General features: G+C 56.6%; 54 protein-coding genes and 4 pseudogenes. 32 read left to right on the forward strand and 26 right to left on the reverse strand.

Annotated elements, in window-relative coordinates; all coding sequences use genetic code 11:
• From QTL96_RS26910 to QTL96_RS26920, 3 genes are all read left to right on the forward strand, one after another.
• Window positions 1-193 (forward strand): hypothetical protein (locus tag QTL96_RS26910; protein ID WP_289729860.1); only part of this gene is annotated, 193 nt, incomplete at its 5' end.
• Between the two features lie 242 nt (window positions 194-435).
• Window positions 436-645: a hypothetical protein gene (locus tag QTL96_RS26915; RefSeq protein ID WP_289729861.1), complete on the forward strand. Its 210-nt coding sequence runs from the start codon at window positions 436-438 to the stop codon at window positions 643-645.
• 180 nt (window positions 646-825) lie between these two features.
• Window positions 826-1083, forward strand: a complete 258-nt coding sequence (locus tag QTL96_RS26920; RefSeq protein WP_289729862.1) for a hypothetical protein — start codon at window positions 826-828, stop codon at window positions 1081-1083.
• Between the two features lie 2 nt (window positions 1084-1085).
• Here the strand turns inward: QTL96_RS26920 and QTL96_RS26925 are convergent.
• The 7 genes and pseudogenes from QTL96_RS26925 to QTL96_RS26955 all read right to left on the reverse strand — a co-directional run.
• Window positions 1086-1178 (reverse strand): annotated as a pseudogene (locus QTL96_RS26925) (Ku protein); the annotation flags it as partial.
• A gap of 224 nt (window positions 1179-1402) precedes the next feature.
• The gene (locus QTL96_RS26930; protein WP_289729863.1) at window positions 1403-2755 is read right to left on the reverse strand and encodes a pilus assembly protein; all 1353 of its coding nucleotides are present in this window, start codon (window positions 2753-2755) and stop codon (window positions 1403-1405) included.
• A 1379-nt stretch (window positions 2756-4134) separates the two neighbouring features.
• Window positions 4135-4854 (reverse strand): hypothetical protein, encoded by a 720-nt coding sequence (locus tag QTL96_RS26935; RefSeq protein WP_289729864.1) that lies wholly within the window; start codon window positions 4852-4854, stop codon window positions 4135-4137.
• Between the two features lie 688 nt (window positions 4855-5542).
• On the reverse strand, window positions 5543-5764 hold the full coding sequence (locus QTL96_RS26940; protein ID WP_289729865.1) for a hypothetical protein: 222 nt from the start codon (window positions 5762-5764) through the stop codon (window positions 5543-5545).
• Window positions 5765-5998: 234 nt separating this feature from the next.
• Window positions 5999-6625, reverse strand: coding sequence for a LysE family translocator (locus QTL96_RS26945; RefSeq protein WP_289729866.1), 627 nt, complete (start codon window positions 6623-6625; stop codon window positions 5999-6001).
• 170 nt (window positions 6626-6795) lie between these two features.
• Complete coding sequence (locus QTL96_RS26950) at window positions 6796-7395, reverse strand: NAD(P)-binding domain-containing protein (protein ID WP_289729867.1); 600 nt, start codon at window positions 7393-7395, stop codon at window positions 6796-6798.
• A 65-nt stretch (window positions 7396-7460) separates the two neighbouring features.
• Window positions 7461-8195, reverse strand: coding sequence for an SDR family oxidoreductase (locus QTL96_RS26955; RefSeq protein ID WP_289729868.1), 735 nt, complete (start codon window positions 8193-8195; stop codon window positions 7461-7463).
• A gap of 228 nt (window positions 8196-8423) precedes the next feature.
• Here QTL96_RS26955 and QTL96_RS26960 point away from each other — a divergent pair, with 228 nt between their 5' ends.
• Entirely contained in the window at window positions 8424-9314 is an 891-nt protein-coding gene (locus tag QTL96_RS26960; RefSeq protein ID WP_289730157.1) for a LysR family transcriptional regulator, read from the forward strand.
• A 131-nt stretch (window positions 9315-9445) separates the two neighbouring features.
• On the opposite strand, the gene QTL96_RS26965 is transcribed toward QTL96_RS26960, so the two are convergent.
• Both QTL96_RS26965 and QTL96_RS26970 read right to left on the reverse strand, forming a co-directional pair.
• Window positions 9446-10477 (reverse strand): AraC family transcriptional regulator, encoded by a 1032-nt coding sequence (locus QTL96_RS26965; protein WP_289729869.1) that lies wholly within the window; start codon window positions 10475-10477, stop codon window positions 9446-9448.
• A 10-nt stretch (window positions 10478-10487) separates the two neighbouring features.
• A complete protein-coding gene (locus QTL96_RS26970) occupies window positions 10488-11318 on the reverse strand; it encodes an oxidoreductase (protein WP_289729870.1) in 831 nt (276 codons plus the stop codon).
• A 520-nt stretch (window positions 11319-11838) separates the two neighbouring features.
• On the opposite strand from QTL96_RS26970, the gene QTL96_RS26975 reads away from it, so the two are divergent.
• Window positions 11839-12951: an NADH:flavin oxidoreductase/NADH oxidase gene (locus QTL96_RS26975; protein WP_289729871.1), complete on the forward strand. Its 1113-nt coding sequence runs from the start codon at window positions 11839-11841 to the stop codon at window positions 12949-12951.
• A 343-nt stretch (window positions 12952-13294) separates the two neighbouring features.
• Here QTL96_RS26975 and QTL96_RS26980 read toward each other — a convergent pair whose 3' ends face one another.
• Entirely contained in the window at window positions 13295-13609 is a 315-nt protein-coding gene (locus QTL96_RS26980) for an RT0821/Lpp0805 family surface protein (RefSeq protein WP_289729872.1), read from the reverse strand.
• A 347-nt stretch (window positions 13610-13956) separates the two neighbouring features.
• Here QTL96_RS26980 and QTL96_RS26985 point away from each other — a divergent pair, with 347 nt between their 5' ends.
• From QTL96_RS26985 to QTL96_RS26995, 3 genes are all read left to right on the forward strand, one after another.
• A complete protein-coding gene (locus QTL96_RS26985) occupies window positions 13957-14319 on the forward strand; it encodes a DUF982 domain-containing protein (protein ID WP_354669158.1) in 363 nt (120 codons plus the stop codon).
• A 22-nt stretch (window positions 14320-14341) separates the two neighbouring features.
• On the forward strand, window positions 14342-15382 hold the full coding sequence (ligD, locus tag QTL96_RS26990; protein ID WP_289729873.1) for a non-homologous end-joining DNA ligase: 1041 nt from the start codon (window positions 14342-14344) through the stop codon (window positions 15380-15382).
• A 102-nt stretch (window positions 15383-15484) separates the two neighbouring features.
• Window positions 15485-15958, forward strand: coding sequence for a hypothetical protein (locus tag QTL96_RS26995; protein WP_289729874.1), 474 nt, complete (start codon window positions 15485-15487; stop codon window positions 15956-15958).
• Window positions 15959-16389: 431 nt separating this feature from the next.
• Here QTL96_RS26995 and QTL96_RS27000 read toward each other — a convergent pair whose 3' ends face one another.
• Window positions 16390-16518 (reverse strand): hypothetical protein, encoded by a 129-nt coding sequence (locus QTL96_RS27000; RefSeq protein WP_289729875.1) that lies wholly within the window; start codon window positions 16516-16518, stop codon window positions 16390-16392.
• A gap of 505 nt (window positions 16519-17023) precedes the next feature.
• Between QTL96_RS27000 and QTL96_RS27005 the strand changes: the two genes are divergently transcribed.
• From QTL96_RS27005 to QTL96_RS27030, 6 genes and pseudogenes are all read left to right on the forward strand, one after another.
• Window positions 17024-17311 (forward strand): PRC-barrel domain-containing protein, encoded by a 288-nt coding sequence (locus QTL96_RS27005; RefSeq protein ID WP_289729876.1) that lies wholly within the window; start codon window positions 17024-17026, stop codon window positions 17309-17311.
• Between the two features lie 2148 nt (window positions 17312-19459).
• On the forward strand, window positions 19460-20218 hold the full coding sequence (locus tag QTL96_RS27010) for a prolyl oligopeptidase family serine peptidase (RefSeq protein ID WP_289729877.1): 759 nt from the start codon (window positions 19460-19462) through the stop codon (window positions 20216-20218).
• 18 nt (window positions 20219-20236) lie between these two features.
• Window positions 20237-20482 carry a hypothetical protein gene (locus tag QTL96_RS27015; protein WP_289729878.1) on the forward strand — a complete coding sequence of 82 codons (246 nt, stop codon included), beginning with the start codon at window positions 20237-20239 and terminating at the stop codon, window positions 20480-20482.
• A gap of 188 nt (window positions 20483-20670) precedes the next feature.
• Complete coding sequence (locus QTL96_RS27020) at window positions 20671-21192, forward strand: DUF992 domain-containing protein (protein ID WP_289729879.1); 522 nt, start codon at window positions 20671-20673, stop codon at window positions 21190-21192.
• A 322-nt stretch (window positions 21193-21514) separates the two neighbouring features.
• Window positions 21515-21889 carry a VOC family protein gene (locus QTL96_RS27025; RefSeq protein ID WP_289729880.1) on the forward strand — a complete coding sequence of 125 codons (375 nt, stop codon included), beginning with the start codon at window positions 21515-21517 and terminating at the stop codon, window positions 21887-21889.
• A gap of 90 nt (window positions 21890-21979) precedes the next feature.
• Window positions 21980-22464 (forward strand): annotated as a pseudogene (locus QTL96_RS27030) (NUDIX domain-containing protein).
• Here QTL96_RS27030 and QTL96_RS27035 read toward each other — a convergent pair.
• Window positions 22443-22787: a hypothetical protein gene (locus QTL96_RS27035; protein ID WP_289729881.1), complete on the reverse strand. Its 345-nt coding sequence runs from the start codon at window positions 22785-22787 to the stop codon at window positions 22443-22445. The pseudogene QTL96_RS27030 and the gene QTL96_RS27035 overlap by 22 nt on opposite strands.
• Window positions 22788-23027: 240 nt before the next feature.
• On the opposite strand from QTL96_RS27035, the gene QTL96_RS27040 reads away from it, so the two are divergent.
• The 3 genes from QTL96_RS27040 (at window position 23028) to QTL96_RS27050 (ending at window position 24878) form a co-directional block, all read left to right on the forward strand.
• Entirely contained in the window at window positions 23028-23447 is a 420-nt protein-coding gene (locus QTL96_RS27040; RefSeq protein ID WP_289729882.1) for a DUF2177 family protein, read from the forward strand.
• Window positions 23448-23553: 106 nt separating this feature from the next.
• Window positions 23554-24228 (forward strand): sigma-70 family RNA polymerase sigma factor, encoded by a 675-nt coding sequence (locus QTL96_RS27045; protein WP_354669148.1) that lies wholly within the window; start codon window positions 23554-23556, stop codon window positions 24226-24228.
• A complete protein-coding gene (locus QTL96_RS27050) occupies window positions 24225-24878 on the forward strand; it encodes a ChrR family anti-sigma-E factor (RefSeq protein ID WP_289729883.1) in 654 nt (217 codons plus the stop codon). The genes QTL96_RS27045 and QTL96_RS27050 overlap by 4 nt, the downstream gene beginning before the upstream one ends.
• A 57-nt stretch (window positions 24879-24935) precedes the next feature.
• On the opposite strand, the gene QTL96_RS27055 is transcribed toward QTL96_RS27050, so the two are convergent.
• Complete coding sequence (locus QTL96_RS27055) at window positions 24936-25280, reverse strand: hypothetical protein (RefSeq protein WP_289729884.1); 345 nt, start codon at window positions 25278-25280, stop codon at window positions 24936-24938.
• Between the two features lie 169 nt (window positions 25281-25449).
• Window positions 25450-26199: pseudogene (locus tag QTL96_RS27060) on the reverse strand (transposase); the annotation flags it as partial.
• Between the two features lie 292 nt (window positions 26200-26491).
• Between QTL96_RS27060 and QTL96_RS27065 the strand changes: the two are divergent.
• Both QTL96_RS27065 and QTL96_RS27070 read left to right on the forward strand, forming a co-directional pair.
• Window positions 26492-26833 carry a hypothetical protein gene (locus QTL96_RS27065; RefSeq protein WP_289729885.1) on the forward strand — a complete coding sequence of 114 codons (342 nt, stop codon included), beginning with the start codon at window positions 26492-26494 and terminating at the stop codon, window positions 26831-26833.
• A gap of 422 nt (window positions 26834-27255) precedes the next feature.
• Entirely contained in the window at window positions 27256-27549 is a 294-nt protein-coding gene (locus QTL96_RS27070; RefSeq protein WP_289729886.1) for a hypothetical protein, read from the forward strand.
• A gap of 197 nt (window positions 27550-27746) precedes the next feature.
• On the opposite strand, the gene QTL96_RS27075 is transcribed toward QTL96_RS27070, so the two are convergent.
• The 3 genes from QTL96_RS27075 to QTL96_RS27085 form a co-directional block, all read right to left on the reverse strand.
• Entirely contained in the window at window positions 27747-28289 is a 543-nt protein-coding gene (locus tag QTL96_RS27075) for a cytochrome b (protein WP_289729887.1), read from the reverse strand.
• On the reverse strand, window positions 28286-29332 hold the full coding sequence (locus QTL96_RS27080) for a catalase family peroxidase (RefSeq protein WP_289729888.1): 1047 nt from the start codon (window positions 29330-29332) through the stop codon (window positions 28286-28288). The genes QTL96_RS27075 and QTL96_RS27080 overlap by 4 nt, the downstream gene beginning before the upstream one ends.
• Before the next feature lie 1200 nt (window positions 29333-30532).
• Window positions 30533-30811 carry a hypothetical protein gene (locus QTL96_RS27085; protein WP_289729889.1) on the reverse strand — a complete coding sequence of 93 codons (279 nt, stop codon included), beginning with the start codon at window positions 30809-30811 and terminating at the stop codon, window positions 30533-30535.
• Between the two features lie 931 nt (window positions 30812-31742).
• On the opposite strand from QTL96_RS27085, the gene QTL96_RS27090 reads away from it, so the two are divergent.
• The 5 genes from QTL96_RS27090 (at window position 31743) to QTL96_RS27115 (ending at window position 37253) form a co-directional block, all read left to right on the forward strand.
• Complete coding sequence (locus tag QTL96_RS27090) at window positions 31743-32207, forward strand: NUDIX domain-containing protein (RefSeq protein ID WP_289729890.1); 465 nt, start codon at window positions 31743-31745, stop codon at window positions 32205-32207.
• Between the two features lie 152 nt (window positions 32208-32359).
• The gene (locus tag QTL96_RS27095) at window positions 32360-32578 is read left to right on the forward strand and encodes a hypothetical protein (RefSeq protein WP_289730180.1); all 219 of its coding nucleotides are present in this window, start codon (window positions 32360-32362) and stop codon (window positions 32576-32578) included.
• A 385-nt stretch (window positions 32579-32963) separates the two neighbouring features.
• On the forward strand, window positions 32964-33713 hold the full coding sequence (locus tag QTL96_RS27100) for a transporter substrate-binding domain-containing protein (RefSeq protein ID WP_289729891.1): 750 nt from the start codon (window positions 32964-32966) through the stop codon (window positions 33711-33713).
• 131 nt (window positions 33714-33844) lie between these two features.
• Entirely contained in the window at window positions 33845-35092 is a 1248-nt protein-coding gene (locus tag QTL96_RS27105) for a GGDEF domain-containing protein (protein WP_289729892.1), read from the forward strand.
• A 1222-nt stretch (window positions 35093-36314) separates the two neighbouring features.
• On the forward strand, window positions 36315-37253 hold the full coding sequence (locus QTL96_RS27115) for a hypothetical protein (RefSeq protein WP_289729894.1): 939 nt from the start codon (window positions 36315-36317) through the stop codon (window positions 37251-37253).
• Between the two features lie 215 nt (window positions 37254-37468).
• On the opposite strand, the gene QTL96_RS27120 is transcribed toward QTL96_RS27115, so the two are convergent.
• On the reverse strand, window positions 37469-37912 hold the full coding sequence (locus QTL96_RS27120; RefSeq protein WP_289729895.1) for a pyridoxamine 5'-phosphate oxidase family protein: 444 nt from the start codon (window positions 37910-37912) through the stop codon (window positions 37469-37471).
• Between the two features lie 116 nt (window positions 37913-38028).
• On the opposite strand from QTL96_RS27120, the gene QTL96_RS27125 reads away from it, so the two are divergent.
• Window positions 38029-38985, forward strand: coding sequence for an SDR family oxidoreductase (locus QTL96_RS27125; RefSeq protein ID WP_289729896.1), 957 nt, complete (start codon window positions 38029-38031; stop codon window positions 38983-38985).
• 481 nt (window positions 38986-39466) lie between these two features.
• On the opposite strand, the gene QTL96_RS27130 is transcribed toward QTL96_RS27125, so the two are convergent.
• Genes QTL96_RS27130 through QTL96_RS27140 form a run of 3 tightly spaced genes read right to left on the reverse strand, consistent with a single transcriptional unit; the run spans window position 39467 to window position 41470 of the window.
• On the reverse strand, window positions 39467-39727 hold the full coding sequence (locus QTL96_RS27130; RefSeq protein WP_289729897.1) for a hypothetical protein: 261 nt from the start codon (window positions 39725-39727) through the stop codon (window positions 39467-39469).
• A gap of 1 nt (window position 39728) precedes the next feature.
• Window positions 39729-40541, reverse strand: coding sequence for a Ku protein (locus tag QTL96_RS27135; protein WP_289729898.1), 813 nt, complete (start codon window positions 40539-40541; stop codon window positions 39729-39731).
• 11 nt (window positions 40542-40552) lie between these two features.
• Window positions 40553-41470, reverse strand: coding sequence for a Ku protein (locus QTL96_RS27140; RefSeq protein WP_289729899.1), 918 nt, complete (start codon window positions 41468-41470; stop codon window positions 40553-40555).
• Between the two features lie 255 nt (window positions 41471-41725).
• Here QTL96_RS27140 and QTL96_RS27145 point away from each other — a divergent pair, with 255 nt between their 5' ends.
• Both QTL96_RS27145 and QTL96_RS27150 read left to right on the forward strand, forming a co-directional pair.
• Complete coding sequence (locus QTL96_RS27145) at window positions 41726-41959, forward strand: hypothetical protein (protein ID WP_289730159.1); 234 nt, start codon at window positions 41726-41728, stop codon at window positions 41957-41959.
• Window positions 41960-42047: 88 nt separating this feature from the next.
• On the forward strand, window positions 42048-42350 hold the full coding sequence (locus tag QTL96_RS27150) for a hypothetical protein (protein WP_289729900.1): 303 nt from the start codon (window positions 42048-42050) through the stop codon (window positions 42348-42350).
• A gap of 253 nt (window positions 42351-42603) precedes the next feature.
• On the opposite strand, the gene QTL96_RS27155 is transcribed toward QTL96_RS27150, so the two are convergent.
• The 5 genes from QTL96_RS27155 to QTL96_RS27175 are packed head-to-tail and all read right to left on the reverse strand — an operon-like array spanning window position 42604 to window position 45719.
• Complete coding sequence (locus QTL96_RS27155) at window positions 42604-43089, reverse strand: hypothetical protein (protein WP_289729901.1); 486 nt, start codon at window positions 43087-43089, stop codon at window positions 42604-42606.
• Window positions 43090-43106: 17 nt separating this feature from the next.
• Window positions 43107-43652 (reverse strand): YidB family protein, encoded by a 546-nt coding sequence (locus QTL96_RS27160; protein ID WP_289730160.1) that lies wholly within the window; start codon window positions 43650-43652, stop codon window positions 43107-43109.
• A gap of 58 nt (window positions 43653-43710) precedes the next feature.
• Window positions 43711-44223 carry a ferritin-like domain-containing protein gene (locus QTL96_RS27165; protein WP_289729902.1) on the reverse strand — a complete coding sequence of 171 codons (513 nt, stop codon included), beginning with the start codon at window positions 44221-44223 and terminating at the stop codon, window positions 43711-43713.
• Between the two features lie 37 nt (window positions 44224-44260).
• Window positions 44261-44791: a DUF3597 domain-containing protein gene (locus tag QTL96_RS27170; protein WP_289729903.1), complete on the reverse strand. Its 531-nt coding sequence runs from the start codon at window positions 44789-44791 to the stop codon at window positions 44261-44263.
• Between the two features lie 22 nt (window positions 44792-44813).
• On the reverse strand, window positions 44814-45719 hold the full coding sequence (locus QTL96_RS27175) for a PhnA-like protein (RefSeq protein WP_289729904.1): 906 nt from the start codon (window positions 45717-45719) through the stop codon (window positions 44814-44816).
• Window positions 45720-46721: 1002 nt separating this feature from the next.
• Here QTL96_RS27175 and QTL96_RS27180 point away from each other — a divergent pair.
• From QTL96_RS27180 to QTL96_RS27200, 5 genes and pseudogenes are all read left to right on the forward strand, one after another.
• Window positions 46722-49736, forward strand: coding sequence for a DEAD/DEAH box helicase (locus QTL96_RS27180; protein ID WP_289729905.1), 3015 nt, complete (start codon window positions 46722-46724; stop codon window positions 49734-49736).
• The gene (locus tag QTL96_RS27185; RefSeq protein WP_289729906.1) at window positions 49729-50928 is read left to right on the forward strand and encodes a glycosyltransferase; all 1200 of its coding nucleotides are present in this window, start codon (window positions 49729-49731) and stop codon (window positions 50926-50928) included. The genes QTL96_RS27180 and QTL96_RS27185 overlap by 8 nt, the downstream gene beginning before the upstream one ends.
• Window positions 50929-51069: 141 nt before the next feature.
• Window positions 51070-52107: pseudogene (locus QTL96_RS27190) on the forward strand (glycosyltransferase); the annotation flags it as partial.
• A gap of 10 nt (window positions 52108-52117) precedes the next feature.
• Window positions 52118-55351 carry a glycosyltransferase gene (locus QTL96_RS27195; RefSeq protein WP_289729907.1) on the forward strand — a complete coding sequence of 1078 codons (3234 nt, stop codon included), beginning with the start codon at window positions 52118-52120 and terminating at the stop codon, window positions 55349-55351.
• On the forward strand, window positions 55351-57600 hold the full coding sequence (locus tag QTL96_RS27200) for a glycosyltransferase family 4 protein (protein ID WP_289730161.1): 2250 nt from the start codon (window positions 55351-55353) through the stop codon (window positions 57598-57600). The genes QTL96_RS27195 and QTL96_RS27200 overlap by 1 nt, the downstream gene beginning before the upstream one ends.
• Window positions 57601-57671: the final 71 nt, after the last annotated feature.

The following is a 57671-nucleotide window of genomic DNA, read 5'->3' on the forward strand; positions in this document are numbered from 1 at the left end:
AATGCGAAACCTTCTGATCGACCTAGTCGAGGCGGAGGACATCAAGCCGCAAGGCCCAAGCAGTCGAGTTTCTCCGAGCGAACGCAAACGGCTCTACTCGATGAGCGAAGAACGCCGGCGGGAGATTTATGCTGAGACGCTTGTTCTCCTCCGTCATACGAATGTCTCGCGCGATAGAACCGCGGTGGGCTGAGACCTTCAGCGTCGAGGCGATGCTGCTTTTACCGCTGAGCAGGGTTCTCAGATTGCCTTTCTTCATTTGAACCTTTTTCCTCGCCAGCCCGTTTAGGCTTGTAGCCAGCTTGGTCGGTCGCACCATTCCTAAGTGTCTTTTGGCAGGCGCAAGGGTGACAGCTAAGAGCGACGAGGCGATCGAGATCCAACACCACTCGCGGACAAGGTTTCAGGAACCCGCGACGGATTTAGGAATTAGACATGCCGAAACGGACAACGAAGACGGATTATCTGAAGACGGCGAGTAAATTTCCCTGGGGAAAGGTGATTGCCGGCATCGCCGGCAGCGCTGTGGCAACTAGCGTCATTCGAAGGGTGCCGCTTGGTCGGATTGTCATAGCGGCGGCGCCTCTGATCGTTGCCGCTCTGCAACGGGAACGCGAACTGCCGAAAGGCAAGCGGAAAGATTGATCTCAGCCCCCCAATAGAGGACCTCCCGACTGCTTTGTCTGCTCACGAGGTGGTTTCTCAGCGAGACTACTTCCACATCTGCGGCTGCGCGGGCGCTCTTCGCATATTGGTTATCGGTCCGGGCATGTTGAGGTCCTTGCGCGGAAATGCAGTCCGTAAAGCACAATCGGAATGAGCCGAATGCGATTTAAATCTAAGCCGGGCGACGTTTGTCTTTTTGAAAACGAGAAAGCAGGCCACGACAGCGCGCCGGACTACCGAGGTTACTTGGTCGCGCACCGTGACATCAAGGCTGGTGAGCGAATTCAGATCGCATTGTGGTCGGGACGGCCGGGGAGCGCCCGGTCCTTTGGTGGAAAAATCACTGATAAGCCAGCATCGACTGAGCAGGAAGCGGCGATCCCGACCGACCTTTTCGGGAACCCACTTGCCAAGTAAGCGGCGATGATTCGCTTTGCCAGGTCGAGCATTTCCCTCTCGACCTTGATCTTGGGCATCTCTTCGAATGCCTTCTTGGATGACCTGACCGCGTAAGCGCAATTTCCTCGTCCTGGCGATCAATCTCCGTCCGCGGGGACCTGGATAGGCCTCCTAGGTTGTAGTTGGTATGCAAGGCGCTTGATCGTATCCTTGACTTGCGATTAGCGGGTCGACAACTTCCAATCTTTGGAAGTTTGCGATATTGCGTCGGCCCTGCCGCATGTTCCCTATCGCGAAAATTGCACTGCCTGGTGGAGGAGCCGCGATCATGTCGACATCACATGGTAAGTCTCGGCGTCAGAATCTGTCCGGCGATCTTTTTGAAGACCTCAACCAGTTTGGCCGAGTCTTCGATGTTGAACGCCTTGCCGCTGTCGTTCGCACATGTAGCAAGCCCTTCAGCAGTCGATCCACTTACGCCTACGGCCACGGTATAGATTGTCAATCCTGCGTTTTTAGCGTTACTGCATACTGTTGTCATGAGGCTGTCGGCCTTCGCTGTGTCGGTACCGGTGTGGAGCATGTAATTCGATTTATTGGGCGACAGGGTGTTGGTTCCATCCGTCATGATGATCAAGAACTTGTTGATGCCAGTTGCCTTCGGCTCCCCCTCCGTGAACGGCTGCGTCGGCGACAGCATGTTCCATCCCCATAAGACGCCAGCGGGAATGTAGGTCTCATTGTTCGCTACCATTTTCGATATGGCGGTCCGCAGGGTCGAATAGTTCGTGGTCAAAGGAACCACGGCTGACCCGCAACTCGTATTGAGAAGACCGGTATAGCGAAGTGTTGGCTCGGTATCGTTGACATCAAGTGGGCTGTTTCGAGAGCCTACACATCCGGTCCACGTATACGTGCTCGTCTTGTCACTGCAAGACGTCACCGGTTCGCCGTAGGTGTAGCTATCACATTGCTCTTTGGTGGACGTCGTCTTGACACCGTCATTCGTGCCGGTCGTCGTGACGGTTTTGCAGCCGGACTTTGAAACCACCGGTTTGGAAGTGGTACAGGTATTCTTCGTCGTGGAATAGTCGTCCGGAACCGTGAGCCAGAGCTGATTGCGATTGGCGGTGCCCACGTTCACGTAACGAGAGAAGGGAACGAGCGCGAACCTGACATTCGGATTCTTGCTCTTCTCGAATACGTCGAGGAGGGCGTTGGCCGCGGCCTTGAGGTTTGTCAGCTTCTGTCCTGTCATCGAGTATGTGTTGTCGAGGACCATGGCGATCTCAACTTTTTGATAGTCGGACCTAACTGCTTGCGCGGCGACCTTCAGCTCCCAGGAATCCTTGAAAAAGAACGCTCCAAGCGTCAACGGGATCGAGCCTTGCGCATTGATCGTAATGTAGTTGTCAGCGGAGATGTTTATGTCTTCGACTGAAGCCGATCCGGCCAAGGCTGGGGAGAGGTTTCCTTTGAAAACCTTTGTCAGTTCGGCTTTCATGGTTTCGTTTGACGTTTTCGCCATCGATACCGCAGACAAAACGGCGGAATCGGCGGCGCTTTGAAGCTCCGCCTTGCTAACCATCGCTTTTGAGAAATCGACAGCTAGCCCGGCGCACGCAAACAACGGCACGACCAACAACGCTGTCACTACTCCGAAGTTACCTGACTTGTCTTTCCAAAACACCGAACACCCCCATAATTTTAGGGGAATGTGACGAGAAAAAATTAAACATAAGTGAACTCTTTAAAATTTAGTTCAATTTGTACATACTAATATGCAATAATAGACTTGGAGATATTCAATCAGGACTTGCATTTGCCTTACCTTTATCCCGATAATTACTTGCAAATGCTAGCGTAGGCCCGGATCGCTTCGCCGCCAACAACATTCTAAAATCGAGAGCGGAGCGTGACTGCGGGAGAGACACCGACGAGAAACTTCCCCAGTGTCCGCCTGGCTATCCACTGCAACGCGCCGGCTTCAATAACCATTCGATAGACGGGTTGATGCTCACGTGCCCCGGGAACTTTTGCGGTCACTTAGCGGACAGCATGGTTTGCTATTCATTGCGAGCGGCGACGAGGGCCGCGCGTCATGTGAACGGCTCGCTCAACGATGAGCGCGTCTTTCTCATTTTATGGGCAGGCACGATGGGTTTTGGGCGCTAGCGAAGCCCGCCCAGGATAGCTTTCCATGCAAGTCGGATGGATTGAAGGCGCGTGCGGACACGCTCTTGTGTGGATCTTCCAATGCCATTGCGGAAATCGGCAAGAGCCTGAGCTTCCAGCCGAGTGCACCGCTCACCGGAAGCATTCGGGAGAGCGATCCCCGTGGTACGATCGATGACTACCCATCGATGGTTTGACATCTCGACTTCGTAACGGGTCATCTCAACTCTCTGCTTTGACTTCGAAGGGTCTTAGCGAGCCGCCATGACTGGAAACTTAACCTCCACCGTACCGAATAAAATTCTATTCAAACGTGGTGAAGTAAGCGCTAAAGCAGGGATCAAGTCGATGCGTGACCCCCTGCCTTCTCGCCATCGCCCTTGGCTCGCGCCGAGGTGAGAGTGCAGGCGCCCGTCACCGTACTGCTCGGGGCAACGTTTCTTGGCGTTTGTCTCGGACATCACATACAGCTCCCGCCAGAAAGCCCGGAATTTGAAAAGACACGATACTTAGCAAATCGATCGCTGCGGCGGCAGTTTCTGTTGCAACCGGTGAAGCCTCGGCAACGCCCAGCGACAGCGCAGGGAACGCGCTCTTCGCAAAGGCCAACGGCACATCCATTGGCCAGTCGGGCATGGACGCTCTGAGGCCATTGCTTTGGTCGTTTGCGATGACGCTATTGGCAGAATAGCGTTCCCGCTCCTCACGTTGCAGGGGAAGGGCATGGCGAAGGCGAGCAACGTGAATCTAATCTGCCTGTACGATAAGAACCTTGGCAAAAGCCTCGATTGCGGATTACCCCTGGCTGGGAAAGTGACTTCTAATCGCTTGCCGAATACAGCCAAATAATGGAGGAGGCGCAAGCTGCGCCCCCAGTTCAGCACGGACGCTCAGTCATTTCATTGCCAAGACCATTTTGCACAGGCTGACGAGGCTTCGATCTGCACCACCACCGCGCACTACATCCTTGCATCGAACCTTGGCCTTCGCCCGATCAGACGGAGACATATCGTTAATCATCGATAGCGTTCGATTGCCAGTGGTGCTCGAATTTTTGGCACCCGGCCGGGCTGCGCCGCTCATGTCGCCTGCTTTAGACCCGCCACCAGTTTCGGGGTCGCTCACCGACGAAATGCCGAGCATTAGGTCGAGCAACGTGTTGCTACCCGCCCCGACGTTTGCGTTCGCAGTTGCAAGGCTCGAGCCGCCAACGTCTGCATCTACGTCTGCAGAGACCCCGCCTGTTCCGCCAATGCTCGCGGTGGTGTCAAGACCAATACCGCCCGACGAACGTGTCCCGCCAATGCTCGTATTACTGTTGACGCCGCTCGCGCCGCCTACCGATGCATTGACACCTAGCCCGCCCGTGGCAGTTCCTCCGACATTTGCATTCACGCCACTCGCCCCGCCTACTGACGCATTAGCTAGCCCTGTCGATCCGCCAACCGTCGCGTTAACACCATTTGCGCCACCGACCGAAACATTGAGCCCATTGTTTCCGCTCACACTAATGCCATTTGATCCGCCGACATCGAAAGCTGCTGACTGGAAGGGCGATGCCAACACGACTGAACCGACTGTCAGAGCAGTGATCACCGAGAGCTTGTTCATCATTCTAATCTCCGTTTTTGCCAGGCATCATTGCCTGCTCGTTGAAAACGGAAGTGCGCACTTCCTCGTGGCGCTCAGAGCGAGCCAACATTCCATCCACGATGACTAAATTAGCAACGGGAAACTACGTTCCGGCCGATTGCAGGTTCCCATGAGATCGTGGCTAACGCTTTGTAAATGTGGTGCAATGACCCCCGCTCCCAAGATTTTCCACCGGGCGGCGTCTGGGCGAGGTTACAACCGCCGACGTCTGTTGCCTTTCAGGAAGACCCCTGCGGCACCTCACGGGCAAAGCCTTTGAAGCCGCAATTGGGGCTTCGTCAGCGCCATGTTTGGGAACCGTGTGTGCTCGACCCTCAGGGCTCCCGGGGCGGGCAAGTGAGTATCACTATGAAATAGGTCAACGAAGGGGGCGGAGCTGTCCGCGTTTGGCGAGGTCGGCGAGATTGACGACATCCACCATTCGATCCGCTTCTTCCGGTTCCAAGGTGTCCAGACGAACGCCGTGATAAACGGCAGCCCAACCCGTAAATATGTCCACGATCGACCAGTAGGCGTCGGCCCCGTTCTTACTGACTTGATATCGAAGATGTCCCATTAACGAAAGCTGGCGCCGTGGAGCTCGATATCAAGGGCTTTGAAAACGTCGAAACGCACGACGAGGACGCTGGGATGATGGCGCGCAGTAATCTCAGGATTTCGCGGTCACGACCTCATCACGCATCAGCTGGGCAAGCTCGGCCGCATCGTGGATACCAAACTCATGCCACGCCACCAATGACTTGGCGGCAATTCGTCCGCGATCGCTAGAGGGATCGCAGTCGTTGTTGCGGCACCAATCGACGAGAACTCCATGCAACATCTGCAGGTCGGCGGTGGTGAGCGGCTCTTTTGGCCAGTCGGTCTTGGTCAAGCAATGTCCTTTGGTTTTTAATCGGACAGCTACAAGAAAATGCCCCGCAACTGAGCGGGGCAAACGCTGAACCATGATAACTGAGTGGGCGTGGAAGCCACTTGCAAAAATATCGGCAGACGATTGATTCTCAAGTGAAAAGACTAGTACGGTAGCGTACGAAGAGCCATGTAAGAAAGAGGTGCCAGCGGCTCGGTTGGAGCAGGGCGGTCCGCAGCGATCGCAGCATCTCTGTCAGCGGTGTTGTAGGGCCAACCGCGCGCCAAGCGCGAGGTAAATGGACCCGATAACCTTGCCCTGCCATCTCCCAATCTGACGGTGTTTATTGATCCACCCCGCCACGCCCCCGGCCGCGACAGCCAGGATCGATGTATATCCCATGCTCATTACAACGAACGTCAATCCAAGGATTGCAAACTGTGGAACAACGGCACCGTTGGATGGACTGATGAACTGGGGCAGGAAGGCCAGAAAGAAGAGGGCTGTTTTTGGATTGAGGATCTCGGCAAATATGGCTTGGCGAAACGCTTGCGACGCGGTGATTTTGCTGGCCTTGGCAAGTTCAAGGCTTCCCTGCTTGTCGAGGATTGACCGGATGCCAAGATAGACGAGATACGCGACGCCGGCATATTTTACTAACTCAAACGCAAGCGCAGACGTCATCAATATCGCCGAAAGGCCGAGCGTCGCCATCACAGTGTGGATAAGGTCGCCTAAAGCCACTCCGAACCTGGTCGCCATTCCCACCTTTCTCCCGCCACTGACGGATCGCGCCAGTACAAGAAATACTGCTGGACCGGGAATAAGGAAAAGTCCCAGGACGACTGCTGTGTAGGTGAGGTAGGTCGGGAGGTCGATCACGTTGTTGTCTCCGCAAAAGCCTATCTGGCTCCGAGCGAAGTCATACGCTAGACCGCGATGCAAGCGGCGAGATCGCGTGGAAAAGACGACGTCGCCGCTCGGGCCGCCATGACTAGGCAAGTGATGCCAGGGCTAATGCCTGCGTATCCCTCTTCGAGAGGGGTGCCGGCTCAGTCGAATTTGACCAAGTCCTCAAAAATCAGCTTTCCCCATTTGTCTCCGCGTGCCTGCACCAACAAGCCGCCTTCGGAGAGGCCTCCCAAGTTGACTGGCGCAAAGCCAAGCTCTTCTGCGAGCGCTCCAACCTTCGTCGCCGCGGCCTCGTCGTCGCTCGCCAGGAACACGACGCGCCTGCCGCCTTTCACATCCGGATTTTGCCCAAGAGTACCGGCGGCAAGATGGTTGAACCCCTTGACGACCGTTCCGCCCGTAAAAGCGTCCGCAACGACCTTGGCTGAGGGGTGATCTCTCAGCTTTTCAACGGGCACGCCGTAGGCGTTCGTGACGTCGACAATGATCTTACCTTGCCAATTCGGTAAAGCCTTCGCGACGTCGGAATGAGCCTCGAAACGGACAGCGAGGAAGATGATGTCCGCATTGATGGCCTCCGCGAGGCTGACTGCCTTGATGGAAGGACCGATCGCAGCAGCCTCGGCCGCAAAGCTGTCCGGATCGCGAGTGGTGGCAACGGAAACATCGATGCCGTTGCGAGCGAAGGATTTAGAGAGGGCCTGGCCGATCTTGCCGAAGCCGATGATTGCATGGGTCATAGTCTACTCCTAGTTCGTGGAATTCCTGCGGCGCTCCTCGTCGCGGGGTCGCAGCTGGGTGTGGGTCAAATCTGGGCAAGGCCACCATCGACCGCCACTTCGCTGGCGGTCATGAAGCTGCTGTCCGATGAGGCAAGAAAGGCAGCGGCAGCCGCGATCTCGGACGGGTCGGCCATACGTTGCAGCGGGGTCATCGCGCCGTAGGCCTTTTGGCCTTCCTCGCCCAAGGCTTCCTTCGCGAGTTCGGTGGCGGTAGCCCCGGGCGAAAGGACATTCACACGAATGCCAGTGCCCTTCAGGTCTTCCGCCCATGTCTTTGCGAGATTGCGGACCGCCGCCTTGCTGGAGCTGTACGCGGTGAAGGCAGGGGCTCCCGTGGTGCCCGCGCTCGATCCAGTCAGGATGATCGAGCCGCCCGGACCCATGAGCGGAAGCGCCTTCTGGACCGTGAAGATCGTGCCCTTCACATTGGTGTCGAAGGTTGCGTCGATATGCTCGGCCGTGATCTCGCCAAGGAGGAGGGGGGCTCCAGCTCCTGCGTTTGCGAATACCACGTCGAGGCTTCCGCGTTCGGACTTCACTGTCGCGTATAAACGGTCGAGGTCAGCTTCGTCGGAGACCGAACCCTTCACGGCCCGGGCGTTGGACCCCAATTCCGCCACGGCCGTATCAAGTCTCTCCTGCCCGCGGCCATAGATGAAGACGAAGGCTCCCTCGTGGATGAAGCGTGTGGCGGCCGCGAGACCTATACCCGTCGCACCACCCGTGATCACGGCGGTTTTTCCTTGCAGTCTGTTCATTGCATGCGTCCTTTGTTGTTCCTTTGGGTAGGGATGGAAGCACCCGCTTCGATCGCTCGACCACCAACGTAGGAGATGGGCTCACCGACATTCAGTGTTGATGGACGCACAAGGGTGGTGCAAAAACGATCCGGGCATGTCAGGTAAACTGGGTTGAACCACAGTACATCGGCTTTAGAATAGCCCGACTTGACACCCGAACGCACCGCAGCGGTGCTGGATTGCACCATGATCGACTGGGACGACGTTCGATACTTTCTGGCGGTCGCTCGCTGCGGATCGGTGCGGGCGGCCTCCACGGTTCTTGGTGTGAACCACTCGACGGTTCTTCGCCGCATCGCGCAGCTCGAAGGGCGGTTGGGGGCGAAGATGTTCGAGAAGCTGCCTTCCGGATATCACGTGACTGCCGCAGGGGAGGAGGTGCGCGAACTCGCCGAACAGATGGAAGCCTCGTCACTTCAGTTGGAGACCCGCATACTAGGCAGAGATCAAAGCATCCGCGGACTCTTGAGGGTAACGCTTGCTCCAACCCTGGCGACACACCTGCTCATGCCCGATTTCGCAGACTTCGCGCGCTCGCATCCGGATATCGAAATGGAAATCATTTCGTCCGGAGACTTGGCAAACCTCACCAATCGGGAGGCCGACGTCGCGATCCGTGTCGTCTACGACCGCAAGACCCTACCGCCAAACCTTCACGGGTTAAAGGGGCCGGACGTCTTCGGCGGTATCTATATGTCTCGCGACTTGCTTCCTGTGTGGGGTGAGGTCGGGCCCGATTTTGTTCGATGGATCGTTATCAGCGACCATGGTATTCCCGATTGGGTCCGCCAAAGGGGAGCCGTGGTTGATGGCGTACCGTTCAGGGTTACGGATGCGGAAGCTCAGGTCGTTGCTGTGCGACAGGGCGTCGGAGTGACTACACTTCCTTGCTTTGTCGGAGACGCCAATCCAAATTTGGTGAGGGTTCCTAAGACCGAACTGCACCTGTACGGCACGCTTTGGCTTCTCACCCAAGGCGAGACCCGCAAGACGAAACGCGTGCGCCTTTTCACTGAATTCATCGCTCGTAGATTGGTAGGCCATGCGGAAATTTTGGGTGGATCGCCCCCAAAGTGAGGCTGTAGCCGAAAGCTCACGGCAGAATTGCGCCATGAGCGGACTTTCGTATTTGAGGTTTGATGCGGCTCAATTTACGAATCGCTCGCGATGTCGTGGCGATCACGCAACACTACGTAACGCACGAGCTGTCAATACACTGAAATGTCAGGAGCCTGCTCGACATTGAGCTCCCGCCATCGGTTCGGTGTTACGCCTTCCCAGTCCCGGAAGGCGCGGTAAAAGGAGCTGATGTCCTGATATCCCAAGAGGCAGGCCACTTCTTCGATCTCGGTCGAGGGATCGGACAGTAGTTGCCGACCCAGTTCCTGGCGCGCCTCAGCGAGAAGTTCCCGGAATGTCGTGCCTTCATCGGTGATCCGGCGCTGCAGGGTGCGCTCGCTCACTCCTATCTCGAACGCAACGTCGGACAGTTCCGGCCTGCCGCTGGCTAAGCTCCGCTTCAACACGATCTTCACTTGCTCGCGGATCGTACTGCGTGCCTGAATTTTGCCCAGCGCCGACGCAAGGGCGGGCGTGAGTAGTTCGAGGAGTTCCGGATTGTGACCTGGAAACGGTCGATCCAGATCGGTGGATTTGAGAAACAGCGCGTTGCGCGATTGGCCATAGCGGATGGGACATTCGAAATATCGCCGATGCACTTCGCTCTTCGGGTCCGCCCGCTGGAATTCTACACGGACGGGCGTCAGCCGCTGTCCGGTGCCGCGTCGGCCCAGTTCTACCAATGTGGCGAAGTCGACGTCGACGGCGATCGACGGCTCCGGTTCGGTAGCGTAAAGCCATTCGAACATGACCGTGCATTCCCCACCTTTCTCGGAGAAGTGCAACTGCTCGGGTGTACAGAGTCGCTTGAACCGCGCTATGCGCGACAGCCCGTCCCTGTAGTCGCGGGCATGAAAGGCGGCAAGGCTGGCGGGTGGGTGAACAGAAGTTTCGGCTGCTTCGACCAGCTTGATCCCGAGGCCTGGGTCGGCCGTCAGTTCCCCCAATGCCCGCCATAGGGCGAAGAACTGCGCGGTGCTCGCCAGCCCTTGGCCGTTCAGGTGCAGTGTCGCGGGAAGGCGCGCTTGGCGAAGCAGTGCCGCCGGCGGCACGCCGACATGTTCGACTGCGAGCCAGAACGCCCGAGGAATCTTGCACCTGTCTGCCGGCGCTCCACTCATGGCTTTCTCCCTATCCCATCTGGCTGGTTATCACCCGGTCGAATAAGCGGTCCCCGAACCATTTGCGGATCATGATCATAGGCTTCGCATACTTTCCCGACACATACCGCGTTCGCGGCTTTCTTGAAGCAACAGCCCTGGAGACTATACCGGCAATGACAACGGGATCGGTGCCTCGGCCATGGCCATAGGCCTGCCGCGTAGAGTTGGCGACCGCCTGCGTCACCTTCGCGTAAGGACCTCCGCCCGAACGCTTGAGAAGTCCGTCGGCCACCACGCCGCCGAATCCCGTCTCGATAAGACCGGGCTCAACCACCACGACCCGGATGCCGAACGGCGCAAGTTCGAGCCGAAGGCTATCCGACCAGCCTTCGAGCGCATGTTTTGTTGCGTGGTACCAAGCGCCAAGGAGAGTGTAAATCTTGCCGCCCATGGAGGTGATATTGACGATCGTGCCCGCTCCTTTTTTGCGCATCGCCGGAAGCAGCATCTGAGTCAGCCGTGCGGGACCGAACACATTCACCTCGAACTGATATCGAGCTTCATCAACGCCGATTTCCTCAACCGGGCCATAGAGGCCGAATCCGGCATTGTTGACCAGCACGTCGACGCCCCCTGTTTGAGCGAGGATCGTTTCGACAGCGGCCCTTATCTCGACTTCGTTGGAGATGTCCATGCGCAGGGGCGTGGCTCCCATTCGCGCAAGATCGTCCATCTTCTCGACCCGGCGAGCGGCGGCGAAAACCTTGTACCCATCCGAAATCAAGCGCTTGGCGATCGCCTTGCCCATGCCGGAGGATGCTCCGGTGACGAGCGCGGTCCTTTTTCCACTGTCAATCATCTCGACCTCTCTTTGTTGTGAGATAACCTTAAGCCTCGTCCAGCTGTCGATCATTAACTAGGGATGCCAATCCACTTGCAGAATGCGCCAAACGTGCAGCGAATTGCCTTATTGAGCAAGCCGCCTGTTTCGCAATCGAAAACGCCTAAGGCAACTTGTGGGAGCGTGCCGTCGCCTTCACTCAGCGTTCCGCGGTGACGTCAGTTCGCAGGGAATAGAATGCAAGGTACTGCGTGCCGTACACCAACCGGGGTCATGGTTGTCTGCGATTGAACTCAAGCATACGGCTCGCAATCCTGACTTCCAAGCTGGTAGGCGCAATGGGCCGAATGCAGTCTTCCATCTTGCAACCCATCGTCGGTCGCTGAATCGCCATGGTTGTTCGCCACAAGTAATCCGAGCCGAGAGGCTCACAACCGCCACGGGGGAAGTTGCCGTTCCAGCATTATCGTGCTCTTCAGAACCAAGTTGCTATATCGTCCAGAAGCAGTACCAATGCCGGAATCAAGAAGGAGCGACAATGTTCAAGACGAGACTATTTTCACCTGTCAGTGTTGGTGCTCTCGAGCTTCGCAACCGCATTGTGATTGCACCGATGTGCCAGTACTCCGCGGTCGAAGGCGAAATGACTGACTGGCATCAAATACACTTGGGTAGCCTCGCATTGTCGGGCGCGGGCATTTTGACGATAGAGGCAACGGCGGTCTCGCCCGAAGGCCGAATTTCTTATGGCGATGTCGGCCTCTACTCGGACGGCTGTCAAGCCGCAATGGATCGTGTGCTCACCAGTGTCCGCCGATGGTCCGATATGCCGATCGCTATCCAACTCGGCCATGCTGGGCGCAAGGCTTCTACTGAAAAGCCGTGGCTCGGCGGCCATCAGATCAGCCCGGACAGCGATAACGGTTGGAAGACCGTCGCTCCAAGCGCTATCCCGTTCAAGGACGATTACGATCACCCGGAAAGCCTCGACAAGGAGGGGCTTTCGCGGGTCAGAAACGCTTTTGTCGACGCCACGCGAAGAGCTGCTGCTTTGGGTATTGATGCCGTACAAATACACGGTGCACACGGCTATCTTCTCCATCAATTCCTGTCGCCTCTGTCCAACAGACGCACCGACGAGTATGGCGGTTCTCTCGAAAATCGCATGCGGTTCCCGCTGGAAGTATTCGATGCGGTTAGGGAGGCGTTCCCCTCCGACAAGCCTGTGACTATGCGAGTGTCGGCGACCGATTGGGCCGAAGGCGGATGGGATACCGATCAGACGGTCGTGTTTGCAAAGGCGCTTGAGGCCAGAGGCTGTTCGGCGATCCACGTCTCCACAGGCGGACTGGCATTAAATCAGCAAATCGCTCTTGGGCCGAACTATCAGGTGCCGTTCGCCCGCGCTGTCAAGCAGACCGTCGACGTCCCCGTAATCGCCGTTGGTTTGATCACAGAGTTTGAGCAAGCGGAAGGCATCCTAGCGACCGGCGACGCTGACCTTGTCGCTATCGCGAGAGCAATTCTCTATGATCCGCGTTGGCCGTGGCATGCCGCTGCCCATTTCGGAGAGACTGTGCGAGCCCCTGAACAATATCTGAGGAGCCAGCCGAGGCGGTATCGGGACTTGTTCAGTTCGCCGGTCCGGTAATGGGGAGCGGTTTCACAGCGGGAACGGCAGATGATCTCATTCGCAGAGAAACGCCATCCGAATAGTTGCCCACCCCCACCGGGGGCGCTCCTTTGCGATAACCATTCCGACGATTGGCAAGCTGAAGACCGGTCAGCAAGGTGTTCGGCAGCGAACCGATGAAGTGATGGGGTGGCATGTCGCTCGTAAGACTAATGTTTCGAGTATCCCGGCCCTAAGGGGGGATAGGACGCCTTGGCGACGGGACATCAAGGCGGCGATTGAAAAAACGCGCTTGCGGCCTGCTGACCCTCCGACGACGTCATGGATTACGTAGCGCGGTCAGCGGCCCGAACGAAATCCGTTAGCGGCTGATTTTCCATTGATGGCCTTCAGCAGGGCAGGCGACACCATTGAGGCTTGAACTGCCGGTGATAGTCTGGTGTGTCGTGAGGAATTGCCTGCAGCCTTGGCCGCCATCGGCGGCCGGTTCTATCTGCTGAATGACCCCAGCGCTTCCAGTTGCCGGATTTGCCCAGGCCAAAGGCTGCAGTCCCACATCAGAACGGCCAACGGTCTCCGCGATGACGGCCTGGTCTGTTTGGGGTGCAGTCTTAGGCTGAGTGGTGGAGGCCGTCACCAGAGGTTCCGTCGTCGAGCAAGCGGTCAGCAGCAGCATCGACGGGATACTAAGACAACGCCATACAACGAGCATACTCTCTCCAATCATGATCGCACTGTCTTAGTATAATAGCGGCCAAGCCATTACCTAAGGGTTACAGAGTCGTAAATGTGGCGCACTTGAAGAAATGTTGCCGAAAACGAATGAACGCCGAAATTCCCCGCGCAAGGAGAGACCGAGCGCTTGGCTGAAAGTGGGGGCGTGGCCCGAAATCTACCACCGCAGTCGAGAGCTGAAGTTTTCGTAACCCGCTGATCTGACTCGGAACGAATCACTTCGCCGTCAGTTGACTCGCATGCAAAGTCAGAGAGGTTAGGCGTCATGCAAGGTATGCCCTCACACCGATCCAACCGCTCGAAGTTGAAATCAACGCTCCCGGCCAGTATGCGTCCGCCGAGGCTGTCGAAGAGATGATCAAATTCCTCACATCACAGTGGCCCGACAAGTCGAAACCTGCATTCCATAGTGCGCTTGCGCGTTCGATTGACGCGATGGTGTTCGCCATCGATCCTCAAGCGGCACGTGCCGCCTTCGTAGTCGTAGCTCATGCGGTTGGTATGCACGTGCTCCCCGACGACTTCGATGAGATGAGGAAAGCAAGCTGGAAAAAAAGAAACCCCGCTGCAGGCCGCAGCGGGGTCGAAGGAGGTCATCTCAAGCACATGAAGCCTACCACCATCATCGCTCACGACAATCTACCAAATTAGAAATTACTGATGTAATCCACAGATGGTTGATCGTCCCAAAACAAAGCCGCTTCTCTCCGATGACAGACGGATACGCGGCCCTGTAAGCAAGCGCCGCGACCCATCGCAACCCAACCTGCTTCTTGATCCGATGCCGTATCGCGTGGAACCCGCGCTGGCATTGCTCAAGGCTAAGCCTCCCGGCGATCAACGATACCGCGCTGAGGTGAAGATCGACGGCTACCGCCTAACCATTCACATCGAGCCGAAAGGCGTCCGCATTGTCACGCGGGGAGGGCATGATTGGACCGAACGGTTTCCCGCCATCGCGGATGAGGCTCGTCAGCTAGGTGTCGCGAGTGCTATCCTCGACGGAGAAGCGGCGGTGCTGGGTGAGCAAGGTCGATCGGATTTCGGAGCGCTTCAGCGGTCACTCGGTGGGCGAGGGGGAAAGCTCGCATCTTCAGGCTCGATCTTCATCGCATTTGACGTGCTCTACCTCGACGGCCACGACCTTCAGAAAATGGAGTTGTCGAGCCGGCGGCATCTGCTCGAACAGCTGATCGCCGATCGCGACGGGGCTATCCGGTTCTCCCAGGAAATCGAGGGCGATGGCGGAGCTATTTTCCGAGCGGCCTGCGAACATGGCCTCGAGGGCGTCATCTTCAAAGATTCGGACAGCGCCTACAGATCGGGACGGACTGCCGACTGGATCAAGGTGAAATGCATCGCTTCGGAGAGCTTCTTCGTTGTCGGCTACGAAAAGTCATCGACCGCTCGTGGTGGTTTGGGAAGCTTGCTACTTGCGGGCCGCAAGGGCGACGGACTTCAATATGTTGGCTCCGTCGGGACGGGTTTCAAATACAACGACGCGGTTCAACTGCGCGCGGCTCTGGACAAGCTCGCGACCAAGCGGCCTGCGGTCGAATACAACGGCCGTCGCAAGGACATTGTATGGGCCAAGCCGACTTTGATCGCGGAGATCGAGTATCGCGCCTGGACGGACGACGGCAAGCTCCGGCACGCGTCCTACAAGGGGCTGCGGGATGTGCAGGACAATGCCTCTGTTTTCAAGATTGACTAAGCGAAGCCCCCGCGAGGACCAGTATCTGAGTTCGTCGAAGTCCCTGTAGAAGCTGAACCCAAGAGCTCTTTCGAGCGTTATCGAACAATTAGGGAGAGCACAATGCACAAGCGCGAAGAAATGACGTCGGGTTCCGATATCGGTTCATTGAATGAGGAGCTCCAAAACGCTCAGAGTTTAGACGCCGAACCTGTTGGCCACCCGACCGGAACGTTTGACGAGACATCCCAGGAGATCGGCGACGAGGTAGAGGAGAACGCTCCCCTGGACTACGTTTCCGCGAACGTGGAGCTGCGTCTTCGCTACAGCGACACACAGGTCGAACTCGAAATTTTGCGGGACCGCCTCGCGCGCATCAAAGACGATGTCGCGCAAATCGTACAGGCTCGCGTGGAGTGGGCGGACGCAAGTGCACACGCGCAGCTTGGTAACTACCCCTGGGCGAAGTTGGTGGGGGCCATGGCCGCGAGCTTCGTAGCCACGAAAGCGCTACGCGCCCTTCCACTCGCGGCGGCGGGGTCGGCTGTGTTGCCGCTGGTCATTTCCGCTTTGCAACGCAAGGCAGTGCCAAGGTAATCGGTAGTGGGGATGAAGAGGCGGCTGTCTGTCTTTTCGAAGGCCTCTCTCCCGAACTCGATTAATAGGGCGTGCAAGGGCTTCTGACGAGGCCGTAGGTCTTCCGCAAGCATCTCGGCATCTCCGCTAGATGAACGCAGGATGAACAAATTTCTGAGCTACGCGTTTCTTCCAGGCAAGAGGAAGTGCGATATGTTTCAAGCCAACGTACCAAGCATCGTCAGCCCCTTATCCGGCCTCGCTGGAGCAGCCGCTACACTCTCATCCGCTTTGGCGTATGCTATCGAGCTGAGCGATGCCAGGATCACGGTCGTCGATGATTGCGGAGTGATCGTGTTGGAGGGAGAAGCTCCTTCGAATTGCCTCGCTCAAATCTCCGACATCGCTGCAAGCGTGGTCGGCTCGAGGTACTGCAGTCTGATCAGACCGATCTAGGCCTTCGGAGTTGCCGTTTCTGTCGGATGTGGCAACACCAAGTTGCGACCGAAGGGGTTGATGGCGACCAGAACGGCGAGCACTGTGGCGAGCGCGGTTATCATGAGCAGCGGCGATTTCGTCACGATTGAAACTCCGGTTTCCGTTACGGTCTGATGGTGGGCTCCCTAACGGCAGATATGTCCCTTATTCGTTCCTAAGCGTCTCCTGCCGTGCTTGTTGTCATCGAAATTTGGCGTACGAGTGGGGCACGGTTCTAAAGAGGTGATTAGGAAGAGAACATCAGCAGACATGGTGAATTTTCAGTTCGTAAACGCGGCCGCGCTGGCATAGTTCACGTAGGCAATCAACATAGGCTGGAAATCCCACTCGCGACGTCCATCTGATGGGTGAGGGTGGGAGATTCCCAACGAAAGCGCCGGAGCTCCGAGCGCCGTGTGCGCTAAAAACTGCATCGATCCATCATGCTTCGCGTTTCCATCAGACGTCGGTTGAACGTCGTCAAAGTGGCGTCTCGCCATAACCGAACCCCGGACCTTTGAGCCACGGTTATTATGGATTGATGAGGACATCGGGGAACAAACGGCGTTGGATACGATTGATAGTGCGTAACAGACCAAGGAGATCGTTATGGACCACACCAACCACGTCCGTCTTACCGCTGCCGAACTCACCGCTGAAAATCTCGAAGGGGCAACTGTCTACGGTGCGGACGACCACAAGGTCGGCTCTGTCGATCATGTTCATGGCAACAACAGCGTAGTGATCGACGTGGGCGGCTTCCTTGGCATCGGCGCTAAGCCCGTCGCCGTCCCGTTCTCAGACCTGGATTGGATGCGGGACGAAAGTGGCGACGTGCACGCCGTGACCGCTTGGACCAAGGATCAGCTCAAGGCGATGCCTGAGCACAAAGACTAAGGTCTCCCTTAGGCAATCGCTTAGAGGATGATAACAACGTGGCTCGGCATCTGTCGGGCCACGTTTTGCATTTTGGGCAGGCGATCCTTTTCGGAGGAAGCTTACCCATCGGGGCCGCGACCACAAATTCTTCAAGAGCTAGTAGCGGTGGTCGACGCGACTCTCGGTAACGCTGACTGTCGTGCGCTGACCGCCTACCGTTAGCGTCCTATCAGGGCAACGTATCGCACTGCCGCCGTTAGTGAACTCACGACACGCCAACCTGGCGGGAGGGGTGATGTGGAGCCGCGCATCACGCTTGCCAAGCGGTTGGTACGCTTGCGGACAGCGACCTATGTCGTTCTGGGGCGTTTACCTCCAAGGAGGATGTCTCGATGGATCAAGACTTATCCAAAAGGCGAGCGTCGATGAGCCAGGCTCAAAGGGTCGAAGCTCGCGACAGAACAGATGAGGTAGCGCGCATGACGATCGAGGAAGAGCGCCGCCGCCGAAGCGCCAAAACGGAGCGACTGCGCGAAGCACGAATGCGAGCCGAAAAACATCCACCACACGATACTTGAAGCCGCAGAGCCGAGCGCTAAATCACGCCTCGAATTGTTTCCGACGACCTTCATGGAGGTCAGGAGGTCGTTGTCGAGGCATGAGAAGGTCGGGCTTAGAAATTGGCCCGACCTTTTTCTCCAAGACCGAGCGCTTCCAAGGCTGCTCCACCTCCCGCTGAAGGGGGCGGCTAACCCGAACCTGGGTATGGCCATCAGGTCATTTATTGACCCCAGATTTTCCGGAGATACGGAGCTGGCACCGATCATCACAATCGGCTGCATTCATGCGGTCGCATCCAAGACCCGTTCGCCGTCGAAGGGTTCGGATCGGAATGGACGCGCATAGCGCTTGACGACTGCGGTTCTGTCCATTTCCTCGATGAGATCGCAGGCCTTGCATGCGGCGATGATGAGGTTGCCCCGCACGTGCCTTAGGATTAGGTCCTGGTCGGCAGAATCCGTGCTGGTTTTGTTAGTGAAATCATCTGAAGCGGACGCCTCTCAGTGCTTTGAAATTTCTTCCTAATCACCTCTTTAGAACCGTGCCCCACTCGTACGCCAAATTTCGATGACAACAGCACTGGAGGAGACGCTTAGGAACGAATAAGGGACATATCTGCCGTTAGGGAAAATGAAAACCCGGTTGTTGCGCAGAGGATTGCGATTGTACACAGAGCCACGAACCTGAACCTGGTGATCTCTGAGCTAAGAGAGCGTATCCGGCATCTGGAAGGACCGCCAAGTCGAAGTGGGCTTGTGACGCTGAGTGTCGAATTTATCCAAGACTCGGGGGAGAATTTCTCTCGGTCCTCGGCCTATCATACCACATCTGCGCCCGTAACACGTCGTGCTCGCGTCCGCACCTGGGAACCAGGTTGACATGTCAACGTTGAAAAAGGTGTCAGAGCTCAAGACTGAGAGAAAGCATGTCCGCCGATCGCCCAAGCTTACGCATGGCCCTTTTGCTTCATCATTTAACGACAGAAGAATATCGGGCTCTTCCAGCGAAAGTAGGTCGAAAAACCGTGAACGAAGGGATTTACGCAGGGCTTCTTGAAGCTGACAGCGCTTCACTGCGCCCGAAGTGTCGGCTCACCCGGGCAGGAAAGGAGTACCGAATCTCACATCCCTATCCCTTTTATTGATTTTCGCACAGGGACCCGGTTCGTCCCGCCTGGTGCGACATCTTTTCCGTCTATTCAGGCGAAACGGAGGTGAGTCATCAGATTGAGGCGGACCTGGGGGATGCCGGATTATCTAACGCGCGTAAGCGACCCTTTTCGGGATCCCGAACCTAGGGTTCAAGAAAATGCGGCGGCGCTGCATCTTTTTCCAAGCATGGACGTTGACCTCGCGCAATCAAGGAAACATCCATGACCGAGAGTTCCGCACAAGGCCTTCCACAAGGCAAGCACTGGTACGGTGAAGCAGCCACAGCTTTTCCGCGCGATTACTTGATAAACGAGCGACAGCGACGGGAAGCTATCGCCGATCGGGAACGCATAGCGCGACTGCAGGCTCAGGATCAGGGACGTCAACTCTAGTCGTATGGGCTGGGCCCCGACGTCTCGGTTGACGTTATCGTTTCGCATAGATTGAGAACCGCATGGCGAGCAGCATATCGAAATCGACGTGCCAAGTTGCGGTCGCACTCACAATCGCGTTGGGCTGTGCAAATGCCAACGCGGAGGAGGCGGTCGGGCAACAGGATACCACGTCTCGCCCCGGGTCCGCGGCTAGCTCGGGCGTTCAGGTAAAACGACCGGCCGTCAGGCCTACGCATCTAGTCATCTTTCTCCATGGCTTGCGCGGCTCTGGCTCTGTGATGGCACCGTTTGGGACCTCTTGGAAGAAAGTTCTGGCAGGGACGAAATTCGTCTCGCCCGATGCTCCATTCCGCAATCGCGGGGGCGGGCGAGAGTGGTTTGATGTCGGTGACCAGGTCTTGCGCCCCGACCGCATTGCGGGCGCTCGGCGAGCTTTCGACGATTTGGTCCGGGATATCGTCGAACGAGAGGGTTTCGAGAACGACCTCGATAAGGTGGCTTTTGTCGGTGTGTCGCAAGGCGCAATCATGGGGCTCGATGCTGTCGCGTCCGGTCGGTGGAAGGTAGGCGCGATCGTCAGTTTCGCCGGGCTTCTCGCACTTCCGCCGAAGGCGTCTGCGAACGCAACCCCCGTACTTCTACTGCATGGGGGCGCGGATCGAAGAATTCCGGCGACGGCGTCGGTCGCCGCGGCGAACCAGCTGAAATCCGCTGGTTTCGATGTGACCGTGGAAGTCGTTCCAGGCGTGGGTCACACAATATCGTCTGAGGAGGCCTCCAGAGCCCTCCACTTCCTAGCGAAACACTTTGAGCCGTAGAGAAACACGAGGTCAAACATGAACTTGAAGCACACGAATGTTGTCAACACCACGCCTGGCACTGTCACGGTAGAATTCTACGGTGAGGGAAATGAACTCATCACAGTTCGCATGGGAGCGGATCACGACCTTGATGATGGACGTTCCATTCTTCACGCCAAGGCGATGATGGTCCAGCTCACGGCGTTCGATGATAGCGCCCAGGCCGACGCTGTTGCCGGCGAGGGCGATAGTATCGGAACCATTCTTGAGAATGAAGAATGAAGAGTAATCCACAGGACAATTATGCGATTTGCAGTGTCGAGCATCGTAACCTTAGCCCGTTTTGGATGTGCATCGCTTGAGTTGCAAAGAAATTTGTCACTCTGCGACTATGTTGAAAAAGCGACGCGCTATTTGAACAAATAGGCCAGGATGGCGTTTCTTGTGCGGACTCAACAAAGGACCTGGAAATGAAAACCGCGATCCTAATCACCACAGCAGCTTCGCTCACCCTTGTGTCGCAAGTAAACGCGGCATCAATGCACAAACAGGCCAAGCATTCCAACCAGCACATTACCGCGACCGAGCCGAAAGAGCGACTGGGGACGCTTTCATGTGAAGTCGCAGGCGGGGTAGGAATGATCATCGGATCGAGCAAAGCCGTCACTTGCAGCTTCAAGCAACGTACGGGCAAGATCGAGCGCTACACCGGGACGATCGGAAAGCTCGGCGTCGACGTCGGCATCACAGGCAAATCATACTTAAGCTGGATCGTCGTCAACACAGCGCCGACGCGAGTGGGCGATGGAGCGCTGGCTGGAACATATGTGGGTGCATCCGCTGGAGCATCTGTCGGCGTGGGCTTGGGCGCAAACGCGCTTGTGGGCGGCAACTCCAAAAACTACGCGCTGCAGCCGTTGAGCGGCGAAGCCAACACTGGTCTTAATGTGGCGGCAGGCGTGTCTCGTCTCAAGCTCACCGCCACCCGTTGATCTTTACGAGCAGGTGGGGAGACCAAGCTCCGCCTGTTCGATTTTGGATCTAGTGAACGAAGTAATGCGCCTAAAAGATTCTACTGGTGCGTCGGGTGATCGCAGTAGACAGATAGAAACCGTCGCACAAGAAGAGCATTGACGAACCGTATCGCCCGCGCTGCCCGCCGGTGCGACCTCCCCACCCTTCAACAAGGAAGCCAGAAACACTCCGGGCCCCCGACACTGCGCTTAAGCCGTTGACTCGCAGTATCGCGTTTTCTTTGGGGGTGGTCGATTGATTGACGTCGAGTTAGGCTGGTCATCTAACCGGAGACGACAGATGTTCACCCACGTGATGATTGGCAGCAACGACCTCGAGCTCGCGAGACGTTTTTACAATGCGACGTTCGTCGCCTTGGGAGGCAACCCTGGCGAAATGGATACGAGAGGCAGACTTGTTTATCTCCACAACGGCAGCCGCTTGATGGTCACGACGCCAATAGATGGGAAGCCAGCGACGGCGGCCAACGGTGGAACCATCGGCATCGCCGCCCATACGCCAGAGCAGGTATCTGCCTGGTATGCCGCTGGCGCCGCAAATGGCGGGACACCGATCGAGAGCCCGCCTTCGGAGCGGCCAAACGGGTCGTTCGTCGCCTATCTTCGCGATCCCGACGGGAACAAACTGAGTGCGCGCACTCTTCCGTCAGCGTGATTAGGCGACGAGACAGCCGTCGCTCACGCCTTACAGCCCGAGTACCCGATCTTCACCGAAGCAAAACATCGGACAACCAACGGTATCGTCATGAACGTCTGTAGAGCCGGCCTCTTTCTGTTTCGACGGACGTCCGACAAGGTCGAGCTTCTCCTCATCCATCTTGGCGGCCCGTTCTGGCCGGAGAAGGACAAGGGCACATGGTCGATTGGAAGGGATTGGTCGATATGGGCGAGAGCGACTTTGGCGCGGCGGTGTGTGAAGCGCGCGAGGAGCTGGGCGTTGACGTCTATCGAGTGCTCCCGGCGCTAGGATGGTATCGACAGACCCAGTGGAAAGACTGTTGTCGCATCAGGTGTCGAAGCCGATCCACTGCTCAACGTGGACGACATCGAGAGTGCGACTTTCACAATGGATGACCGCCGAGGTCCGGAGAGCATAAGAGCTTTCCCGAGGTAGCTCGTGCAGGCTGGTTCTCCATGAAAAATGCCAGCGGCAAGGTGCTCCAGAGCCAGCGCATATGGGATAGCTATCACAACCAATGCCTCGCGCATCACCTTAGGGAAATCTCATAGACACGATCGAATTGCAGCCGATCATCATCGCCAACGAAGTCGTGATGATAGGGCAGCTCGTTTGTCGAAGCGCCGAGTTGCGCACCCAAATGCCCGCCAACGAGAACGACACGCCGCCAGTAGTGTGGTGGATTATGCCATGAACCTTTTACCGGCGGCAGGGCGGCTTCAATCAGGTGTGTCCTGCAGTTTTCACCATTCCGATGATACATCTTATTGCCTCGGCGAGTCATCCTTGTGGCAGAAAGTGTCCGTTTTTGATCTGTTTCGCGAAGACGTCGTAAGACTTGTGAAGCGGCGGAGACGGCGCGATTCATCTTCATAGCGGGCAAGGCTCATTTCGCACTTAGGTGCCGGCGGTTGTCATAATATCGAAAACGCCCGGTACACGGGAAGAAAGGGAACGTGACAAAGTTGTTGTTCATCAAGGGAGGGGCCGTGGCCAGCTCTTGGCGCATCACTAGTCGTAACGCGAACCTAAGCTAAAAGTTTAATCTCACGCTCCGACCGCGTGGGCTCGAAGTGTATGGGCGGAGCTTAAAAAATCTAACTGGAGGTAACCGTTGAAGATTTATCTGACCGCTTATACCGCAACGCTAATCGCTTTCGTAGTAATTGATTTTGTCTGGCTGAGTATCATGGCTGACCGTCTATATCGACCGACCCTCGGCGACATGCTGGCGCCGCAGTTCCGTCTCGCTCCGGCAGTAATGTTCTATGTGATCTACGCCGCCGGGCTAACATTCCTTGCTGTCAGGACAGGGGTGATGTCAGGATCGATAGCGACAGCAGTCATCCACGGAGCTGTGGTCGGTTTCATGGCTTATGCCACCTATGACCTGACCAACCAGAGCACAATGAAAATCTGGTCGACTACCTTGACTGTTGCGGACCTTATTTGGGGAACCGTCCTGTCAGCGGCAGCATCAGGCGTCGGCTTTTGGGTCACGGAGCGAATCTTTGGCTCCGTTGCTCGCCTCTAACAGCCTAAAGCATCAGGCGAGGGGGCGATCAAGGACTGAGAGAAGACCTCTAGACAATTTTCGAGGTCGATTTGATCCAGCCGAATGCTGATGCGTAGGTTAGGCCATGAATATGCAAATGCTGCGCCGATACGCATTACATCGAGACGCCCGCGTCGAGGCAACGACGTGGACGACGCCGCGCGGGGCTCGAAAGGTCGATAAGTTGGAGGAAGAAGGCGTTAGCTTAGGTGCCGAACGGATCAGTCTCTTGATGTCCGCAGTGGCAGAGTCGCGCGATACTGTCGCGTTCGAACTACTATATCGGCACTTTTTTCCCCGTGTACGGTCTTACATGGTGAAGATGACAAAAGGAAACCGGATACTAGCAGAGGAATTGGCGCAGGAGACGATGGTGCGCGTGTGGCACAAGGCGGCGCTTTTCGACCCGTCGAAGGCGCAGGCGTCAACCTGGATATTCACGATCGCCAGAAACCAGATGATCGACTCGGTACGGAAAGGTTTGAAAACTGACTTCGATCCGAATGATCCAGCTTTTGTGCCAGGTGAATTTGAGCCCGCCGATCTCCTAATAGAGCGACAGCAAAGCGCTGCTGCGCTGGGACAGGCAATGGGAAGTCTTAAGGAGAAATATGCGGAAGTCTTACGCATGTCGTTTTTCGAGGGCCTCCCCCATTCGAAGATCGCGGAAAGACTGAATCTTCCCATTGGTACGGTGAAATCAAGGATAAGACTTGCATGCGAGAAACTGCGCACGGCCCTTCAGGACAAAGCCAAGTGATCAAACATCATCTTGATGACGATATGCTCCAGCAATACGCCGCCGGCACCCTGGGTGAAGGCTGGAGCGTTGCCGTGGCGACGCACCTCGCCTTGTGCCCGGCATGCAGATCCAAGCTGTCGGTTCTGGAGAGCATCGGCGGATATTTCATCGAGAGCGAAACTACTGACGAAGCCGATGTGTCGCAGAGCTGGGAGAGCCTCAAAGCGAAAATCGATGCGAGCCAGATCAACAGGGCTGTGTCCATTGAAAAGCGGACGAACCCGGACCTGACTTTCCCGGAGCCCCTAAAGACTTACATCCACGAAGCCGGCGGCCTCAAATGGCGCAAGCTCGGACGCGGCGCTGCCCAGATGATCATACCCACCGGCGACGAAACGACGACATTGCGATTACTTAAAATCCCCGCCGGCCAACCGGTCCCGGAGCACTCCCATCGTGGGCTTGAACTGACGTTGGTTCTCGATGGTAGCTTCAGTGACGAAGTATCATCATTTGCTCGAGGCGATATCGAGATGGCTGACGATAGCTTGATGCATCAGCCCAAGGCCGATGTCGGTAAAGACTGTATTTGTCTTGCCGTGACCGAGGCACCGCTCCGTTTCAAGAGCAGGTTTATGCGGTTTATACAACCAGCGCTTGGCATCTGACGGCATCGTCAATCGCGAACGCAGGCATAGCCTAGCTGACTGGGCCAACTAAGACTCTTAATCGCCCGGCTGTTTCGCGGTGAGCGCGCGATCTTCCCAATCCGCATACCAGTCAGCGTACGGAGTGTTGCGGGCTAGGTAGCGATTGTAGTCGGGAGCACCATCGTCCCACCAGGGACTTCCCCGCTCGCCGAGCGCGACTTTCGCATCGTCTACTCGCTTACGGGCCTCCGCCAGATCGCAACTGCCAGCTTTTGCATCGCGAACAGACCGACGCGCCGCCATCAGCTCGGCCACTAGGCGATCGTGGGTATCTTGATCGAGTGCAGGATTGCACTGCCGCCAAAGGCGGCCGCGAACTACGAAGTATCGGTTATCGGGCGTCGTAGGGTACTCTGGCAATCCGAATTCCTATATTAACTCACTACGAGCGACTGTTTACCAAGTTAGTGTCGACACGGTGACCGCTGTTGTCGAGTCTGTTGTAACCGCATTCAGCCCCATTTTCGGCGCTCAGCTTCCACGATTGTGCGGAGTGACAGGTGACGCGCACCTTCTCCTTGTGGTCTTAGCCGATTTCAAACCCGTCTGAACACCAACGCAGATTGGATTGCTCGACGGCGGCGCGGCCATCGTGGCGACGGGTGTCAATGGCTCCAGTATGGCGTTCGAGAAGCAGGCCATGCACCTTCATCACTCGATAAACGCGTTTGACGTTCGGCCATGAGCGGCTTACGTTACAGGCTTTACGGCGTAAGAGCGCAAAAACCCGGCGGCATCCATAGGTTGGCATCTCAGAGATGATCGCTTTGATTTCGTCGACGAGATCATCATCCGCGAACGGCGGCCGACCACTGGCTTTGGAAGGACGCTGTCCCACTCGCTCCGCCATGTTTGACCGGGCAACACCAAAAGTCTCGCACACGGCCGTCATCGGGAACTTACCTTCGGCAATGACAGCGAGCGCAACAGGTATTTTTTTGGACCGGTGGCGATCTCAAGCGCCTCTTTGAGAATCTCGCCTTCCACCATCTTCTTGCCGAGCAGACGCTGTAGTTCTTTGACCTGGTTCTGAAGGGCGCGATATTCGGATGCCGGGACGACCTCCTCGTGCGATGCCGTCGCCGTAAGCGCACCTTGCGCCGCCACTTTACGCCAGGCGAACAACTCGTTCGGCTGAATGCCATGCCGTCGAGCAACGATGCTGACCGTGACGTCAGGCTCGTTGGTCTCCTGGACTATCGCGAGCTTCTGCTGCCGACCAGCGACCCCGGCGCTCAGGGCCGGACAGCACTTCTATCTTACGTATGTGACTGGTCATAATGGGCACATTGCTCCTAACACTTAACAAGTGGTAGATCGTGTCCGGGGATTGGGGGGCCACTACAGGGACACCTCGAACCCTCAGTCCCCATGCGGGTCGCCGAAGAGCTTTGATGCGCCAGCGCTTTTACCGGCGCCCGCAAGCGGGCTCCGTCGTGTTGAGTTTCAAATCAGGCCGATATCAATACCGCCCAAAACGCGCTTTCTAAACTAAGTAACTTGGAACAAGTCGGGCCTACCGAGGTTCCCTACCGCAACCCCAAAAAGAGTCACATATATAGGAGAACCCAATGCGCATGAAACTCGCAGCAGCCTCGATCCTTGCACTAGGCCTCATGACCTCGGCATCTTACGCACAGTCCAACCCTACACCGAACAACATGGCGGGTGACAAGACTGCCGGTGAAGACGCCGGCGGCGGTGCAAACGGCGACATCCAGAACCGTACGGGCACGAATGAACCCGTCGTGGTAGACCCGAGTGCCACAAACAGCACGAAGGGCAACACGAATTCGACCGGGACCGTCGATCGCAGCAAATGCACCGACCGCGCGGCACCCGGCGCTGTCGATACACAGGGCGGCAACAGTGGTGCGTCCGTGAGCGATGCTTGCCCCGACAATAGCCAGTAAACTACTGAATGGGGGCGCGCTGCTTCGCGCCCCCAACACAAGGACACGATCCCAATCGGTCAACAGAGAACCTGAGAAAATAGCGTTTCAAGGGAACAGTTCCATTGGCGGCAACTACATCAGTGCAAGACATTCGAAGTCCTCCATCATCTGGTGTGGTCCGATAGAGATAAGCGCCGGATTTGTCCGCACCGGGGTTTCTTTCATCGGCGCCTGATCCAACCAATATGACAATTGCCTAAAACAATCCTGTCAAATAGAATGACCTGCGCTTTCGACCGGAGATGTCTGGTGTAGCGCGTAGATTTGCAATTTCTTATCATAACATTTGCGGCGAAGCTCGACCTCGTAACGACCGAGCTAGGTTCGCGATACGCCACTGCATGCAAGTGATCCCGATTAATTTTTCTAAGGACAATGTGATGGCTGACCCCAATGCTAAAACGCGTGCCTGCCCAATCTGCAAGGAAGAGATCAAAGTCGCCGCTACGCGCTGCATTCACTGCCATTCTGATATCCCTCCGGGCGCAGACGGGCGCGCGAGGCCGCCAATGATCATGGGCCGACGCATTCGTGCTATAGCGCATCGCGCACCGGCAGCAACATTAAACGCCGGTCCATCGTCAGCGTGCAACGACCTTGAGATCGATGACGCCGGCATCTGGGAATACATCGGCGAGGACGAGGAATATTGCTATTACTGGGGCCCGTCCTGAGGGTAGCCGCTTTGGCGTCGCTTGTGACCACGGACGTACTTGCTGATGCTGATGGCGACGAGGCAAGGTCGGCGCGAAAGCCCGGCCTTTTTCTTTGACTCTCGTAAAAGCCGCGCTAACTGACCCTCCTTTCGCACCTGCGCCGCAGATTATCGGCGCATAACAAAATATCGCTCAACGCCGATGGACGACAGGTATTATTTACCGGGCAACATTGCTTGAAGGACGCCGTCACGGCGGACAAGACCGTGGAATAATCCTGCCGCAAGATGCATCATGACGAGCGCGAAGAACGCGAACGCCAGATAATGGTGCGCGCTCCAAAGAAGTGCATGAAGTCTGTCACTTTGAGGTAATATCGGCGGGAGATTTATTCCGCCCAGCAGCACGATCGGATAAGCGGCAGCGGACAGCATTGCCCAGCCGATCAAAGGCATCCCGATCATTAGTGCATATAAGGCTACGTGGGACAGGCCCGCGGCGAGCTTCATCGGCTCCGGGAGATCTGCCGGCAAAGGTGGGGCGCCGGACACGAAACGCACTACAAGTCGAACCAAGGCAAGGATAAGGATAACAAGACCCAGCGTCTTATGTGTCACAAGAAGTGGCACGTACTCCTCTCCAATGGTGGATACCATTCCGACGCCGATGAAGAGCATCGCTAATATGCCGACTGCCATCAACCAGTGGATCGCTCGCTGGACGGGAGTGAAGCGGGTTTTGATTTTTCCGATCGTCATGGCTTCGCGCTTGCTCCGGTTCTAGGATAGCTGGCAGCTTCAGCAGTGCGAAAATCATATGATTTGGCATAAGCTGCCGACCGGGCAGCAGGGAAAGGGTCATCGGAAACCTCGATGCCATCTGGTAAGATGGTCGGATCAAAGTTGATGTCACGGCATGGGCCGTCCGCCTCCGGCTCAATATTCTGTACGATCAGAGTTCCAGCTTCGAGAGTCCTTCGATCCTTCGGCCAAGCTTTTGTCGGATTCGACGTCGGGTCGGAGGGATCTGCGATGGTCAGCACGAGGATCCAGCGCTGAGGAGAACGTGCAACCCGTTCCGTTATGTCTTCTTCGAGGTGGTTTGCGCCGAGCTTAGCGAAATCTTCCGCCGTTATTGGAGTGACCTGCGCATTCGGCCTCCAAGACCAACGCACCGCATGCTTGGCGCCTGACCCGTCTGTAAAGATAAACGCATTGAGACTGTTGAACGCATCCTCAGCATAGCTGGAGGTCCACGGCGCCTTGCTCGCCCATTCCCCAAACGCGGCAAATTCTGGATGAGCGCCAACGAAGCCTTTCATCGCTTCAGGGTCCTTGCTTGCGGACGCAGTCAGGAGGTCGTAGAAACCTTGCGGGGTCGAAACCGCGAAAACAGGCGGATCGATCATCGCCATCCGCCACACGTCGCCGTCAGGCGCTGAGACCTGCACCCCGATGCCACGAACGCGGACTGTCGGGTCAGCTGCATTCGGATCTGGCGTTGCGAGATTGAAGCGACCGACGACAGGATACTGTCCAGACGCAAACATTGGCGCCCTCGAAATCGAGCTGCCGTTTCCATTTGCTTCGAATGTGCCGGTGAAGCAGACGCCCTTGGCGTGGTTTCGACGATGACCTAGAGCAGCGCCGCCGGGCGGCGCCAGAGCGCTAACCAGCTTCGCAGAAGTAAGGCGGTTGGGTGAGAGCCACCCTGCAGTGTAGGCAAATGCGCCGACGCCGAAGCCGAGCACGGCCGTTATCAACGCCAAGGATCCTAGAACGGAACGCTGCAAGCCTGGCATCCAACATTCTCCGTATATGAGGCATGTTCACCGCGCCCATATCGAAGGCGCGCGAAAAACATGGCATCGTCTGACTACAAGGTCAAATGCACTGCAGCGGGCTCTCCAATCACCTCTTCACCGTATCTTAGACCTCACGCCAAGAACTCTCAATCGGAACCGACAGTGACAAGCGTCCGAGAACACCAATACGGCGGCGAGCCTAATGACGGCACTGAGGGGAAACACGGACAATCTTTCTTCCACTGCGACCCGAACGCCCTGCCAATCTTCGCCATGTGGTGGAGGTCGGAACCTGTCATTAATGCTGCTCTTGTCTTTTCGCGCACCGTTGTAAGGAGCGCGTCGCGGTCCAGCTGCAAGGCGAGGGCAAGGCTTAGCCAACCAGCATCTTCAATCCTGGGCAGAAATTTTCCGCATGTGTGCCAATAGTCCGAGGTCTCCTCAGACTGAAGTCGGAGGTGAGACTTTTTGTGGAACGCAAAGGCGAGACGGGCATTTAACCGCAGTCTTATAACCCGAGGTAAAGCCCAATGAAGAAAACGTTTCTAGCTGTCGCTCTGGCTTTTTCGTCCATCGTTGCCGTCCCTGCGGCCTCCTACGCGGATACCGTCGTCATTCGTACTGATGATGGCCCTCGTCCTCATCGCGGCTGGGAAAATGGCCAGCACCGCGGCTGGGATAATGATCGAAGAGCACGGCTTGTACGTGAAGATTATCGTCGCCACTCGCCTTGCATCACCAAACGAGTTGTAACCTATCGGGATGGTGAGCGAGTTTCGCGGACGACGAAGGTTTGCCGTTAAGTGACGCCAAGTTCGCCTCACGAAGCCGGGGAGTAATCCACTCCCCGGCTTCTGCAGTTTAAAGTTCTCGGTTCACATCGCCCCACTGTATCGGTAAGTAAAGCTTGCTGAGTGGTGGTCTACGGGTCACACTCGTTCGCGCGTCGGAAATACCCGGCGACTTGGTCTTGCCGGACAAGCGATGCCAACCACTGCCTTCTCGTCAAGGGATTTGTTATGGCGAGCCGGTCTGCGCCGGAATACGAGCATAGTCGCGACATCCAGGCTATCGTGGACGGGCCCAAAGTCGACTAAAACCTCGCTGGGATCCAATGTCGCTGTGGGGGCCGTCGCATAGATTGGCATGCGAGGAGTGAGCGACCGTGCAAAGAGATCTTTAGGCAAAGTCGACGTTTTAAGGGCGACTTTTACTGAGATGATCGATGCAATTCGGTTGCTCCGCATCATTCAGGCTATCGTTGAATTCAGACAGCCACTTATGCTTCGCTGCCGCCTTTTCCAGCGCCGGAACGGTGATACTACCGGCCTGGAACAGGCTGACAAGCACTGCTCCGGCTAACACCCCGTCCGGCGACGTGGGATCAACTTTGCGCTTCCCGCACCAATCGAGAAGGACCGCTTCTATCACGTTCAACTCTTCGGAGCCGAACGTCCTATTTAATTGAAATGTCATAATATTGTCCCAACCATGCGAGCAAATCCGCCAGATATTTGGAAGCGCCTAGCAGAATTTCAAGCACGGGTCAGGAATCAGCTCTGCTATCGAAATACGTTGGCAAAAGCGACGAGGGGAAAATCCTTGGGATACCTCCGACATCCGCGAAGCGGCGCGAGGGTGTTGCAGATCAGTTGGCAAGCCCCCAGCCTGACCCTACATACTCGAATTGCCATATCGTGGAGGCTGAATTAACATTTCGCGTAGAGTACAACCATGAGACTAGTGGCCTTATTGTCGTGCGGGCAGGTATTGAACTTAGGCACGCCGCCCAGGTTCTCGCGCGCGAGAGTTTGGATGCGGCGGGAGCAACGTTCGCCCGCGTCGTCAATGAGGACAGCGAAGGTGAAGTCTGGTCCATCAGAAAGGCGAAGGCGAGACGCTGCTTAAAAGTTAATCACGATGCCCGGCGGTCGAAACCGCCATCAAAGCAAAGCAGCGGGGCAAGCATTTCTGGCCGGGAGTTCCGAATACGGAACATGCGGAACAATTCGCGTTGGTCTGGGATGAGGACAAGTTATGTCAGTTCCAAACGAGCCGATACTTCCGCCACCGCCCGCACGGCCGAGCGACAATGCGGGGCCAGATCCCGATCGCATCCCCGGCGAGGAGCCAGCCACTCCCGAACCAGATGAAGGCGTCGTCTCCACAAGCGCAGGAATGAGCCACTACGCGACATGGAAAATGCTGTGCAGGCGCCTCCGCCTCCAGTCGGATGAGCGCGCATGACCCAGGTTTGCAGAGACGACCTGCCGTGTCCTATCTCAAAAAGATGTCATACCCCCATAGACCGGCGCGCAGCCAACTCTTTGCAGCCTGGATGGATAGCCTATCTTCAACAGAATGGATGAAACTCGGGCTCTGCCTGTCCTGAACCATCGGTATTGTCATGTCCGCCCGTAGCGCAGGCCTCCTTCTATTCCGACGGACATCCGACGTGGCCGAGGTTCTCCTCGTCCATCCTGGAGGCCCATTTTGGGCGAAGAAGGACGAGGGCGCTTGGTCAATCCCGAAAGGCCTGGTCGATCCAGGCGAGAGCGACTTCGACGCGGCCTTACGCGAGACCCGAGAGGAACTGGGCGTCAGCGTCGATGGGGAGTTCGTGGCGCTGGGCGAGTATCAACAGCCCAGTGGAAAAACCGTCGTCGCGTGGTGTGTCGAAGCCGATCCGTTGCTCGACATGGACGATATCAAGAGTGAGACCTTCACGATGGAATGGCCGCCGAGGTCCGGACAGCAAAAGAGCTTTCCCGAGGTGGATCGCGCCGGCTGGTTTTCCATGGAAGACGCAACTGCGAAGATGCTCAAGGGTCAGCGCCCTATGCTTGAAGCCCTTCAGCGGTATCTGGGATAGTTGTCAGAACCCAACGTCTCATTGGCCGAAGAAGGGATGGATTTAAGCCGGTGAGCAGCTATGACTTACACCTGTCGCAGTGGATTACCATTGCAGGTTGCCGCCGAGAAATCATCAGAGCCCGCCGCGACCAGAGGTCTGCGAGCGAGGAGATGGAATTTCGTAGACCCGCCGAAATGAAGTTGGTCGAGCGCTCCAGCTTGCTCGAGACCGTCGCAGACGCCCTGGAGACGAGCGCCTACGAAGCCGAGGAACAATGCGACGCTGCCTTCTTGCAGAACGCTATGTGCATTGCGAGCACGATCCGCGGCATGGCCGGTAACCTCGGCGCCGACGGTCTTGCTGCTGTGAGCGGCGCTTGGTCTGGATAAGCTGGCCGCTGGTGTAGCCCGCAAGGCAAAGCATGCTTGGCACAAGGGTAACGAGGGTTTAGCGATGCTCATTAAATCCATAGCTCCAGCAATGGAAAAGGTGGCAGCAGATATCGCAGACCATGACGGCGCCCTCGCTGAAGCTGTTGCCGCAGAGGCGGTATCGTTAATCGTGATGTCCCGCCTATCGCTTTCGTTAAGATCAATCAGAAATTTACGCGCGTGGCGCGTACGTCGATAGACGCGCAACCGTTTGGCATTCTCGTTCCCTTCGTTTTTGTCAAATCGACCAGGTCGTGATGTGAGCGCGGTAACATTTAACTCTATTTTGAAAATCTTTATTAGCTGTCGCGGGTTACAGTCAGGGCCAGTAGGAGATCACACAATGCTTAGACGCTTATGTATGGCAGTTGGTCTGGCGACCGTTTTTGCGGCTGGAGCAATCCATGCAGAGACGCTGCGCATAGCGACCGAGGGAGCTTACCCTCCATTCAACTTCATTGAAAACGGCCAACTCAAAGGCTTTGACGTCGACATCGCCAAGGCGATATGCGCGAAGATGTCAGCTGAGTGTACGTTTCAGGCGGTGCCATGGAACGATATCATCGAAGGGCTGGAAGCCAGTCACTATGACCTGATCGTAGCCAGCATGGCCTATTCCAAGGAGCGAGCCGCCCGCATCGATTTCTCAGAGCCCTACTACCGCTCTCACTCGGTTCTGGTTGGCGATGAGAAGTACCAGGACAGCTCGCCTGAAGCGCTAGCCGGTGCGAGGATTGCTGTTGAAAGTGGAACAATCCAAGCTGAATTTCTCAAGAAGGCCTATTCAGAAAGCACGATATTGTTTGGCGACGACCAGCCAGCCGCTCGAAGGCTGCTAATCGAAAAGAAGGCTGATCTTCTCATCGGGGATGCCATCGAGCTCCTCACATTTATGGAAACGCCGGAGGGATCTGCGTACAGCTACGTCGGAGACCCGATATCAAGCGACTTCCTGCAGAGCTCTGCGCATATCACCGCGCACAAGGGCAACCAGGCCCTCCTTGCCCGTGTCAACGCTGCTCTGAAGGAAATCAAGCTTAACGGCACATACGATCGGATCAATGACGCCTACTTCCCCTTCAGTATCTACTAGGGGTGTCAATCTTGAAGTCTTGGTTCCAATTTAAGTCCTCAGGTCAAATCTCGCTTAGGTCAGCGGGTAGGGGACTTTTGCTCATCGCGCTCGTTTACACCGGTGCGGCGGCGATACTCACAGGCATACTGTTGGCGAAGATCGAACAGGAAGCAAAGTTCACGCGCGAAACGCAATTGCCGCTGATCCTCTCGCAAACCCGGAATGCGGTGAAAGCGGAACGAATGGCGTCGTTGGTTCGGGCGATCTACCTAGCACGTGATCGGCGTCTCGAGCGACAGGTGCAACTACAAGTCCAGGCTGTCGCGCAAGGTTTTCCTTTCGACGCGGGCGAACGCGTTGTAGCCGGCTCCAAACGCGTAGCAATATTGGCGAAGGAAATCGCATCGGCGCGACAACAAGCCCGAGACAGCGCCGCTCAGAACATGAGCGCCTTCACTTTTGAAGAGCGGGCAACAACCGCCTATGGTGAGGCCATACGGACCATCGACGAAATGGGCAAGGAGTTGAGCGGGGATGCGGCCTTGGCGGCAGACAAGCTCGCCCAAGAGATCGAGGCGGGTGCAGCAAGTACCCGGTATACCGTGCTAGCTATTTTGTTGATGCCGGGTCTTTTTTGCATCGGCCTGCTGTTACTCGCGCGGCGACATCTAGCCTCGCCCATCTTGTCAGCCATCGGAAATCTCAGACGGATCAGCGATAACACTCCAACCGTTCCCATTCGGTCTCCTCCGGTTCTGGCTGAGCTAGCGATGATCGGGGAGGCGATTTTATCATACGGCGATGTTGCAAGTGAACTCCGACGAAAGAACGTCGTGCTGCAGGCACTTGCCGAAGAGGACCCACTGACAGGTCTTGCAAATCGCCGGACGTTTGAAACCTTCTTGCAAGCGGCATTGACGAACACCAGCCGTGTTGGCGGGACCGCGGTGCTGTTGATCGATCTGGATCACTTCAAGTCGATCAATGACCGATATGGACATCAAGTCGGGGATCAATGCCTGCAAAGCTTGGCTCTGATGCTCCTGTCGCACGATAGCCTCCCAGGTTCGTTGGCGGCAAGGTATGGAGGTGAGGAGTTCGTGATCGTCTACAGCGCAGAAAGCGCCGAGCAGGCCCTTATTGACGCCGACTTCCTCTGCAGGAGGATCGAGGCCATGCGCATCCCGTTGGAAGAAGAGCGGTCAATGACGATGACGGCGAGTATTGGGGTTTCATTTACATCGAGAAATGATGTCTCTGAAATGAAGGATATCATAGCCCGCGCTGACAAAGCCCTCTACCGCGCCAAGAGCGGCGGTCGGAACCGAGCAGTGTCTGATCGCTCGGGATACTCCACAAACCGCCAGTCTAAGACGGGCGGAGATGCAATGCGCTAGGTCCCTGTCGGCGGCTAGCTTAATTTTGGGGAATTAGCCGCACTACCAAAACCAATGCGAGCGAGCTTCCTCGTGATCGCTCACCTCGTGCCCGTGGCCGCCGTTTGCAAGTTTTCACCGCCGGTGGCGGAAATCGTGGGTCGAACCAGCATTGCGGCCAAGAATATAGCCGATGCATAGGCCAATGGCACCCACGGTCAGTGCCAGGCCAGTCGCAGTGTGGGGGTGGTCGATAGCGCCAGATGCGACTGCGCTAGTCTCACGGCGTACGGCGTCTACGGCGTCAGATGCAACCTTACGAACACCAGTGGATGGTTCGCTTGGAGTTCCAGTGAAACCAGCCTTAATGTCTTCCTTTGCCATGTCTTCCTCCTTTGACTACGTCGGATAGAGAACTAGGGAGGGTGGGGATAGTTCCGAAGGTTGCTCTTGAGCGATATGTAGCGGCTGCCCTATGCCTCACGGACAACGCAACAGTCTACCCCCGTTAGCCAATCGGCACGAGCTGCTGCATCTGACAAATGTACGTGATTAGTGACCACGACGCTGTAATCTATCGCTATTCGACCCCTGTCATCCGCAAACGCAGGTCCGTCTGGCAATCGACAAGGACAAATTGGCCAACTCAGACAAAATGCCGAGCTTTGGTTGGGGGTTGAGATCAATGCAGATCCTGTGCGACTGCTTCCTGCCTTCGATCAAACGGCATTGCGGAGACCACGAAGGCAGGCACTCACTCTCTGGACAGTTTTAGGCGCCGCTTTCCACCAACTAGTAAACGCTCTTCTTGGGTGCATACAGCAGTCTAACGAGTTCGGCCACATCGAGACATCCGTGATGCGGGACCGGTGTCGCTATGAGCTTCACTTCGGCGGCGTCGAGCCTGATTGCTGCGATACCAACCTCTCCCGCTATCAAAGTCACAGAACCCAGTTTACCAGCAAAAAGGAGATTGACTACATCCAAAGACGTGCATCCCGAGATCCGAGCTTTTTCACGAAAGCCCCTCCGTCCATTTTCGCTGCATCTCAAAGTTAATTCTGCCGAGTGAGGACGTCATGGATCTCCGGAGGCTAGTACACTGGGATGATACTATCTTCGTTGTTTCTGCGTGCACTGAACTCGCAAAAAAGCTAAACCACGGAATACCGTCCAAATAGATGAATTTGCAGCCTTGATCTCCGCGGGTATCGTCAGAGTCCTCACACCGAGGAGGAGTCCTATGCGCAGTCCACTATTAGCTGGCATCCTGTTCTGTGGCGCCTCGACAGCGTCAGCTGCACCCGCCTTTACATACCACGGCTTGGTAGATTGCCCGGGCGCCGAGCGCCGGGTTGCCGTCGAAATGACTGTTGGCGCATGGCTGAACAAGGCAAAAGGAACTCTGAACGTCGAATGGCGCCGGGGTTCCAAAGTCAGCAAAGTCTGGAAAGCAGATTTCCATGTCACGAAGACGCCCGGAGTGAACGACTCCAAAATCGTAATCGACAGGCAGTCGTCCGACCTCTCGCCCCAAGGCCTTGAGGTTGTTATCGAGGCAAACGCTCCCAGTAGTCTGAAAGGCGTCTGCACTTTCGGCGCGGTTCGCTTGTTGAAAGGCGAAAAGGCACCCGACAAGCCGGACTATCCGATCTCCTCCGGTGATGGCTACGCCTTCACTGATGTGCCCGATCTCAGAAGACGCGCAAATGGGGACCCTTGCACGGCTGACGGCAAACCCAGACGCCCATTCGACGACGAACTGAGCGCGGCGACCGAATACTACGTCTGGACGCGCATATGCGGTCCTTCCGACGCCAACTCCGCGGATTTCAATGGGAGGGCGCTCGCAGCGAGCGTCCTAGGTGTCACCTCGTTCAGCATCAACGGGTCACAGTGCATCATCCATATCGGGGATGGTGAGCGCGACATCTCAACGACGTTCCTCTACCTTCAGGGGAACTATGACTGCTCGGACAACGGTGCTGACGCCAAATGCTCGGGAACAGTCGGAATGGGAATTGGGGCCGGGGGCAATGCCGCTGCGGCAACGGTGATGTTCGATGCGATTTCGGCAGCGGGGGCGATGACGAATGCTCCGATCTCTTCGGAGCTGTCATGGGACGACGATCAATGCCTATGGCGCGGAAAGTCCGCGGTCCTAAATGGCAAGCAGCTCTGATGTCGGGCGTGCCGGTTGAGAAGGATCCTGGAAAAGACCTGAGGCGGCGGCGTCCGTGGGGCGAGAGCAAAGGAGTAGCGGGTGCATGACTGAGATCGCGTCGGGGCGAGCCAGCGCCAGACAGCATGGAGATAAGACCGTCGCTATAAGCGGCCTTGGACTGCTATCTTCGGCCATCCCGCTTATCTAGGAATGTCCATCCGGATGCCACGGAGTCATCTGTCTGGAACGTCGACCTCACCATTTTCTTCGCCATCCCAATAGAAGACGGACGACGCGGAAACCTTGATCATCACGATGCCCGGTGTGTCGACGCCCTCCGGAAACCAACGTTCTAGACCGGAAACCCAATGCTCCTCGAACAGCTCCTTATCGCGCACAACCGATGCTGCTCCTTGAATTGCGATGAAGATGCCCGGCTTGCCGAGAAGATTGGGCGCTTCGGTGAAAGTCAGCGAGACATCGTCGATCCCAGTGATCTCACTGATCTTGCGTGTGTCGTCATAGGAAAAGAACCATGAGTCGCCGTCATATTCGACGTCGCCATTGTTGCTCATCGGACGTGTCGAAATCTTCCCGACGCCGCCATTTGTTGACAACATGCAGAAGTCGATCTTCTTTATTTTGGATGCCAGGTCTTCAAACGTCATATTGCCCATGTGAGATCTCCCGTTTTCGTGTCGGTAGATATCGTCCACGCTTGCCGATTGTTCCCTGGCGCAAAACCTTTTGCCCCGATCGACGTTAGGCCCTTGAGCAACGAGGAGAAGCCCCAATGTCGTCTGAAGCAACTTCGGCCAAGCAACGCGAGATCCAGCAGCAGGTCGAACAGGCCGATAGGAAACAGAAATCGAAACCGGAAGGTGCCATGCAAGCGGGCGCTCGACGTTATCCAGAGCCACCTTTTCCAGCAGTTCACCAGGATAAGCCCGGCTCCGAGGAAAAGCTGCCGCTCGCTCCCATGTATGACGCTCCCTTTTACAAGGGTTCGGAGAAGCTCAAGGACAAGGTAGCGCTCATCACAGGCGGCGACTCCGGTATTGGTCGGTCGGTGGCCATCCTTTTCGCACGCGAAGGGGCGGATGTCGCGATCGTTCATCTCAACGAGGACGAGGACGCCTTGATTACAAAGGCTGCCGTGGAGAGGGAAGGACGCAACTGCCTTGTCATCCGCGGCGACGTAAAGGATTCAGCTTTTTGTCGCAAGGCGGTCGAGAAGACGAAAATGCAATTCTCGAAGCTAGACATCCTCGTGAACAACGCCGCCTTCCAGGTTCACACGACCGACATCGAAGATCTCACCGAGGAGCACTTCGACGAGACCCTGAAGACGAACCTGTACGGCTATCTCTACATGGCCAAGGCCGCGATCCCGCATCTGTCCAACGGCTCCGCCATTATCAACACCGGTTCTGTGACGGGCCTGGAAGGGTCAAAGGAACTGCTCGACTACTCGATGACGAAGGGCGGCATTCATGCTTTCACGAAAGCACTATCCAGCCAACTTGTTCCAAAGGGCATTAGGGTTAATGCAGTCGCTCCAGGCCCGGTATGGACGCCGCTCAATCCGTCCGACAAGCAGGCCGATGATGTGGCGAAGTTCGGCAGCCAGGCGGTTATGAAGCGCGCTGCGCAGCCGGAGGAGATTGCGCCGGCCTATGTCTTCTTGGCGTCGCCGCAGATGTCGAGCTATATCACGGGCGAGATCGTTCCGATCGTCGGAGGCTATTAGGAACGCGAAGACGAGCGCGACGCAACGCGTAAGCCGCGCGCGAGCCCGACTCAAGCCGCAGCCCACCCACTGGCGCGACTGTAGCCCATTAATCCGGGTCTACGGTTAGCGGCTAATAACCGCCTCGTGGCATGAACACACACTGAGTGTAGCTCAGAAGGATACGCGGGCAGAAGGAGCCGACAGAAGTCCGCCCTGCCCGCCCGGCGGGGAGGGGCACGGTGCAACTCGGAAAGTCGAGCTCCGGGAGCGCCACTGGATCTTTTTGCTAAATACAAAAACGACGTCGGACGCATCCTTTGCTTCCGAATCTTGGCTAGAATATCGAACGGTCCCACGAGCGTTCATGAGATAGGAAACGAAGCGCTATCGTTCGTCTTTGGGAAGGACAGGGTTCGAGAGCCGCCAGAACCGACCTTTTGCCACGAAAGATCGCCCATCGGAAGTGCGGAAAGAACTTCGTTTTCTTGGCGCCCCACTCTCAGTGCCAAGTATCTAGCAGCCACTGGTCGTCGAAGTTACCATTGCTTGCGGAATCATACGCGTTGACGCTACGGCCCCCGCCGCGGGTGCCGAATGCGGTCAGCTGGATCATCACTTCCCTGGCCGCCTTAACTGCCTCCTCTTCGCTGGTGGCGTGACCGTCCGCGACTTTGATAGAGACGGCTTCTTCATCGTCGCCGAGGAAGTCGACACGCCATCCGCTTCGATCATGAGCAACCCTTGTCTCCAAAAGATGCATGTTAACCAGCCTTCCTACCCTTGAGATCGGTTTCCACCGACTTCCTAAGCGCGTCCATGATGTTGACTACGTTGGACTTCGGAGCAGCTTCCGCCGCCTTGCCCTTCGACGTCTTCTTCGGCTTCAGGGCTTTCTTCTTCGCCTCGATGAGTTTGAGCAGACTGGTCTGGATGGGATCTCTAACCATGTCCGTCGACCAGTGCGCGGACTTCTTCTTGATGAGCTTCTGCACGAGAGGGATCAGATCGGGATCGGCTTTGCCCTCAATGTCCTCGAAATAGCTCTCCTCCGGCCGCACTTCGTCGCCGAACCGGAGCGACCACAGCACGATGCCTTCGTCGCGAGGTTCGAGTATGACGGCGCGTTCCCGGCGACCGATCACCAACTTCGACACTCCGACGACGCCATCGGACTTCATGGCATCTCGGATGACGGCAAAGGCTTCGTTACCAACGGCGTCGTCCGGCATCAGGTAATGCGGCTTCTCTAAGTAGACCCACTCGATGCTATCGTTGGGCACGAACTTCTCGATGTCTATGGTCTTGACGGTATCCAGTGCGACGCGATCCAAATCGTCGTCGGTCAAGATGACATAGTCGTTTTCGCCGCGGGCATAGCCCTTGGCTTCGTTCCCATCCTTGACGGGCTTTCCCGTTACGCTATCGACATACTGAGAGACGACGCGGTTGCCGGTGTCCCTGTTCAGTGTGTGAAATCGAACCTTCTCGGATTCCGACGTTGCCGGGGTCATGGCTACGGGGCAGGTGACCAGCGAGAGCTTCAGGTAGCCTTTCCAATAGTTACGCGGTGCCATGGGGTATCTCCTCAACTTGCCTTGCGACGCGGAGCGGTTCCGGAGGAGGCGGCCTTCGTCGCCGCTCCGCGCGCGGCGCGCTGCCGACCGCTGCCTTGATTGGCATTGGCGGCGGTGCGTTTGGGTTTGGTTTCGGCAGCCGCACCTGCCTTCAGCAGGCCCGCACTCTCACGGAGGGCAGCGAGCAGATCGTTTGGCTTGGAGACTTCGACCTTCCTCGGCTTCGGCAGCGCCTTGCCTTCAATCTTCGCCTTCACCAGCTCGGCGAGGGCGGCCTCATAGCGGTCGTCGAAGGTCGCCGGATCGAACTCGCCCTTCTTGGTCGCGATGATGTGCTTGGCGAGATCGAGCATTTCGCCCTTTATCGTCAGCTTCGGCACGTCTTCGAAGGCCTTCTTCGAAGAGCGCACTTCGTAGTCGTAATTCATCGTGGTGGCGATCAGGCCTTTGCCGTGGGGCCGTATGAGCACCGTGCGAACCCGGCGGAAGAGTACAGCCCGCGCGATCGCCGCGACGTTCGATCCTTTCATGGCGTCGCGAAGAGCTGTGAATGCGTCTCCGCCCATCTTGTCCGGCGTAAGGTAGTAAGGCTTGTCGAAATAGACGTCGTCGACTTCCGAGCAGGGGATGAAGGCATCGATCTCGAGCGTCTTGTTGCTCTCCGGGATGGTTGCGGCCACTTCCTCCGGGTCGATGATGATGTACTGTCCATTATCGATCTCGAAGCCCTTGGTCTGCGCCTCCCTCTCGACGCGTTCTTCGGTCTCGCTGTCGATGAAGACGCGGTTGACCCTGTTGCCCGTGGCTTTGTTGATCGTGTTGAAGGTGATACGTTCGCTCGTAGAGGCCGCCGTGTATAGCGCCACTCCGCAGCTCACTTCGCCAAACTTGAGGAAGCCCTTCCATTGGGCTCGATGTCCCGATGCCATACGCTCTACTCCGAATCACTTGGGTCGTGACTCAAAGACGTGCGGAGGTGATTCGTTCCGACTCAAAACGAATCATTTTTCAAGGAGTTACAGTATCGCGTTCAGAAATTGATTCAGCGACCTGACACTCCTAGTGATTGTGGTCGCGCCTGCAAACGGCCGGTGGCCGTAGTGAAGGGGACAGCTTTCCGGGAACCAGCGACGCCGCCGAACGTTTCCCGGCGACCATTTCCCATCAGCATCATCGAGGTCTCCATGTGTAATGTTTCGGAAGATCACGTCCTGATCTCGAAGGCCGTTAGCGCGTGGTATCGGCACTACGGAGTTCCCTGGGACGATCATGCGTCTTCATTTTTGTGCGACGTAGCCATCGAAATGTATGCTAACGGATGCCGTTCGGTCGAGATGCTCGCGGCAATTCTTATCGCGGACTACGCCGGGGTCGCGGGAACGCGGGTCAATGCGCCATCGTCCGATGCCGTTCACTGACACCTCTCGACGTGTCGCGGTCCTTTTCAACGATTGAAAGCTGCCCATGGCGTCAATAGTATCTCCACCTCTATGGAAGGCAAAGTCAATGACCGCGCATCGGCAGCTTCATCACATCGACCCGGCGTCGCGAAGAGGGCTGTCGCGTTTAATGCTCAAGCTGCCTGATCACCGAGGACAGCTTGTCGCCTTGGCCAAGAGCTCGATCGTTCTCGACGAGCTGTTCGAGATTTACGAGCTTGCGGCCGCCGCTCTCGACGGCTTCCGGAACGACCAGAACTCCGAACTGGCCAGTGAATACGCAGATATTTGCCGCGAGCTGGAGGCTCTCGTGCTGATAGATCTTCAGGAATTCCCAGCGAGATCGGGATCGAAGAGGTCACAGTCCTAGTCGATCTGGACGACATCCTTGAACGGGACGGTTGCGAGCACGTTTCCTTGTTCATCTGAGATCTCGAAGCGTGTGCCGTCGATCCGTTCCCGCTGCGTGACCCGCTCGGCGACCATCTCCCGAGCAGTCTCTTCAGGCTCGTCGATTGCGACGTCTCAAGGCTTTCGTCGTCAGTTTCGTCGCCTTCGTGGGAGCGAGTATTGAAGAAAAATAGCATGAGTGGCCTAGAGGCGTCGTTCCACCAGTCCTGATCCTACCGCGTCGCGCCCCAAAGGTAGGCGAGGGCGGCGACAATACCCACTGCTGTAAGCGGGCGTTCGCGGATCCTGGTTTCGACGTCGCTCCTGATCCCACGAACTTCCGATTTGACGAGATCGACGCCGCCCTCCGTGATCTCAGAGACGGAATCGCTGACGCGGCTGGCGTCACGCCGAAGAGCATCAAGACCGTCGCGAGGCGCTCGGGGATCAAATTCGTTCGATCTCTCGCCTGTTGGTGAAAGAGCGGCATCGACGAGCGGATAGTTATTGTCGCCACCCATGCGATCTCCGGCCGTGCGTCCGGCCTGGTCAGGATCAACTCGTCCGGCGGGGATAGAAGTAGTGGTAGCTGACACGGGATCCGATGCTGGGAACGTGTCTTCCAGGCTCTTGTCGAGTTCATCCTCGCGGGCACCCTCGCGCTTGGCTTGTTCATCCAACATCGACCGCACTGCAGGCGATTTCTTTGGATCTGGCATAACATCCTCCGTTGTTGCTAGGCTTGAGTGCCGCCCCTAATGGTCGCGGCGCTTGCTGAATTCAGGAAGTTGTCCTCCGCGTCTGGCACGTTCCCATTCGGGGTGAGATCATCCACCGCAGTCGGGAGATCCCGACTCAAGCGGTCAAGAATTTCCCGCGGTGAGAGGCCCGTCTTGGCAGCGAGTTCGTTGATAACGTCAGGGCCGAGAGCCTCGGATAGCTGGCCGATTTCGATCGGTGCATTGGGGCCAGGCTTCACCCAGCTCTGTGCCTTTTCCTCGTGACCATTCTGCTGGAACGTCTTCAATAGATCACCAATGCCGCCGCTAAGGATTCCGCCAGTCGTCAGGCCGCCCAGAAGATCGCCGAGGCCACCAGGGCCTCCGAAGATGCCGCCGAGTCCGCCGGAAGATTGCGCGTTTGGCGCAGTTTTTCCGGTATGGTCGCCGCTCGCCGACTGAGGATTCTGGATACCTCGAAGGATCTCGGCGATCTTGTCGCGGTTCTGATATCCGGCGACAACCAGGGCACCGAGAAGCGCTTTCATGGGTCCGCTCATCATGGACTTTGCTCCTTCGTTAAAATGGGACGCAAACCCACCAAGATTCGCGTCCGGAAGATCAGGCTCGCTTGCTCGACTTGCCTTCGCCCTTGGCATTTGCCTGTGCTTCGGCGAGCGCGGTGAGCTTCTCGTCGGTGGCCTTCTCTTCTTCAAGGTTTGCCTGCAGAAGCGGAACGGCGTCCTTGAGACCGAGCTGGCCAGCCCACGAAATCAAAGTGCCGTAACGTGCGATTTCGTAATGCTCGACGGCCTGGGCCGACGAGATCAGTCCAGCGTCGAGAGCGGGAGAACCCTTGAACTCCTCTATAATCTCTTCGCCCTCGGCGATAATCCCCTGAATGGCTTCGCAGGTCTTGCCACGCGCTGGCTTTCCAACCAGTTCAAAAACCTGCTCGAGGCGTTCGATCTGGCCCTGGGTCTCGTCGCGGTGCTGGAGGAAACCAGCCTTGCCTTCTTCGGATTCAGCGGCACGGGCCATCTTGGGTAGCGCCTTCAGGATCTGCTTCTCCGCGAAGTAGATATCCTTGAGCGTATCAAGGAAGAGGTCGTCGAGGGTCTTGGTGGTAGCCATTGTATGTCTCCTTTTTATTGATGAGATGTTGGCTCGATCAGTCGAGGAGATTGGCCGGAACCTTGCCGCCGTTCTCCGAAAGCTTCTTCATGAGTGCCCTGTGAAGGAACATGTTCATCTTTGCACTGTCGTGAACGTCGCCCGAATAGCCAAGTTCCTGTGCAAGTTCCTTGCGCTCTTCGAGGCTGGCGTCCATGCCGAGCGCCTTCATCAGGTCGACGATCGAATGCCGCCAGTCGAGCTTCTGGCCGGACTTATTCACTGCTTCGTTGAGGATGGGCTCGATGTCGATTGGTTGGCTGGAGGCAGTCGTCGACGACTCGACTGTCGCGGATTGCTGTCGAGCGGACGACACCATCTGGCCTGTCGACGGAGAAGTGCTTCCGGGCGTCGCGGTTCCGGTTGGAGCCGCGGATGAAGCGGGAGCGGATGCCGATGGTGATGGCGCAGACTGCGCAGGTTTAGGCGAGGAGGGCGATTGTTCGGTCGGGAGAGATGCCCTGCCGCTCGATTGGGATGCGTGGGCTTCGCCGAAGATGGCGTGCTTGATGCGGTCGAAAATGCTCATAAAATGTCTCCTTGGAATGCGATCAGCGGGTGACGTAAACATCCTGATCGCGAACGAGATGGGTGGTACCCACGGCTCCACCGATCCAGGCAGCAATGCCGCCGATGGCCAGAGCGATGAATGCCAGAATAGCGCCTGCTGAGAACGCGGTCGCAGCGACCTGTGCTGCTTCAGTCGCCTGCTGCTTTGCCTGCGCAACGGCGTCCTTGTACTGCTGTTCGTACTGGGCAACCTGCTGCTTTGCCTGGTCGACGGGGACGTTCTGAGCTTTGGCGATCGCATCTGCGGCGCGATTGCGGGCTTCTTCAGCCTTTGCCTCGTCGCCTGTCAGGGCAGCTCGCACCGACGCTACCGCTGCATCCCGCAGGGCCGCCGGATCGTTGCCGCCACTGGCATCACGAACATTGCGCTCGATGCTCGCCATCGGATCCGTGGCCGTAGCGAGGGCAGGGGCGGCAGTCGTGGCAGCAGTCGCAATCGTAGAGCCTGCGCTCGACACGATACCACCGAGACCGTAGAATACGCCGCCGACAAGCGCGCCAACCGATGTCGTCAACAGGTAGACGACGACAAGTGTCGTGACAGCCCAAGAAGCCACGCCGTGCAGCGCGCCGGTCGACCGGACCGGGCGGCCAGACAGCCGGCTCGCGATGTAGCCGCCGACGAACGAGGCAATCAGGCCACTCACGACGAACCAGACAGCAGTGCTGACGGATAGCGTTGTGGCGGAAGGATTGTCACTCGCAGCGGGATCTATGACTGCGGCACCAATGCCGGCGCCAAGCAGATTCAAAAGAAGCTGGACGACGAGTGCGACTGCGACACCTGCGAAGATGGCGCCCCACGACACCTTGTTCAAGGCCGCGTTGAGGTACGGGTTGTCGTCCCGCGTATGAACATGGGAGACGGTGGAAACTGGGTCGGTCATTGGAGGTCCCTTCTCGATCACGGGGTCGTGAGTGCGCACCGATAACCTCGTCCTCGGCATTTGGTTCCAAGCCCCTGAAGTTGATTGCAAAACTGCGAACGATATTGGCGCGGTCGCCGTACTAGCGCCGGTGGTCGCAATGCGGGGTCTTAACGACTATGCAATGTGCCAGGAGCGCGGTGAGGAACTTCGCGCCAACGCGGCCCAGTCATCCCGCCAGGCTTCGTTCGGGGTCACGAACGCATCGTTGAAGGACTTCGCTCGCTTCTCGTGGCAATGACGTAAATCCACCAGTCCGTCGTCGCGCGTCCCGCTGCCTAAAACCCCTCGATGGTGAAACATGGTAGACCGTGGGGTGGCGGCGAAGGATCAGCAAGAGCCATCCCTTCGCCGGTCGCCAAGGCGGACAAGGGACGAAACCGTGGCGACTTTATTCTAAACTTGCGTCTATCTGGAGAGTTCCGGTAACGCCAGCGCTCTGACTTGCCCGCTAAAACCGCTTACCGCCAGATCGATTTCAATGGGCGAGAATAAGAGACCTTTGCCTTTGCCCCCACGCCGGCTCGTGATGGGCACTCAGAATACGAAACTAAACCTTCTTTTCCGCGACCGATGTAGGATGCCGCGGAGGTTGGTTTTGGCCCATGGAAAAACTTCGCGGCGTTGATCTGGCTGTCATCGCTCCGTTCGGAACCTAGTCACGCGACCATCGTTGACTACCGCCATTCCTCCGCCCTCGATACATGGTTCACCTTGATGACAGTTTTTCCAAGTCCCGATACCGCTGCGAATTCCTCCTTCGTCGCTAGCGAACTTGCTCGCCATGTCGGAGCCGACACCCGCGACGACATTGTCTTCATCGCCCGCTCGGACGGACGTGCAAAGCGTATAGTCGAGGCATGCAACTGCATCTCGTTCGCAAACAAATTCGTTTATCTACCCGCCTGGGACTGTCTACCGTATGACAGAGTACCGCCATCGCGAGCTGCAATGGGGATGAGAATGGATGCCCTACGCGACTGGTTGGCGACGGATCGAGGTGGGCGATTGTGTGTGACATCGCTTGAAGCCATGCTGCAGCGCGTCCCACCTGAAAAAGTTATCCAGTCGGCCTACTTCGAGGTCACGGTCGGCAGCCGGTTTGATGTTTCTTCGTTCGAAGCTTTCCTCTCGCATACAGGTTACACAGTTGATGGCATCGTTGACGAGCCAGGTGAGGTGGCAATCCTTAAGGACGTCGTTGATATATTTCCTGCCGGCGGTAACCTTCCAATGCGATGCTATTTGAATGATGTTGGTATCGTAGAGGAACTCTGGTTTTATGATCCAGTGACACAGCGCACGCAAGCAAGTGTCCAAACGATGGTATTTGGGCCAGCTTCCGAGATCATATTGGCCCCCGGAAAAAAGCTCGACGAAACATTCAACGGCCAAACCGCTCATGCTCAAATTCTTGGAAATTACAGCGAACTCCGATCAGTTTTCGACGTTCTAAAACCCGCCGTTTTCTTGATAGAGCAAGAAGTAGACACTAGGGTAGACGAGTATCTCGATATCATAGAGGATGCGCGAATATCCTCAGGCGCAACCGTAACGCAGCGCGCACTCTACCTTGACCGAGTATCTTGGGACAACGCGCGCTCGTCGCCGGGCTGGTCACTGTTAAACATAGAGGGCTTTTCCCCCCTGACGATAGGTCGAAAAGGGTTCAAAGCTCTGACAGAGCTTGTCAACAGTGCCGCTAAAGCGGGCACTTCCCTTGCGATAGTCGGAGACGAACCACAGCTGAGCCGATTGACGGATCGGTTGAGAAAATCGATGAACACGAACGTCGTTCCTACGACGACTTGGCAAGGGCTCTTGGATGGAGCACCGGTTGTGCGAAGCGGAAGGATCCCGTGGACACAAGGGTATGTAGATCATAGGCGAGATTTGATTGTGGTGACTTGCCATGACATTCTTGGGCCACCGATCGGCAACCAACGCGACGTCGCCAGGTCAATTCTGCGAACGCCCGATCTCCAGATTGGTGACGTTGTTGTCCACGAAGAACACGGGATTGCGATCTTGCGCGCAATCGAAACCACCGTCGTCGATGGCGTAGAGTTTGATTCAGTGCGGCTCGAATTTTATGGGGGTGCTTCGATCATCGTACCCATGAAAGACTTCGGTCTCCTGTGGCGATACGGCGGCGAGTTCTCATCGGTAACTCTGGATCGTCTCAACACAAAGGGATGGAAGAAGAAACGGGAAGACCTGGAGCGGGATATACTGTCGGCAGCCAAACATCTGGTTGACGTTGCCCGAAGACGCTCCGAGACAAAATCGGAACCACTGGCTCCGCCGGAAGACAGGTATCAAAATTTCGTCGCGCGCTTTCCCTACAGTCTCACGACCGACCAGATAATCGCGATAGATGATTGTCTAACCGATCTGGGGAGTGGCCGCCCTATGGATCGTTTGATCTGCGGTGATGTCGGATTCGGAAAAACGGAGATTGCTTTGAGAGCTGCGGCGGCCGTTGCGATGTGCAATAGGCAAGTGGCAGTGGTAGCGCCGACGACTGTTCTGGCCAGACAACATTATGATGTGTTTAAGAAGAGATTTGCGAAGGCCGGTCTGAGGGTCGGCCTACTTTCACGCGCAGTGAAATGGGAGGAGGTCACAAACACGCTCAACGCGATTGCGGCCGGCACAATCGACATTGTTATTGCGACCCATGCAATCCTGGGGGAGCACGTGATCTTCCAGAAGCTGGGATTGGTTGTTATCGACGAAGAGCATCGTTTCGGCGCAGCTGACAAAGCTGCAATGCGGTCCCTTTCGCCAAACATCCACGTTCTGGCCTTATCTGCAACTCCCATCCCCCGCACGTTGCAAACAGCGCTCATCGGCGTTCAAGATGTGAGCTTGCTCACAACGCCACCATCTCGTCGCCGCCCGGTAAGGACCTTCATCCTACATACCGACACGCCGACGATCCGTGCAGCTTTGCTGCGTGAAAGGCGTCGTGGCGGACAATCCTTCTTCGTCGCCCCACGAATTGCCGATATCGGCCCGCTCCAGGCAATGCTTTCGGAGATAGTACCTGAACTCGCAGTTTTGGTCGCGCACGGCAAGATGGCGATCGATAAGATGGAAGATGCGGTTGTCCGCTTTTCCGAAGGCGAGGCCGACATCCTATTGTCAACCAATATTATTGAAAGTGGTCTCGATGTCTCCCGCGCGAATACGATCTTTGTCTGGCGTTCTGACCGATTTGGTCTGGCACAGCTTCACCAATTGCGGGGCCGCGTTGGAAGAGGCCGGTCTCAAGGGCTCGCCTATCTGTTGACCGAGATGGGCGAGGAGGCAAATGATGATAGTCGCCAGCGTTTATCGTCACTGCTCAAGTTCGATCGTCTGGGCTCAGGAGCCGACGTAGCAATGAATGATCTTGAGCTGCGTGGCGCTGGTAACGTAGCAGGCGAGGAGCAGGCAGGGCACATTAAGGTTCTCGGAACTGATCTCTATCGGGAGCTTCTCGCAAAAGCTGTAAGCTCGCTTCGCGGGGGAAAAGCGGCGTTACCTCATCTTCCTGATTTCGAGGTCGGCGTAACCGGCTTCATCCCCTGCGATTATGTTCCCGATGCAACGGTGAGGCTAAGCTTTTACACCCGTCTCCTGAAGATGAAATTGTCGGAAGAGTTTGACGAGTTGGAAGAAGAGATGTTGGATCGTTTCGGAGAACCCACCGACCCGGTGGTGACGTTGCTTCGATCGGCTCGTCTGCGAGCGCAAGCCGGTCGTATCGGTATTGCATCGGTCCTTGCAGGACCAGAAGGAACTGCAATCGAATTTCACAAACACGCAGATGCTTCGATACTGGCAGAGTGGAAAAGATCGGCAAGCGCAAGTGTTAAAGGCAGGAGGATTCTGTTCGACGGGCGGGCCGAGACCGATGAACGCTTGCCGTTCCTCGAGAGCCTTTTCGCAACGGCAGCCGGTTCCGACAACAAAGGCAGACGGCATGAATGACTCTCTCGGCCACGCAAGACGCCGGCTTGTGGTCATCAGCGACTACCAGGAGGGATGCTTCCAGGACGTGGCGCTTCCTTCGGCTGCGGATTTCCAAGCCATATGGGAGGCACTTGGCATTCGGGGGAAAGGTTTTGAAGCGGAACCAAGTGAAAAGTTCGATGTAGAGGGCAGCTATATAGAGCGTCTCCCACTTGCTTTCTTGCGATCAGGACTTGTCGATAGCGCCGAGATCTGGACCCATAGTAGAGATCCAAAGCCATCTCTTGCTACACGTGGCAGTGGACCACTGAGGCGCAGGTCATTCAGAATGAATGGTCCAATGGCTCCGTTCGCCTCGAACGACATGGTGGGCTATATAGCCGCTTTTGGCGCACCAGACTTTTTATGTGTGTGGGGCCTCGGCGTCGACGAGGAAATCATGCGCGCCTGCAGTGAGAGCTTTAAGATTTATAATTCGATCGATGCGCCAGCGCTGCGGATCCCGCCCGAGGTAAGCAGACATTTTGATCTCGTGCTGACTGGCGCCGATTGGCAGTCTGAGGAAGTTCAACGCGTCCATCCCGGCATGGCGACACTGGTGCTGCCCATTGGACCAGAATTCGCGTCCGAGACGATGTTCAGACCACTGGACCTGGAAAAGGTCTATGACGTCATTTATGTGGCCGCCGCACAACCATACAAACGCCACGACCTGCTCTTCGAAGCGTTGGCAAAAGTTCCCATGCCGCTTAAAGCACTATGTGTTTGCGGTTATGGAGAGTTGGTCGACGCCTTCAGAGCCCAAACATCGGAGCTCGGTCTGGATGTAGAATTCATCGGACCACCTGGCGTCGGCTACGACGACGTCAACAGATACATGAACCAATCGAGGATTGGAGTGGTCTGTGGTGTGGACGATGGGGCGCCAGCTATTCTTACGGAATACATGCTCGCAGGAATTCCGGTGCTAGCGAACAGTAAACTTGCCTGCGGGCTTCAGTACATCACGCGTGAAACTGGCTTGGCTGTCGACGGTGCTCTGTTCTCCCAAGGCATCGTCGAAATGCTCTCGAGAGTGAGTGATTTTTCACCAAGACAGACCGTCTGTGAAAACTGGCTTTGGCCCTCCTCGATCGAGAAACTTGCACACGCTATCAAGTCGAATCCGAGGGGGCATCTTATTTTTGGGAGCAAGGAACCATCGTCATAAATGCAGGTTCACTAACGCAACGTAGCGTGGGGATTTGGCATGAATCTTGTGACGGCTTTCAAGGCGCTTGATCATCGCTCACCGATAGTTTGTTTCTCCCATCTTCGTTGGGACTTTGTGGTTCAACGACCGCAGCATCTGATGGAAAGATTCTCTTGCGATCGGCTGGTCATTTTTTTTGAAGAGTTCATTCCAACCGACCACCATTTGGCATATTTCGAAGTCCATAGTTTCGAGGGAACGGCAGTTAAAGCGATCCGACCGCGCATCCCGCATTGGTGGTCAGAAGCTGAACGGGAAGCTACTCTGTCGCGGCTGCTCGATGAGGTGATCGCTTCGTTTTGCGGAGCCAAGCCGATTTTGTGGTTTTACACCCCTTTGATGTTCTCCTTTGCCCGTCATGTCGACGCGGATGCGGTTGTCTACGACTGCATGGATGAACTCGCAAATTTCAAGTTTGCACCACCCGCACTTAAGGATGCAGAGGGTTCGCTGTTGAGCCGGGCGGATGTGGTGTTCACTGGCGGAAAGAGCCTTTTCGAAGCCAAAAGCAATCGTCACACCAACGTCCACTGTTTTCCGTCGAGTGTCGATGTCACACACTTCGGCTCGGCGAGAGCCCGTAATGACACGCCGAATGACCAGACCTCGATCGGCTTGCCGCGCCTCGGCTATATTGGCGTAATTGATGAGCGGATTGACTTGGAGCTGGTAGACGAAGTCGCGAAAATGAGGCCGAACTTTTCGTTCGTCTTCGTGGGTCCCGTCGTGAAGATCTCACCGTCGGACCTGCCTAAACGAGCGAACCTTCATTATCTCGGTCGAAAAAGCTACCATGAGCTTCCAGCATATCTAAGCGGCTGGCGAGCAGCTTTGATGCCATTCGCGCACAACGATGCCACCCGCTATATTAGTCCCACCAAGACCCCTGAATATCTTGCCGCCGGCGTTCCAGTCGTTAGCACGCGTATCGCAGATGTCGTGTCGGGCTACAGCAAAGTACAGGGGGTCTTTCTCGTGGACGGAGCCGAACACTTCGCTGCAGCCTGCGATGAGGCTTGTCGAATGGATCCCGGCGATCCGGCCTGGCGTGCCGTGATCGATGAAAAGCTTTCCGAGTCGTCTTGGGACAAGACGTTCGCAAAGATGAGCGCCTTGGTGGAACACGCGGTCGCACGAGAAGAACTCCATGTCTGACGCCAAACGCGTGGTTATCGCCACAGACAGCCTAGAGCCGTCGGGGTTGGGGAAGCACATGCTCGACCTCGGACAAGGCTTGCAAGAGACGTTTGACGTAACATTCGCGGTCGTTGGTGACGACCGGACTGGCTTACTCCCGCGGGCGGCTCGCCGCGGCCTGAGGGTAAAGTTGGCGAGAGATGATGTGGAGTTTCGCGACTGGTTGCAGCGCGCCGGCGTTGATCTGTTGCACGTCCACGCTGGAATAGGATGGGAAGGCCATGAACTTTCCTCGGCCGGAATCGATTGCAACATCCCCGTTATCCGGACCGAGCATCTCCCATACTTGCTGACAGATCCGAAGCAAAAAGAACGCTACCGCGCAGCCACGGAACGCATCTCCCAACACATCGTGGTCTCCGCAGCTTCTAAGGCAAGCTACCTAGCCGAAGGGGTCTCCAGCGATCGCATCACCGTTGTCAGGAATGGCGTTCAGCCTATGACACCGACCAGACCCTCGGGCTCGATTGATGAAGAACTTGCGATTGCGGGGAAGATTGTTCTGCTGACAGTTGCGCGCCTTTCCGCTCAAAAGGACCATGCGTCCCTCATCAAGGCTTTCCCCACGATCTTAGCAGCGGTCCCGTCGGCCATTCTTCTCCTCGTGGGAACGGGGGAGGAGCAGTCAAATTTGGAAGCTCTTGTCGAGGATCTCGGTCTGACATCGCTTGTCCGTTTTCTGGGATCGAGAGCCGACGTCGCTGACCTGATGCTGGCAGCGGATGTCTTCATTCTCCCATCGCAGTTCGAGGGGCTCCCCCTAGCTGTTCTCGAAGCCATGTCGGTCGGATTGCCGGTCGTAGCGACCCGAATTGGCGGAAGCGTCGAGGCATTGGGTGAAGAGTATGAGTATTTCGCTGAGCCGGGGAAAGAAAGTTCCATTGCTGAGGTCGTCATTCGGGCGCTCCAAGATGCTGACCGATTGGAGACAGCTAGCGAAGCCGGTCGGGAACGGTACGGACGCCATTTCACTGCCTCCCGCATGGTTAGTGAGACCGCCGAGGTCTACGGTCGCCACGCAGGCTCTCAAAGCTCGAAGGGTAACATGATGACAAAAACGCGCCTCGGTTTCATCGGTGTTGGCGGTATCGCGCAACGTCACCTGAACGTTCTTGCGACCTTTAAAGACACTGAACTTGTTGCCTTTTGCGATCCGGACCTTGATCGCGCGGTCTCGGCCGCCTCTCGCTTTGGCGCCAGATCCTACAAAGCGCATAGAGAGATGCTCGACGCCGAGGATTTGGATGCAGTCTATATCTGCATTCCACCGTTTGCTCATGGCGACGCGGAGTTTGAATTGATTGAGCGGAGCATTCCGTTTTTCGTCGAGAAGCCACTGACGAGAGACATCAAGCTTGCAGAAGAGATCGCACACAAGGTCAGCGCCGCAGGTCTGGTCACCGGCGTGGGCTACCATTGGCGATACCTGGATATCGTCGATGAAGCGCGCGAGTTACTCAAAGACAATCCAGCGCAGCTCCTTTCGGGGTATTGGCTCGATTCGACGCCGCCTCCTCAGTGGTGGTGGAAAGAAGAGCAGTCCGGCGGGCAGATGGTCGAGCAAACGACACACCTCCTTGACCTTGCCCGGTTTCTTATCGGCGAAGTCACTGAGGTTTACGGCAGGACGGGCCATTTGGACCGTGGGGATTTCCCTGGCCTTGACGTTCCAACGGTGACTACAGCCAACCTAACCTTCGAGACAGGAGTATTGGCCAATATCTCATCAACCTGTTTGCTTGGCTGGAGCCATAGGGTAGGTCTCCACATCTTCGCAGACAAACTGGCAATCGAATTAAACGATCATGAGATCATGGTTGATGTCGGTCGGGGTCGCCCAGTTCGCGCAGCCGTTGGCGACCCGGTCTGGAGAGAAGATAGGGATTTCATCGATGCGGTAGCAGGGGGGCCGAACAACATCCGTTGCCCTTACGGCGACGCGCTTATCACGCACCGGCTTGCTCTCGCCGTTGTTGCGTCGGCAAATAGCGGCGATGCTGTGAGGTTGAAGCCTGCGGCATTCAATCGCAGCACCTTGCCGCCGCTTCAATCTGAACAGGTCGATGATCTGGATCAGCCTTTGCCGGCTGGTCACCGGTTAGTCCGATCTCTCGGCGTCAAAGGTCCGTTGGAAGCCTATTTTTTTGAATACGAGGAAGGACCGACGCCGGACGGACAAGTCAGGCTGGAGACGCTTTATACGGGACTGTCAGCGGGCACGGAACTAACGTTCCTCAAGAATACCAACCCGTACTTCCATTCTCGCTTCGACGGTCAGCGCGGCGTTTTCTTGCGAAGCGAGCCCGATCTTCATTACCCGGTCCCCTTCCTCGGCTACATGGAGGTGGCGAAAGTGGTCGAATCCAGGGCCGCGGGTTTCCGAGATGGACAGATTATTTGTGGGACTTATGGCCATAAAAGCGGTCATACCGCAGACCCTTATCACGAAACGCTGATCCCACTCCCAGATGACGTCGACCCGGTTCTTGGGGTCTTCGCCGCCCAAATGGGTCCAATTGCCGCCAACGGTATCCTTCACGCCGATGCCGAAGTGTTTGGATCCCATGTTCCATCGCTCGGCGCGAGCATCGCTGGACGTCCCGTGCTTGTCTGCGGCGGAGGGCCCGTCGGATTCATGACGGCTCTACTCGCCCGGAAAGCGGGGGCGTCTGAAGTGGTGATCACCGACCCGTCGTCATTCCGACGCGCCAGGGCCGAAGCTTTGGGATTCGTCGCGCTCACCGATGACGAGGCGTGGCAATACACTAAGGCGAGATGGCACGACGGGACCATGGGTCGGGGTGCCGACATTGTGTTCCAGACAAGAGCCAGCGCTGAGAGCCTGCATCTCGCGATGAAAGCATTGCGGCCCCAAGGTGTCGTCATCGATCTTGCTTTTTATCAGGCCGGTTCTCCTGATCTAAGACTTGGAGAGGAATTCCATCACAACGGCCTGAGCATCAAATGCGCTCAAATCAACAGAGTGCCACGGGGGCTCTCTGCGAGTTGGGACAGGCGCCGCCTGGCGGCGAATACGGTCGACGTACTCCGTTGCGATGGCCGGGCTATCAGAGACCATCTGATAACCGATATTGTGCCGATGTCGGATGGCCCCTTGTTCCTGCGAAGTCTGATCGACAACCGACCGGACTTTATCCAGATCGTCTTTCAGGCTGACCTATGATCGGTGACGATAAATCGCCTACACGAATTCTATTTGTATTCGCCTGGCTCGTCGTCGGCGGCGAGGAGACGGAGGTTCGTCTTCTTGCAGCCAACCTAGATCCTGATCGGTACAAGATAGATGTCGTCGCGTGCTTTCGTAAACCTGGGATGCCGGAACAAACACACCAGCAACTTGAAGCGCTCGGCGTACACGTCGACACAACACCTTACGATCTCTCATTCGATGACACGGTCGCTTACCTCGCCGGGAAGGTGCCGGCATATGATCTCGTCGTCTCCTGCCAGAACGTCGCCGACATATACCCTGCCTTGGAGAGGCTTAAACTGCGCCCTCCGCTAATCGAGCATGGAGGGCTGGTATCTGAAGCCGAGGCAGGGCCAAAGCATTTCACTTCGCGTTACGTTGGTGTGTGTCGCACAATCACCGAGGCGGCTGCAGCCCGAATGCCTGGACGCGAGTCCCATGCAGTCGAAATTCCCTCTATGGTCGATCTCAGCGAGTTCGGAAACGGTCGACGTAGCGCGGTTCGATCGGTGCTCGGGATAGACGAAAGCGAGGTCCTTATCGGCTGGGTGGGAAGACTGGACCCCAAAAAGAACGTCGACGACTTCATCGATGCGGCGGCGTCACTTCAGGGAAGGTGCCCAACTGCAAAATTTATCGTCGTCGGCGGCCCTGACGCCTTTCACCCCGATTACGCTGTTGAGCTCCGTCAGCGTGCAACCGCGCTCGGTCTCGGTACAAGGTTGACCTTCCTTGGAGACCGGACGGACGTCCCGGATCTCCTGTCAGCAATGGATATCTTCGTCTGGCTTTCCAAGGGCGAGGGAATGCCCCACGTGATCGCAGAGGCAGGCGCTGCATCTCTTCCGGTCATCGCAACGCCTGACAACGGTGCTCTGCAGCAGATTGAGGATGGAGTCTCCGGCATTTTGGTTCCGCACGGAGATGTGGGAGCAGTTGCGGTTGGCATTCAAAAATTGATCAAAGATAGAGATGAGCGCAAACGCCTGGGTCAGCAGCTGAGGCTGAAGATCGAGGAGCGCTACAGCGTTTCGGCTGTAATACCGCTGTGGGAGAAGTTGTTCTCGGACGTTTTGCTCGAACGGCAGGCCGGGCGTCCCAAAAAGATTTTCAAATCCTTCTTGCAAGGCGGCTTTGAATGCTCGACCCATCGTCTGCGGCAAAGGGAAGGGGAACCGCACGGGCGTCGTCTGGATATCATCCACGCTACACAGCACGAGGACCACGCCTACCAAGACTATCTGCGACTACAGGAGTTCGGGATAAAAACGGTCCGCGACGGGTTCCGATGGCACCTGATTGATAGAGCCGGCAGCTACGATTGGTCGAGCGTTCGCTCAATGCTGAGGGCGGCATCACTCTCGGGTACACAGGTCATTTGGGATCTGCTCCACTATGGTTGGCCTGACGATCTGGACATCTGGTCGCCGAAATTCGTCGAGCGTTTCGCAAAATTTGCCGGAGCATGTGCCGATGTCGTGCGAGATGAAACCGATCTGGTTCCGTTCTACTGCCCAGTGAACGAGATTTCGTTCTTTGCATGGGGTGGAGGCGACGCCGCGTACTTGAATCCTTTCTCGAGACATCGTGGGTTTGAGTTGAAGGTTCAGTTAGCACGCGCCTCAATCGCGGCCATGGACGCGATCCGAGAGGTCGATGCACGCGCCCGTTTTGTCCACTGCGATCCGGTTATCAACGTCGTCGCCGATCGCGAGCGCCCGTGGGAAACTGCCGCCGCCGAAGGCCACCGGCTTGCACAGTTTCAAGGTTGGGATTTAATCGAAGGCAGGATTTGGCCACAGATCGGAGGCCGAGCTGACTATCTGGATATCGTTGGCGTCAATTATTACTTTAACAACCAATGGATCCACGGAGGGCCTCCGATCGATATCGGGCACAGACGGTACAAACCGCTTCGCAACATTCTCTTAGAGACATACGCCCGTTATGGCCGTCCGATCCTGATAGCCGAAACTGGTATCGAAGGGAACCGGAGAGCATCGTGGATCCAGTACGTAGCTGATGAAGCTTCTGCGGCGATCGCAGCAGGCGTTCCGTTGGAAGGAGTGTGTCTCTACCCCATTTTGGATCATCCAGGCTGGGATGACAATCGTGACTGCCGAAACGGTCTTCTGTCCTCCTCCGTCAGGCCAAATTTTCGACCAATTTCTGATCAAGATTTTGCCCGCAGTATTGAAACCGCCTTCGCGCGTTTCTCATGACGCCGATGCGCGACGTGTCGCCGGCAGACCAGTCATCAGCCTGTCTCTCTACTCCGTTTATTCGGCATGCT

Source organism: Rhizobium sp. S163 (genome assembly GCF_030380805.1).
Classification (GTDB): Bacteria; Pseudomonadota; Alphaproteobacteria; order Rhizobiales; family Rhizobiaceae; genus Rhizobium.

Coding starts and splice junctions, on each gene's coding strand:
- QTL96_RS26915 (WP_289729861.1), top strand. CDS start 436: ATGCCGAAACGGACAACGAAGACGGATTATCTGAAGACGGCGAGTAAA.
- QTL96_RS26920 (WP_289729862.1), top strand. CDS start 826: ATGCGATTTAAATCTAAGCCGGGCGACGTTTGTCTTTTTGAAAACGAG.
- QTL96_RS26935 (WP_289729864.1), bottom strand. CDS start 4,854: ATGATGAACAAGCTCTCGGTGATCACTGCTCTGACAGTCGGTTCAGTC.
- QTL96_RS26950 (WP_289729867.1), bottom strand. CDS start 7,395: ATGACCCATGCAATCATCGGCTTCGGCAAGATCGGCCAGGCCCTCTCT.
- QTL96_RS26955 (WP_289729868.1), bottom strand. CDS start 8,195: ATGAACAGACTGCAAGGAAAAACCGCCGTGATCACGGGTGGTGCGACG.
- QTL96_RS26960 (WP_289730157.1), top strand. CDS start 8,424: ATGATCGACTGGGACGACGTTCGATACTTTCTGGCGGTCGCTCGCTGC.
- QTL96_RS26965 (WP_289729869.1), bottom strand. CDS start 10,477: ATGAGTGGAGCGCCGGCAGACAGGTGCAAGATTCCTCGGGCGTTCTGG.
- QTL96_RS26970 (WP_289729870.1), bottom strand. CDS start 11,318: ATGATTGACAGTGGAAAAAGGACCGCGCTCGTCACCGGAGCATCCTCC.
- QTL96_RS26975 (WP_289729871.1), top strand. CDS start 11,839: ATGTTCAAGACGAGACTATTTTCACCTGTCAGTGTTGGTGCTCTCGAG.
- QTL96_RS26980 (WP_289729872.1), bottom strand. CDS start 13,609: ATGCTGCTGCTGACCGCTTGCTCGACGACGGAACCTCTGGTGACGGCC.
- ligD (WP_289729873.1), top strand. CDS start 14,342: ATGGTTGATCGTCCCAAAACAAAGCCGCTTCTCTCCGATGACAGACGG.
- QTL96_RS26995 (WP_289729874.1), top strand. CDS start 15,485: ATGCACAAGCGCGAAGAAATGACGTCGGGTTCCGATATCGGTTCATTG.
- QTL96_RS27005 (WP_289729876.1), top strand. CDS start 17,024: ATGGACCACACCAACCACGTCCGTCTTACCGCTGCCGAACTCACCGCT.
- QTL96_RS27010 (WP_289729877.1), top strand. CDS start 19,460: ATGGCGAGCAGCATATCGAAATCGACGTGCCAAGTTGCGGTCGCACTC.
- QTL96_RS27015 (WP_289729878.1), top strand. CDS start 20,237: ATGAACTTGAAGCACACGAATGTTGTCAACACCACGCCTGGCACTGTC.
- QTL96_RS27020 (WP_289729879.1), top strand. CDS start 20,671: ATGAAAACCGCGATCCTAATCACCACAGCAGCTTCGCTCACCCTTGTG.
- QTL96_RS27025 (WP_289729880.1), top strand. CDS start 21,515: ATGTTCACCCACGTGATGATTGGCAGCAACGACCTCGAGCTCGCGAGA.
- QTL96_RS27035 (WP_289729881.1), bottom strand. CDS start 22,787: ATGAAGATGAATCGCGCCGTCTCCGCCGCTTCACAAGTCTTACGACGT.
- QTL96_RS27045 (WP_354669148.1), top strand. CDS start 23,554: ATGAATATGCAAATGCTGCGCCGATACGCATTACATCGAGACGCCCGC.
- QTL96_RS27065 (WP_289729885.1), top strand. CDS start 26,492: ATGCGCATGAAACTCGCAGCAGCCTCGATCCTTGCACTAGGCCTCATG.
- QTL96_RS27070 (WP_289729886.1), top strand. CDS start 27,256: ATGGCTGACCCCAATGCTAAAACGCGTGCCTGCCCAATCTGCAAGGAA.
- QTL96_RS27075 (WP_289729887.1), bottom strand. CDS start 28,289: ATGACGATCGGAAAAATCAAAACCCGCTTCACTCCCGTCCAGCGAGCG.
- QTL96_RS27080 (WP_289729888.1), bottom strand. CDS start 29,332: ATGCCAGGCTTGCAGCGTTCCGTTCTAGGATCCTTGGCGTTGATAACG.
- QTL96_RS27085 (WP_289729889.1), bottom strand. CDS start 30,811: ATGACATTTCAATTAAATAGGACGTTCGGCTCCGAAGAGTTGAACGTG.
- QTL96_RS27090 (WP_289729890.1), top strand. CDS start 31,743: ATGTCCGCCCGTAGCGCAGGCCTCCTTCTATTCCGACGGACATCCGAC.
- QTL96_RS27095 (WP_289730180.1), top strand. CDS start 32,360: ATGGAATTTCGTAGACCCGCCGAAATGAAGTTGGTCGAGCGCTCCAGC.
- QTL96_RS27100 (WP_289729891.1), top strand. CDS start 32,964: ATGCTTAGACGCTTATGTATGGCAGTTGGTCTGGCGACCGTTTTTGCG.
- QTL96_RS27115 (WP_289729894.1), top strand. CDS start 36,315: ATGCGCAGTCCACTATTAGCTGGCATCCTGTTCTGTGGCGCCTCGACA.
- QTL96_RS27120 (WP_289729895.1), bottom strand. CDS start 37,912: ATGGGCAATATGACGTTTGAAGACCTGGCATCCAAAATAAAGAAGATC.
- QTL96_RS27125 (WP_289729896.1), top strand. CDS start 38,029: ATGTCGTCTGAAGCAACTTCGGCCAAGCAACGCGAGATCCAGCAGCAG.
- QTL96_RS27130 (WP_289729897.1), bottom strand. CDS start 39,727: ATGCATCTTTTGGAGACAAGGGTTGCTCATGATCGAAGCGGATGGCGT.
- QTL96_RS27135 (WP_289729898.1), bottom strand. CDS start 40,541: ATGGCACCGCGTAACTATTGGAAAGGCTACCTGAAGCTCTCGCTGGTC.
- QTL96_RS27140 (WP_289729899.1), bottom strand. CDS start 41,470: ATGGCATCGGGACATCGAGCCCAATGGAAGGGCTTCCTCAAGTTTGGC.
- QTL96_RS27145 (WP_289730159.1), top strand. CDS start 41,726: ATGTGTAATGTTTCGGAAGATCACGTCCTGATCTCGAAGGCCGTTAGC.
- QTL96_RS27150 (WP_289729900.1), top strand. CDS start 42,048: ATGACCGCGCATCGGCAGCTTCATCACATCGACCCGGCGTCGCGAAGA.
- QTL96_RS27155 (WP_289729901.1), bottom strand. CDS start 43,089: ATGCCAGATCCAAAGAAATCGCCTGCAGTGCGGTCGATGTTGGATGAA.
- QTL96_RS27160 (WP_289730160.1), bottom strand. CDS start 43,652: ATGATGAGCGGACCCATGAAAGCGCTTCTCGGTGCCCTGGTTGTCGCC.
- QTL96_RS27165 (WP_289729902.1), bottom strand. CDS start 44,223: ATGGCTACCACCAAGACCCTCGACGACCTCTTCCTTGATACGCTCAAG.
- QTL96_RS27170 (WP_289729903.1), bottom strand. CDS start 44,791: ATGAGCATTTTCGACCGCATCAAGCACGCCATCTTCGGCGAAGCCCAC.
- QTL96_RS27175 (WP_289729904.1), bottom strand. CDS start 45,719: ATGACCGACCCAGTTTCCACCGTCTCCCATGTTCATACGCGGGACGAC.
- QTL96_RS27180 (WP_289729905.1), top strand. CDS start 46,722: ATGGATGCCCTACGCGACTGGTTGGCGACGGATCGAGGTGGGCGATTG.
- QTL96_RS27185 (WP_289729906.1), top strand. CDS start 49,729: ATGAATGACTCTCTCGGCCACGCAAGACGCCGGCTTGTGGTCATCAGC.
- QTL96_RS27195 (WP_289729907.1), top strand. CDS start 52,118: ATGTCTGACGCCAAACGCGTGGTTATCGCCACAGACAGCCTAGAGCCG.